Source organism: Chitinophaga sp., assembly GCF_035538455.1.
Lineage (GTDB): Bacteria > Bacteroidota > Bacteroidia > Chitinophagales > Chitinophagaceae > Chitinophaga.
The window spans coordinates 1-42,143 of record NZ_DATLKJ010000049.1 but is presented as its reverse complement, the minus strand read 5'-3'; the positions used below and the strand labels follow the sequence as shown (position 1 = coordinate 42,143).

The following is a 42,143-nucleotide window of genomic DNA, read 5'->3' as shown; positions in this document are numbered from 1 at the left end:
TTTTTATGTTGGTATTTTTTTATGTAGCTATTTGAAAATGCAGCAGAGATCTGTAGTTGCTGTTTTAAACAATAGTAAAACATAATCTTCGCTGCATTTTCAAATAGCTACATAAAAAAATACCAACATAACCAATTACTCCGCCTGGTACGGAAAACATTTATCCAGCCACTCAAAATTAATTTCCTCCGAAAGTATATTGAATAGCTCCTTTCCTTTCAGTGAGCCTTTCTCGTAGGCGTCAGCTACTATTGAGCGTTGATGCGGCGTCAGATAAGGACCGTGTGTACGCAGGAAATTCTGGCAGTTTTCTTTGAGATCACCATCTGTAATAAGACTGTCATTGTCTTCCTGGTCGGTGATGGCATGCAGCATCTGTGAGAAGATAAAGTCCTGCAAGTTCTTTGCCAGCACACAGGCTCTGTTGGCATCGTGCCATACCTGCACTACCGGGATGTTGTCGCCCTCCTGCAGATTGAGGTAGAATGCGTACCAGTCACCTGCGCCGGTATAGCCGAAGGGTACAAAACGATGACCTTTGTCTCCATATGGAGGCCCTTTACTCAGCCACTCCTGTATGTCAGGCAATTCCATGATCTCGAAATCATCACCGTATATCAGGAAAGGCGGGGCACTTTTCAACGTAGGATATACCGTTTGGTACCAGCCGGAACCCAATGTGCCCCAATTAAGCATTCCTTCGTGATACAACTGCTTGTATAGCTGCGGGTAAACAAACCCATATTCTTTCTCTATTGCGTCCAGCATTTCTTCTTTATTTAAATCCTCCCGGCAAGATATAGCTTATTTCATCAGGCTACGGAACGACGTTTCACCCTGCCTGTTATAAGGGTTCATTACGAAAGACAGGATGCTTCCATCTTCCTTCAGTTCCACCACCCGGAAGCCGTGATAATTGGCGCCCCAGTTACCGCCGATATGCCCATCAAACAGGAACGGGATCTTGCCATCGAGCATTTTCACCGTGTCCTGGTCGTGGTCGTGACCGTTGAAAATAGCGCGCACATTGGGATACTTCCTTACGAGATCCTGGAACTCGGGACTGTCAACAGCGTTCTTGGTCCACTTTACTGGTGTGATGTGCAGGAAGATGAAGATGTTGGGCGCATTTTTATATTGCTCCAGTTTTTTACGGAACCAGTCTATATCAGGGGCGAGGTATTTCCCTTTTTCATCAGCTGTGTCGCCGAGCAGGACCACCTGGTCCTTTATAATAATGTCGTGGTTCAAGGGAAAGCCCCAGGCCTGTTCCCAGGCAGCGGCTGCTACCATATCATGATTTCCCCTGGTAGCGTATATGCGTGGGTGTAATGTCTTCAGGAGGGTGGATGCAGACAGCAGTAGGGCCGGGTCGTTGTGGATCACATCGCCGTTGAGTACAAAAAACTCGCAGGGGTTCTGCTGTTCATAGGTATGAAAAGCCGATTGCAGATCGCGGAAATATTGTTCATAAGGCGTTTCCGGCTGGCCGTAATGCCAGTCAGAACCCACCGCGAAGCGGAATACAGTTTTGCTTTCAAACTGTTGCCTGGTTACTGCGGAAGCAATTTTTCCGCAAGCCTGTATCAATACGGCGGCTGATACGCCTCTGAAAAAATCTCGTCTGTTCATCATGTCATAAAAATAAAAATTCAGTTTCAGGATTTATCCTCCTTAACTGAAAGATAAAATCCACTTTAACATTTATAAAATACTGCTTTTATTCATATTGAAATATTCATAATACAATAAATACTAAATCCTTTGCTGTAGCGCATTTCATTCATATACTCCAGTAAATTGGAGTAAATGAGGGTGATGAAACTTTCAATTTATTCAGAAAGAATTGTAATCAGATTGTTAATATTGTCCTTAATCACCAATTTCTTCCCCCTCTTAAATGATTTAGATTGTAACTTTGCACCTCGAATAAAAACGGGGTTATGTTTAGAAGCAAGAGTACGTCTGAAACAGGTCCGGATGTAGTTTTAATCGGCGCAGGGATCATGAGCGCCACACTGGGAACACTCCTGAAAGAGTTACAACCAGAACTGACCATTACAATATTTGAGCGACTGGATGTGGCGGCAGCAGAGAGTTCTGATGCATGGAACAATGCAGGCACGGGCCACTCCGCTTTCTGTGAACTGAATTACACACCTCAGAAGCAGGACGGATCAGTAGATATTAAGAAAGCAGTGAATATCGCGGAGCAGTTCGATGTATCCCGCCAGTTCTGGGCTTACCTTGTAGAAAACAATATCATCTCCGATCCAGGTAGTTTTATACAGAGTATCCCACATATGAGTTTTGTATGGGGGGAAGAGAACGTAGACTATCTGAAAAAACGATACAACGCTTTGCAGCAGAGCCACCTGTTCAAACAGATGGAGTACTCTGAAGACAAGAAAAAGCTGGCATCCTGGATGCCGCTGGTGATGGATGGACGCGACGCCGACCAGAAAGTGGCGGCCACCCGCATGGAAATGGGCACAGACGTGAACTTTGGTGCACTAAGCCGTGCGCTCTTCAACCACCTGCAATCACTCGAAGGCGTAAACATTCACTTCAATCATGACGTGCGTGATATGAAACGTGCCGATGACGGCAGCTGGATCATTAAAGTGAAAAACCGCGAAACCCGCGAGAAACAGACCATCAGAACCAGCTTCGTATTTATCGGCGCCGGCGGAGGTTCTCTCCCGCTGCTCGAAAAATCAGACATCCCTGAAGGGAAAGGTTTCGGTGGCTTCCCTGTTAGCGGTCAGTGGCTGCGTTGCACCAACCCTGAGATCATTGCAAAGCACGAGGCTAAAGTATATGGTAAAGCCTCTGTAGGCGCACCTCCCATGTCTGTGCCACATCTCGACACCCGCATGATCGATGGCGAAAGAGCGTTGTTATTCGGCCCATACGCAGGATTCTCCACTAAGTTCCTGAAAAACGGTTCCGTGTTCGATCTGCCCCTCTCTATCAAAGTAGGCAATATTCACCCTATGGTGTCTGCAGGCCTCGACAATATACCACTTACCAAATATCTCATTGCACAAGTACGTCAGAAGCCGGAAGACAGGCTGGAGGCGCTGCGCGAATATTTCCCTGAAGCTAAGATGGAAGACTGGGAACTGGAGATTGCCGGCCAGCGTGTGCAGGTAATCAAGAAAGACCCGGTTCATGGCGGTATCCTCGAATTCGGTACCGAAGTGGTAAGCGCCGCCGATGGTTCTATCGCTGCATTGCTGGGTGCTTCTCCCGGAGCCTCCACAGCAGTTTCCATCATGCTCAATCTCCTGAAGCGCTGCTTCAAAGATTATGTGGAAACAGAAGAATGGCAACGTAAGCTCAAAAAGATGATTCCCTCTTACGGGCAGTCATTGCTCAATGATCCACAGCTATGCGACAAATTACGCAAATGGACCACTTCTGTCCTGGAGCTGAACGAAATGCAGACAGTAGATTGATGCTACAATTATTAATATAAATAAAGGCTGTCCGCAAAGTGAAGTGCAGACAGCCTTTATTTATATTGATGACCGACTATTGTTTGATCACTCTCTGCACACTTACTTTTCCTCCATGTACCAGCTTAACCAGGTAGACGCCCGGCGCCACCTGAGTTGTAGCCCAATGATGGTTGTAGGTTCCCGCCGGGAGCTTTGCATTTACCAGCTGACTTACCTGCCTGCCGTTCATATCATACACAGCCAGCGTGGTGAATGCCGTTTCCTTCACAGTGAAGCGGATATTAAAATGATCTACAGATGGGTTGGGCGATACGCTCAATATTGACTCACCTTTTACAACTCCGTGGGCGTCATTCGATACAGCTGCCTGCTGGTTGCTAATGGCATCCAGTACAGTAACCACCTTCCTGATCTTCACTTCTATATAACTGTTCCAGGCATTTACATTGTTGCCATGTCCCACAATTCGCACATACTTGCCCGTTACACCAGTGAAGGTGAAGGTTTCAAAGTTGGTCGATGTGCCACTGCTCTGCTTCCCCGCGGCCACTGTGGTCCAGGTATTACCATTGCTGCTCACCTGAATATCGAAAGACGCGCGGCGTGTATCTCCTTTATAGAAAGCAATATCCACTCCATTGATAGTCGCTGGTGTACCAATACAGAGCTGTATCCACTGCTCACCACTGGCAGACCAGCGCGTGTTCAGGTCATTATCTATTGCATTGGCGGCAACGTTTCCATCGTCGCCGCTGGCTATTGCCGGTTGGCATCCGGGAGAGGTAGTATCACTGCCGGTAGGAAAATCATCAGCTGGGTTCATGATCTTATCACGCACCCACACGCCTGAAGGTTTGAGGTTGGCCACTGTCCAAGGTCCGTTGTTCTTCCATACTGCACCCGAACGGAAATCGTTGGAATAGTTCCAGTTGGCCCAGCTGATTTTCTTCTGTCGCATAAGGTCAATATATTTCTGCGACATCGTGAAATCATTAGGACCATCTCCGGATGCTTCCTGGGTGCCGAACTCCGTAACAAACACGGGCAAACGGTCCGCCGCCCAGCTAAGCTCATTCAGATACTGCGTCTGGTGCTCTTTTGCATAGAAGTGGAAGGTGTACATAATATTGGTGAAGTTCAACGGGCTGCTGACAATATCCTGCGCAGAGCGTCCGTCGGAGATGCCCATACTGGCCCAGGCATGCGTGCCTACGAGTATCACAGCATCATTGTCGATAGCACGTATCAATGGGATGATCTGATTTGCGTAGTTTTTGATTTGTGCCCATGATACACCATTAGGTTCATTACATATATCGTATATGATGTTGTTCCTGTCTTTATGTGCGGTAGCAATATCTGTAAAGAACTTCTTCGCATTGTTGAGGTTATAGTTGGGATCGCCGGGAGTAAGCTGATGGAAATCCACAATAGCATACATACCGCGCTTGGAAGTTTCTTCTATCAGTTTTGTTACCTGCGCAGTGAAGCCGGCGGGATCTGTTTCATATCCGTCTTCCTGCTTCTGCACATACATGGATATGCGAAGTACATCGGCGCCCCAGCCATAAGCCAGTGTATCCAGGTTGGCGCCGTTCAGGAAACCGGGCCAGCCATACCATTGTATACCGTGTGTGCTCATACCACGCAGCTGTATAGGCTTACCATACTGATTACAGAGCTTCAGTCCTATTACCTTCAGTTGTCCGTTGATACCCACGGGTGTATTAGGCGCCGCCGCGGTAATCACGGTCTGTGGTGCTCCCCGCAGCTGCACTTCGTCGCTGGCTGGGCCACCCAGCCATGCCGGACCTACATCAGCTGCATTCAGTGGGCGATTGATAATAGTGCCGGAAACAGCCTCGTCGCAGCCCACGTCTTTATAATTGGTGCGCGTCTGTCCGTCAATATCTAACAATACTTTGGTGTCCACATCCAGGCCAGCGATAGCGCGTATGCCGCCCCATCCGCCTTTCCCGGAGTCAATAGACTTACTGTTGGACAGCAACTGCCAGCTGTTGGCAGTCAGTCCAGGATCTCTTACCACAATACCGCCAGGATTTGTAATACCCAGCGGCCCGCTGAAGATATTACCTCTCCAGTCTTCCGTACCAGTAAGTGTATTGGCTACGTTGGTACGTGTACTCCGGATGAGATTATTGGCCACCACTACGTTCTTTGGTGATAACGGCCTGCTGCCGTTATTCAGATCAAGGCCATTGCCGCTGCTATAAACATCGATGGTATTATAAGCAATCACACAACTGTCTATCTGCGGATTGAAACGCGTTTCACCGGCGGCATATGATTCGCCTTTCTGCAATATGATCACGGCATCACCGGTACTGTTGGCAGCATCCAGTCCGGAGAAATAATTGTTGACAATATAATTTTTGGAACCTATCACTCGCACACCACCAGTACCGGACTTTCCTTCCCCCAGGAAAAAATTGGCATACACAATATTACGGTCACCATGCCGAAAGCAGAACTGTCCCTGCGATTTGCGGAAAGTGTTGTAACGGTATAGGTTCTCGCAGGATTTATTGGACACGATCTCATTCTCTCCGTCGCACTCTTCAAAGAGATTGTATTCAAAGATAGTTCTGGAGATATTGTCCATTTGTCCGCTGTAACCTGCGCGGATAGTCTCTCCTCCATTAACTCCCAGTGGAGGCCGGTGTGCAAAATGATTATGATCCACAAGATGATAATCTGCATTCTTATCCCGCACTTCCACCTGCATGGTAGGATCTGCGGTGTTCTTGCCTTCAAAGCGGTTATGGTCTACACGCAGCTTGTAACCGTCCAGCACAATCCATTTCTTGCCAGCGTTGTAGTTAATCATGGCGCATTGTGTTACGCGGTTGTAGCTGCCCTGTATGGTAATAATATTGGCATCAATATTACCATTGGTCCATTTCAGACCGCTCACCACCAGGTAGGTACCAGTGATGGTTAGTGTAGAAGCGCCCGAAACAGTAACACCGCCAGGGGTTTCTGCCTTCAGGGTAATGGGCGCCGCTGCTGTGCCGGTGCTACTGAACTGAATAGCGATGTCAGTCCAGGTGCCATTTTTCATAATGATGTTGTCCCCGGGTTGTGACGCGCTGACCGCTGAAGATAACTGCGATGCTGTAGTTACCAGCCTGTCGGTGGCCTTCGCATGGAAGGCCGCCAGACAAGGCATAATAACGGTCAGGCATAAACGGAGATATTGCTTTTTCAGATGCATATCGGTTAAATTAATTATTCTTTGATGATTTTTTTACTGCTTACACAACCGTTGTGTACCAATTTGATCAGGTATACGCCTGCAGACAAGTTGCCTGCCGGTATTGATTTTGAATAAGAGCCAGGCATTAACTGTCCATTTACAGGTAACATGATCTGTCTGCCATTCATATCATATACGCCCAGTGTAGTGAATCCGCTTTCAGCGAGTTTAAACTGCACTGTAAAGCCACTGGTAACAGGATTGGGAAATACATATAATGCATGCAGGCCGCTGTTCTTATCGGTTGTTGCATTGTTTGTAACCGCAGTAGCAGTCCCCTTCAGTGTGGTCAGGGTTTTGATCTTCACTTCTGCGTAACTGTTCCAGGCATTCACATTATTGCCGTGGCCCAGTATGCGCACATATTTAGCCGTTACAGCAGTGATCGGGAAGCTCTCAAAATTGATACTTGTACCGCTGCTCTGCTGGTTTGTTGCAGCATTGGTCCAGCTAACGGCATCATTGCTTACCTGTATATCGAACAGCGCACGGCGTGTATCTCCTTTATAGAAAGCGATGTCCACACCGGTGACAGTAGCCGGGCTACCCAGACAGAACTGTATCCACTGGCCGTCTCCGCTGGCAGACCAACGTGTATTCAGATCATTATCAGTAGCATTAGCTGCAACATTACCATCATCGCCACTGGCAGTTACCGGCGTACAGGCAGGTCCTGAAGATGAGTCGCCAACAACGGAAAGCAGTGGCGGATTTATTGCCGCCTCCTTAGAGTTCAGAAATATCGGTTTATCATTTGCTGTCTGGCCTTTGAGTGCAAAAGACACTTTCTTGCGTCCTGCCGCCAGTTCACTTTGTACATAGCTGGTCACATCCCAGGAATAATAATGCGCTGAATCTGCTGTTATACTGGTAGTGGCGAGGGCTGTAGTACCCGCAGCCGGTTTGTTGTTCCAGGTAATGGTTTTTTCAGACCAGGTTACATTGCTCACGGGGAACAGTGCCAAAGGCACATTTGCTGCAACGATGCCATCTACACGGCCAAATACTTTCAGCACCACAGAAGACACACTGCCAGCAGCATTGGTAAGGTCGAATGAAAGATAAGACTCACGTGCATTGTTAAGCTGGCCGGCAGGCGATACTTTAGCCATCAGCATAGTGGAGTCTGCAGTACCATAAGTAATACCACCATTGGTACCATCTCTTACATAGGCATCCTGCACAGGCTTCAGCGAAGTGGCTGGAGGAGCAGGTTTGAAGTATGCGAGGAAAGTGGTATCCTCATCCGTGATTGCAATATTCTGAGCCCTCGCTCCGCCATGCGCCCAGTGGTCAAAGACGTAAGTAACGCCATTAAGCGTCTGCGGAGAAGGTGCGTCCATCGGCCTCACCATCCCCGACAGTGTAGCAGCTGTATACGGCGTAGTAAACGGAATATCGTTCAGACGCAGTTGCAAACCTGCTGGTTCCGATTTCAGGGTGATGTTGGACGTAACCGGAAATATTTCCACATAGGTGGTATCTACGCCCCCACGGCTGTCTCTGACGGCAAGTATTATACGATACCAGATATCGGTCTCCGTATGCCCTTCGGCAGACACCACAAAGGAGCCGCTCTTCACACTGTCCGGCAGCGCAGGCCCGGGATGTACGTGATTGGCGTGATGGAAATCTATCCACCAGGTGAATGCGCTGGCAGGCAGCGTACCATCTTCTGCATCTGTGGCGTTACCAGCAAACCTAACAGTGTCGCCTGCACGGAATTTAGTTCCATTTACCGGAGCTGAAATTACAGCCACGGGCAATGTATTGGGCTTTGACACCGTGAGCCTGGCATTGCCACTGGTAGCACTTCCTGCGCTGTTGGTTACTGCTACGCTGTACAAACCAGAATCTGCAGGCTGTACATTGGCAATAGCATAGTTAGCACTGTTGGCACCACTGATGTTAACACCATTCTTGCGCCACTGGTAAGTGGGCGCCGGATTGGCAGTGGCCACTACACTGAATGTAGCCGTCTGGCCCTGTGGTACCGTAATAGCTTGTGGCTGCGTAGTGATCACAGGCGTCTGTGTTCCTGTGTAGATAATCTTATATAAAGCACTGCTGTTGCGGCTTAGGTAGTAGAGGTTACCATCAGGGCCTTGCTTAATGTAAGTAAGACCACTTCCTAATGCAGTAGCAAAGGAGCTCCTGGAAGGTGAAGATGGATTAACGTAATTGATCCATCCTCCGCAGTAATCCAGAAAGAAGTATTTACCATTATATGTTGACGGATAGTTACTGATGGCGCCGTTGAAGAAAGTACCACCGTTAATGGCGCAACCCTGACCATCAGGCGGGGTTGCATCTCTGTTTGTTCTATAGGTATAAAGAGGGTTTATTGCATTGCCACAGTTGGAAGTACAGTTGCCTTCATGGGTAGACCACCCAAAGTTACGGCCGCCAACAGTAGCGTCATTGATTTCCTCCCAGTCAGACTCGCCAACATCATTGGCATAAATCTTTCCGCTTATTGTATCTACGGCATTGGTGAAAGGATTTCTCAAACCATAGGCCCATATACGGCTTCTGGCAGCTCCCCCGGTAAACGGATTACCTGCCGGTACACTTCCATCCGGATTGATACGCAGCAGCTTACCCATGTAACTGTCAAGGTTCTGTGCATTGTCTCCATTTTTATTATCACCTACTGAAACATATAATTTCCCATCCTTACCAAATGACAATCCACCACCGTTATGATAAATAGCAACGAGTGTAGGAAGATCCAGCAACGCTGTTTCTGAACCAGCAAGATCTCCATTCATGGTAAAGCGGCTCACACGGTTATGCGGCCCCGTGTTGTGCGTGTAATAAAGATAGATGTAGTGATTGTTGGAAAAATTGGGATCTACTGCAATACCTATCAGGCCCCGTTCACCACTGGTCTGGGTGGAAAGGCTGATAGCAGGTGTAGATAAAAGACTGCCGTTCTTAATAACGCGCAGCTGCCCTCCTTCCTGACATACCAGTATGCGGCCGTCAGGCAGGAAAGCCAATGATGTGGGATTACTGATACCACTGGCTACCTGTACCCGCTGGAAATTGGTCGGCAACGATTGTCCATGGGAGGTGAAGGTAAGCCACAGTAAAAGAAATGGCAGGAGTAAACCATGAAGAGCGTATCGTTTTTTCATACAACGATCGTTTTGTAGGGTTTGAAATATGGTTTTCTAAGGGCATAAAATGCCTGTCAACGTATATCCGTTAAGGTTATACTGTTGGAATTCATAACAAGGCGGTTAAGCCTGTTTGCAGGGAAAGGGCATTGATTACTTGGATCTCATAAAGTGGTATTTTAAAGATGAACTAAAGGTCAAAAGGTAAACGGGTTTTCAACAACACTTTGCTACATGAAGTTTCCAGCAAAACTCAGAAATAGTGCGCTTATCTTTGTACAGGTTCTCAGATCTTGGTTCTTCTTTCCTCTAAATTATGCAATCGTTTGCACATTAAAAAGATATTTTTTTATCTCATGCTGATACTTTCTTCATTCACCGGTAAAACTCCCACCTTCACCGCCTCATTCCGTAGACTCTCCGAAACACGCTTTTCCCCCCAGCTGCAGTAGAATAGCTTTGTATCATCAACCTACAAAATATATCAGCTATGAGCTACGCACAAAACATACAGGCCATCGGGCGAGCCAATGAAAACCTCTATCGGGCATTTGAAACCAAAGACTTCAAAACTGCCGCCCAATATCTTACAGAAGACTGCGACTACATTACCTTCAACGGAATGCATTTAAAAGGCAGGCAAGCCTATATTGATACTCATGAACAAATGATGAACAACTTTATATTCCGAGGGGCTATTTTAGACGGGAAAATAGAACAAATCCGTTTCCTGAACGACACCACCGCCATAGTAATTGCAACAGGCGCCATCCGGTTCCGCTGGCAGAAAAAAACACCTGAAAACAGATTATCTATCAACACCAACATATGGACAAAGAACGAATCCGGCCAATGGCAACTCACCGCATTCCAGAATACCAGGGTAAAGAAGATTGGCAGGATGGCTAAGCTACTGATGAAATTGTGATTGGTCTGATTATCCTGATGAATAAAGATAAAAGCGAAAAGCCGTTTTTAGCATGACCGCTAAAAACGGCTTTTCGCTTTTATCTTTTATCTTTCAATGTCCTGATTCAAAGCATTACAATCTGCTGCGTCCCGCTTCTTTCATTGCCTGTAATTCAGCAGACAACGTCTTTACAATATCAGGATGTTGCACTGCCACGTTGCTTTGTTCTCCAAGGTCTTTACTGAGGTCATACAGCTGAGGTGCAGGATCATTGCCCAGCTCAATGTTCACAGATCTGTCGAGACGAGGACCGTTATTAGGTTCAATATATTTCCAGTTATCTTTGATAATGCCGAGTGCACCTGCATGCTCAATCACAGACGTGCGGCCTTTCTTGTCTTTACCAGTAAAGGCGGTGAGCATATCGAAGCTGTCAGGAGCGTCCTGGTCTTTCAGTGGCTGCCTTGTCAAAGCGGCGAAGGAGCCCAGGAGATCAACCTGGCTCACAAGCGCAGAAGAGATAGTACCCGGCTCTGCTTCACCTGGCCAGCGCACGATAAATGGTACGCGGGTACCTGCATCAAAGTTGCTGTACTTTCCGCCACGGAGCGGCCCCCCGGGTTTGTGACCATTCAGCAGCTCTACTGCCTGATCCTGATAACCATCGTCCACAACAGGGCCATTATCACTGGTGAAAACAAGGATGGTGTTATCAGTCAGGTGAAGGCTGTCAAGTGTATGCATGATCTGCCCCACGGTCCAGTCGAGTTGTAGGATGGCATCACCACGCACCCCCATACCGCTTTTGCCGACAAATTCCTTTCCCGGCACACGGGGTACATGTATATCATGTGTAGCGAAATACAGGAAAAATGGCTTTGCTTTATTCTCTTCAATGAAATGTTGCGCCTTACCGGTAAGGGTGGCGGCGATCAGATCATCTTTCCACAATGCTGAAGTGCCACCCTGCATGAACCCGATGCGACCTATCCCATTTACAATCGCGTTGTCATGCCCCTGGGATGACTTCATCACCAGCAGTTCAGGATTCTTTTTGCCGGTGGGCTCATCACCAATAGGCGCTTTATAACTTACTTTGATCGGATCATTGGGATCAAGGTTGGCAACACGGTGGTTTTCTACATATACGCAAGGCACGCGGTCCGCCGTTGCAGGCATAATCCAGCAGTAATTGAAGCCAATCTCAAGCGGTCCTGGCCTCAGCTCTCCGTTCCAGTCCGGACCATTGTTGTTACCAATACCCAGATGCCATTTGCCGACAGCGCCCGTTGTGTACCCGGCTTTCTGTAACATAGCCGGCAGCGTTGTAATGGTTGTATCGATAATCAGTGCCGCGTTGCCCGGCGCTATTCCCGTACCTTTCTTCCGCCACGCATATTGGCCTGTAAGCAGCGAATAACGGGAAGGCGTACACGTAGCAGAGGAAGCATGACCATTGGTAAACCTTACCCCCTGCGACGCCAGCCTATCGATATTAGGCGTGCGTACCTTCACAGCGCCATTGCAGCTCACATCTCCATAACCGAGGTCATCGGCATAGATCAGTATAATATTAGGACGCTTCTCTGCACTAGTCTTCTTCATACGTTGGCCCAAAGCCACAATGGAAAGACATACTGCAGCCGTCAGTAACAGACCGGATTTCATGTTCAACTGTTGTTTATAGATTAATATAATTATGCTGATGAAACGAAGATAGAAATATAAAGGGTGAATGCCAACCTGCAACTCATTCTATCCAGATGATTCAAATACTCAGTAAAAACCTTCTAAATCATCACCCAAAAATATCAGTTAAGAAAATATGCTAACCGGGTAAAATACATCCAGTTTGCCGCCGGATTATTTCAGAACTTTAAAATAAGTTGTTCCACGTAGAACAGTTACAAAAACTGTCAGTGATAATCAGCATGTTTGAAGAATACAAGAGCGCTTGGCGCTTATTTTTTTTGAAAAAAATGCAAACGATTGCAGAAAAGGAGTAAATTAGATCAGACATCAGACCAACAAACTGGTCAGACATACTGCGTCAGGGATTGTTAACATTTGCATCGACAAAGACAGTTTTATTTCAGGATTCCAGGTTACACAACAAACCATTTATCAACTATAACCATCAACATCACGTAATGAAAAAACTGGCTTACTTCTTACTGATACCACTACTGTTGGTACAGGCAACAATGGCACAAACATCTCTTTCCCGGGACCAACGCATGAAATGGTGGCGTGAAGCCCGATTCGGTATGTTCATTCACTGGGGCGACTACTCTGTACTTGGCGGTATGTACAAAGGTCAACAGGTAGGCCGCGGCGCTGAATGGATCATGAACCGCGGTAAAATACCACTTGCTGAATACCAGCAGTATGCAAAACAATTCAATCCTGTAAAATATAACGCGGAAGAATGGGTAAAAATGGCCAGGGACGCAGGCATGAAATATATCGTCATCACCGCAAAACATCACGATGGCTTTGCGATGTTTAAAACCAATGCCAGCAAATTCAATATAGTGGATGCTACACCATACGGAAAAGATGTACTGAAACCACTGGCCGCAGCCTGCAAAAAATATGGCGTCCGCCTTGGCTTCTACTACTCACAGGCACAAGACTGGAATAATCCGGGTGGCGCTGCCGCCCGCAAAGTAGCCTCCGAAGGATGGGCCAATCCGGATTCCGCAAAAATCGACGCCTATACGCAGGAACACAGCGGCCACTGGGATCCCGCACAAACCACACAGTCAATGGCTGAATACATTGACAAAGTAGCCGTACCACAGGTCAGGGAACTACTCACTAATTATGGAGATGTAGCAGTATTATGGTGGGATACTCCAACCAATATGACAGATGATTACGCAACGAAACTACAGGATCTCCTGCCGCTGCAACCCGCCATCATTACCAACGACCGACTGAAAAGGCCCAACTTCCCAGGTGACTACAAAACACCTGAACAAAAGATCCCAACGCAATCTGAACTCGATGATCGCGATTGGGAAACATGCATGACAATGAATGGTACCTGGGGCTATAAAAGCTATGATCACAAATGGAAAAGTGTGGAAACGCTTGTTCGCAACCTGATAGACATTGCTTCTAAAAATGGGAACTACCTCCTGAATATAGGTCCTGACGGACTTGGGCAGTTTCCACAAGGCAGCATCGATGCGTTGAAAGGTATCGGGCAATGGATGAAAGTGAATGGGGAAGCGATCTACGCCACCAATGGCAGCCCGCTGCCAGCACTCCCCTGGGGCCGCTGCACTAAAAAAACCAATGGCAGCAATACCACTTTATATCTCCATGTGTTTAACTGGCCCACTGATGGAAAACTACAGGTACCCGGTCTGAAAAACAAAATCAGCAAAGCAACCCTGCTGGCTGACGGAAAATCGCTCAGTACCACCGAAAGCGCGGATGGTACAGTGATCTCCGTTCCCGCAAATGCTCCCGATGCCATCGCTACTGTGATTAAAGTAGAAACGAGCGGCACTTTATAAAAATAAACCAGGCAGCAAATGATGAGATGTCGTTGCTGCCTGTCTCTATACTTCCACACGTTTATGCGAAAACTGATACACTCCCTTATTGCCTGTATTCTGCTGCTGATGGCTACTGTCACCCATACGGCAGCGAGGGACCGCATTATTGACATTACCAGCTACGGTGCGGTTGGAGATGGCAAAACACTTAACACCAGTGCCATTCAACAGGCCATCGATGCCTGTACCTCGCAGGGGGGCGGTAAAGTGCGTGTGCCATCCGGCGCCTGGCTTACAGGCACGCTGCTCCTGAAAAGCAATGTAACACTGCTGGTAGAAGAAAATGCCACACTCCTCGGAAGTCCTGACATCAAAGATTACCAGGTAATCGACGGCTTCCGGGATGGACTCGGGCAACAAATGGGCTATGCCCTGATCGGCGCAGTGGATGTAAACAATACCGGCATCACCGGGAAAGGTGTTATCGACGGACAAGGCAAGCTCGTGAGGGCTTCCGGCGGCCACGAACGACGTCCCTTCCTCATACGCTTCGTGCACTGCAGCAATGTAACAGTAACGGATATACGCCTGCAAGGCCCCACCGCCTGGACCATGCACTTCTTCCGTTGCAGCGACATCACCACTAAACGCGTTACCATCCGGAGCAGAGGACTGGGCAATAACGACGGTATCGATATAGATTGCTGCGAGCGCGTACAGATTAGTGATTGTGACATAGACAGCGGCGACGATGCCATCTGTTTCAAAACCACCAGCCCATACCCATGCAAGGATATATCTGTTAGCAATATTAAAATCAATACCGGCGAAGGCGCGATAAAATTCGGTACTGAATCCGCCGGCAACTTCGAAAACATCAGCATTAGCAAAATCGATGTAGCCTTTGCACGGGAAGGCGGTATCAAACTATTTTCCGTCGATGGCGCCCATCTGAAAAATATCAGCATCAGCGATATAGTGATGGGAAAAGTGAATATGCCAATTATTATCAGACTGGGAGCACGATTGAAAACATTCCGCGATGGTGACGCACAGCAGGAAACCGGCAGCATCAGCAATATCAGCATCAGATCCGTGAAAGTAAAGAACGGTACATGGACTGGCATGCTGATCAGCGGGATACCCGGACATTATATTGACGGCCTTACCCTGGAAGACATTAACATCAACGTTCCTGGTGAAGGCACCACCGCCGATGCTGCTGCTACACTGGAAGAAAAAGAGAAAGACTACCCGGAGATAAAAATGTTTGGTAAACAGATACCTGCATATGCCTTATATATCCGCCATGCAAAAAATATCCGGTTCAATAATATAACATTCACTTCCGATAAAACGGACGCACGCCCCGCAGTGATTGCATATGATATAGAGAAAGTGCAACTCCGGAAATGGCAGCTGCCAGCCAACAGCGGACAAACGCCTCTGATACACATTACTGATTCAAAATCTGTGCAGTTGCAACGCATAAAGACGCCCGCATCCGCACAACAATTACTACACAAGGAAGGAAATACAGAAAATGTAACACTGGACTAACCATCAACAGGCATTGACCTGAAAACAAACGAGCTATCGGTTCATGCAAACGTTATCATACAAAACAGGAAAAGATCTGCAGACAGGACTTCGCTGAAAAATACTGATACAAAAACTAACTACCCTTATCTCATTCCATCATTCTATCAAAAAAACGTTATGAATTTCCTAACCTGTCCATGTAGGTGGAGCTTACTGCTCCGCAGGCTTCGTAGCACGCCTTCATCGTGCCTCGTGCTGCTGATATTCGTATACATGCCGACGTTATATGCACAACAACCGGCTGTAAATATAAAGGGGAGAGTGACTTCCCAAACGGGCGAACCGCTGCCAGGCGCCAACATTCTCATTAAAGGAAGCGGTAAAGGTACTGTAACCACCGCCGACGGCAGTTTTCGTCTGGAAGCCCCTGCCGGTGCGTCCCTGCGTATTACCTATACCGGCTTTATCGCCCGCGAGTTGAAAGTAGAAGGCTCCGGTATGAATAATGTAGCCATCGCGCTGACAGTAGATAAAGGTAATCTCAACGAGGTAGTGGTAGTGGGTTATGGTACACAGAAGAGAGCAGATGTTACCGGCTCCATCACCTCTATTAATTCACAGGCGCTGCGCGATATACCGGCAGCCAATCTCAGCTCCATCCTGAAAGGACAGGGCGCCGGCATCGACATTCAGAAAAACAGCGGTAACAGCAAACCCGGTGCAAAGCCTACCATCCTGGTCAGAGGCTCCAGGTCCCTGAAAGCAGGCAACTCCCCGCTTTTCGTAGTAGATGGTATCCCCTATAATGGAGACATCAACGATCTGAACCCTGACGACATCACCTCTGTAGATATTCTCAAAGACGCCTCTTCCACCGCCATCTATGGATCCCGTGGTGCAAACGGCGTAATACTTGTAACCACCAAACGTGGCCGCAGTGGTAAAGCAGTGATCACCTACAGCGGCTATGGCGGCTTCGTAAAACCGTCCGGCAGATATGATCTCATGAATGCAGAACAATATGCCAGCCTGAAAAAATGGGCTTACTGGAACGGCACCCAGGACCCTCCGCTGAAGTACTCCGGTCCGGATGATCCGCAGATATTAGTAGACGGCTTTGATGCTGAAGAAAGAAGACAGCTCGCAGCCGGCAAAAGCACCGACTGGCAGGACCTCATCTATCGCACCGGCATCATGACCAACCACCAGCTGGGCATCTCAGGAGGTAATGAAAAAACACAGTTCAGCGCATCCGCCGGATATTACAAGGAAACTGGCGTATACTATGGACAAGGATTTGAGCGCTTCACCATCAAGGCCAGTGTAGATCATGAAATCAATAAAATATTCAAGGTGGGCGTCAGCACCCTCAATAACTTTTCCACAACCAACGGAGAAAGTGCCAATCCTATGGGACAAGCCCTGAGAGCCAGCCCTATGGCTCCTGCATATGACAGCAACGGCGCCGTGATCAATGATTTTCTTGCAGGCAGTCAGAAACAGATCTGGAATCCATTGGCCAATTTCCTGCCAGGTGCCGTTACTGAAAAAAGAAAGCGTTCCGGTACATTCACCACTGCTTATCTGGATATAAACATTCTTCCGGGCCTGAAATACCGCTTCAATGGCGGCGCAGAGATAAAGAGCGAGAACTATGGCGCCTTCTCCGCCAGTAAAACCACCGATAATCTCGGTAGCCTTAATACCAGCAATAACGAGTATACTACTAATATCAACTATACATTGGAAAACCTGTTGATCTATGACAAACAGTTCGACAAACATCACGTCAGCTTCACCGGGCTGTACAGCTTACAGGAATCATCCAATCAAAATAACAAATACAACAACAACGCAATCCTCTCTGACGACCTTCAATACTTCAATGCTTCCTATGGCCTGAACCTCGCCGGCAGCGGCACTGAAACCAAATGGGACATTATTTCCTATATGGGCAGGGTCAATTACAGTTACGATGACCGTTACCTGCTCACGCTCACCGCGCGCAGTGATGGCAGCTCCCGTCTTGCACCGGGCAACAAGTTCAAAGGCTTCCCTTCCATTGCAGTAGGGTGGAATATTCACCGTGAAAAATTCCTGGAACATTCCAGAGTAATTAACAACCTGAAACTGCGTGCCAGTATTGGCCGCACAGGTAATACCGCTATCAATCCGTACCAGACATTAGGCGCTTTGTCCGCCATCAATTATAACTATGGCTCAACCAATGTGACCGGGGTGTATATCAATACTGCCCCGAACCCTTCTTTACAATGGGAATACACCGCTACTACCAACGTAGCGCTGGACTTTGGTTTCTTCAACAACAGGGTCAGCGGTACTGTAGAAGTGTATAAACAGAATACCAGCAATCTGCTGCTGCCACTACATTTGCCGGGGACCACAGGTATTCCCGGCGACGTGTTGGTAAATGTGGGTAAAACAGAGAATAGGGGAATAGAATTCCATGTGGCCACTGTAAACGTTCAGGGTAAACGCTCCGGCGATCTCACCTGGACATCCGATCTCAACTTTGCCATCAACAAAGGACAAATCACCGAACTATACAACGGCATCCAGCAGGACATCTCCAATAACTGGTTCGTGGGGCAGCCCATCGGCGCCTACTATGATTATAAACGTACAGGCATCTGGCAAAACACCAAAACTGATTCACTGACAGCCGCCGCATACAAACAAAAGACAACCGGTAACTCCTCTGTGATCGGTACAATACGTGTAGCAGACATCAACGGCGACAGCACCTTCTCTGATGCGGATAAAACCATCACCGGTTCTCCGCAGCCATCGCTGGAAGGTGGTATGACCAACCGTTTCAGCTATAAGGGTTTCGATTTTACGGTGGTGATACATGCAAGAATCGGTGGTATGATCAATAGTAAACTGTATGGTGGCGGATTTGCCAATACTTTCCAGGGGAATTACAACAACCTGAATGTAAACTATTGGACACCCACCAATGGTGAAACCTATTTTCCAAAACCCAATCAATCACGCACACAAACGCAGTACAACTCCACATTGGGTTATATAAACGGTACATACCTGAAAATACGCAGTATGAGCCTCGGTTATACAGTGCCGCCTTCCTTTGTACAAAAGCTCAGAGCGCGCTCGCTGCGTGTCTATGCAACAGTACAAGACCCGTTCATTTTCCTTTCAGAGTACCGCAACAGGTTTCATGGCGTAGATCCCGAATCAGCCGGCAACATCAACGCTGACACCCCTGCCACCTGGTCCATGCTCCTTGGTGTAAACCTTACTTTATAATTTTCAAAAAGGCGAGTTATGAAAAAAATATTGTTCGTGCTAAGTATATTCACTACCGCAGCCTTTATCAGCAGCTGCAACAAGATGTTGAACGAGACGCCCCGCTCCGTACTTGTACCGGAATTCTACAAAACAGCCCAGGGCGTAAAAGCCGCACTGGATGCATCTTACGCAGGCATGCGCACCGTATGGGGATGTGAAGACTATTTCTCCATGACAACTCCCGGCACTGATGAATTCAAAAGAGGTAATGATGGTAACCAGAACTTCATGACCTACGATCCGCAACTACTGCCCAGCGACGGTAAATTCAAAGCCCAGTGGAACAACTGCTATACATATATCAACACCTGTAACGCTGTACTGGAATTCGCACCCGGTGTCAGTGGTATTGATCCGGAGCTGAAGAAAAGATTCGTTGCTGAAGCAAAATTCTTGCGGGCAAACTATTATTTCGTGCTGGTGCAATTATGGGGAGATGTAACACTGACAAAGAATTTTCAGAACACAGCGCTGACTTCCGCCAAGAGAGATCCACTGACCGATGTGTATGCATCCATCATTCAGGATCTGAAAGATGCTATCCCAGACCTGCCGCCCGGCCCCAAAGGAATAGACCCAGGCAGAGCCAGTGCTGCAGCAGCCAAACATGCGCTGGCTAAAGTATATCTTACAAGAGCCGGTAGCAAGGCGGCCAAAGGCACTGACTATACAGATGCCGCGGCTACGGCCATAGACCTGCTCAATACCGCTTCTTCACTGAGCCTCTTTCTCCTGCCCGACTTTGTTACCGTGTTCGCAGAAGGAAATGAAACCAACGCCGAAGTTTTATGGACCGTACAACATACGGCCAGTCTGGCTTACAATGGGTCCCCTAACCAGGACAGCCGTACACCGGATAACATGTTGGTACACTTATTCGTGCCGCAATATGAAAAAGTAGATGGCATGCAACGCAATATCCGCGACGGCAGACCCTACATACGTACCGTGCCTACCAAATGGCTGACTGATACCGCTTTCGCCGAAAGAGTAAATGATACGCGCTTCTATAAAAGTTTCCAAACTGTATGGTATTGCAACAACCCATCCAGCATACCCGTATGGCCTAACCCGCTGCCACCCAGCGCTCCGGCGGGGGCGCAGCCAGGCGCACCCAAAATGAAACTGGGCGATACCTGTATCTATATGCCACAAGGCAACAAAACAGATGCCCAGATCGCAGCAACGCCATACTCGTTGGTGCCTTCTCGTAAGTATTCAATTAAGCTATCGCCGGCTTTATCAAAGTATGTAGACACCAAACGCTCAGACATGAATGCGCCGGGAATCAGACCTATCATCGCTTTCAGGCTCGCAGAAACCTATCTTATTGCTGCAGAAGCACTAATGATGAGTGGCCGCGCCGGTGAAGCGGTACAGTATGTAAATGCGGTACGCGAACGCGCCGCCTATCCTACCGGCGATAAAACCAAAATGGATATCAAAGCCACTGACCTCAATATAGACTTTATCCTCGATGAGCGCACCCGTGAGCTGGCCGGAGAAAATGTAAGATGGTTGGACCTCGCTCGTACAGGGAAGTTACAGGAGAGAATACTTAAACATTGCGATGATAACGCACGTATTAACTTTCAGGCGCCCAAACACCTGTTGCGCCCGATCCCGCAGGATCAGATAGATGCCACTACTACAGGTCCAAAATATCCACAGAACCCTGGGTGGTTCTAACACAAAGTCTGAACTGTGATTTTTTTGATTAGTATGATGAAGATGATGTACGAAGATAAAAGCGAAATCCATGACCCAAAAGGCCTCAGAGCATATTACTGTCTTCACACATCATCTTCATCATACTAATCAAAAAAATCACAGTTCAGACTTTCCCTATCGTACAAGGTTGATCCTTGTTCCATCTTTCAGTGTAATATTCGATTTCAGCAGACCAGGTTCATTTTCATTCAACTGCAGATCCTTCCACGATGTAGCCCCACGTCGCATAAGTTCTGTTCGGCCATGAGGCTCGCTTTGTCCAGAGATCAGACTCAACGCAGCCTCCAGCCCCAGCTCTCCTCTAACGCCGAAATCCATTAGTGGGTCATCATAAACACTTACATCTGCCTGCATGCCATCATAATAATCGCCCTGCCCGTTTGCATTCACATTCCTGAACATAGAATAGTAGACACTCATATTGCCAATAACAAGCGGGAAGAAACCTACAGGCTTTCCATATGTCTTAACAGGAGTCCGGTTATCTGTGCTGGCACTCATGCCTACAATTTTCATCTTCATATAAGGCTGCAGGCAGCTGATCAGCAACTCTGCCGCAGAAGCAGTATGCTCGCTTACAATAACATATAAGTTTTTAAGAGAGCCTATCCCTCCCATCTTATTAAAGTATACAGTATTCTTTTCTTCAGAATAATCTACATCTCCATATGTGATTGCTTTCCCGTTATAATAAATCGGTAAGCCATCAGCCCCGAAAATAGGCTGCTTTGATAGCAGCGTTGCTTTGCCTGACCTCACCAGATTATTGTATTGTTCTTTTCTCATGACCTTTCCATCCGCATCAAACGGAACCAGCAGGTTCGCAAGGCGATCCAACTCGGTAAGGTTACCCCCGCCGTTATAACGGAGATCCACGATCACGTCAGACACGCCGCCAGCAGCAAAGCCACCGGTAACACGATCCAGATCTTTATAAACATGCTTGACATCTATAAACTTGAGATAAGCGAGATAACCGACTTTATGGCCATCCTGCAAAGACAGAATGGTATCTTTAAGAATGGGTTCAAAATAGTTGGTTCTTTTATAGACGAGGCTATATTGACGGGTCACATTCTGATCGATGCAAACCAAATCCAATTGTGCCCCTTCATTGAAAATCTTTTCTATCATTCTGTAATAAGAAGCAGTTGCTTCAACAGGGTTCCCATTGATGCTGACAATACGCATTCCCCGTCTTATTCCGGCGCGCTCCGCATCGCTTCCCTTAATTACATACTTAATATATAAGGCCTGGTCTTTTACCACTACCATACTGATACCAAACCTTCCGGAAACGTCCATCAGCTTTGCTCCTGCATCAATATCCGGCTCTTTATCAGAAGCGCCGAAAATAGCACTGTACTTTGGTATGGATGGTATCTGCGGATTAAACTCATAAGGCTTGCCTGTGCGATTATTAATAACGATCTGGCTGATATCGAACAACTCTGCCTTGTAGTTCAGTTTACCTTCTGCCGAAACATAGCGGCGCGGATTAAAATCACCTGATGATGGCAACTGCTCATTCCAGAAATAAACCTGGTTGGCATACAGAAAGACTGAATCCGCCAGTAACTGCTCCTTCTTATCAGGTTCAACTACTTTGGGAACGTCGTCATTCTTCTTACAGGATGCTATAACGCTGCAAATAAAGAATACGGGAAGAAGTAAACTCTTCCCGTATTTGTTGTTTATCAGAATCATGTATTACGCTTTATTTATCGTCTTATAGGCGCTAGTACTTTATAAAAATCACCCGGTAACAATACATGAGTATACTCATCTGATGTTGTTGTTGATTCAGTAAGTATCATTGTATCCTCCTGGTAATTCCTATTGCGGACCGTTTCATCTAACAGGAGTCCCGGAACGGCCAGTGGATAATCAGTAATCCTGTAAACGTTGTAACAGTACCCTTTCTCCTCTGTTGTCTTTTCTTCATACGGGAAGCCGCCACCTGGTGATCCATCTACCCTGTATATGTTTTTCTTCACCACCTTGTAGTTGAATCTAACATACAACGGCGGGTTGGTAGGCTTCGTAGCCAGGGCATCAGCGTAAAAACGGATATATACTTTTCCTTTCGTCATATTAGCATCCTCCCATTGATCATCACCGTAATAGGTCCTTTTTGACTCAGTCTTTACACCTTCTGTTTCCATTCTTGCAAATACCGGGTCAGTATAAATGCTTACCCTGAATGTCTGCTTCACAAGACTGTGGTCAGACAGATTGCTCAATGAAAAATAAATGGGCACGCCAGGCTTATCAGCAGAGAATTGCTGGCCTTCCTGTGCCACTTTTAAAAAGGCATCATAGCCTTGAACGGATTTAACGGTAGCCTCACCATCTGTACCTACCAGGAACAAACGCATGTCTGCATGATCAATGATCCGCTTCTCACTTTCTGTAAGGTAGCTGGAACCACTTACAAACAGTGCCTTGTAAGCCTTATTGAATGCCTCGTAAGTAGATTCATAAGATGAATCAGACTCAATAGACATCACGCCCATCCTTCCATAAGTAATAGAGCTGACATAGGTTGGGCTCAGGCCAGCCAGATCAGCGGGATTCACAGACGGATCCAGGAGGTTACCACCATCCGGCAGATCAACATCGATAGTGAAATTCCTTTGAACGAACCGCACATAGATACCAGATTTTTTAGAGATACGGTGTTCCTCGCTGGAAGATGAGCTGGAACTCTTATAAAACAGCGCCCTTGTATTCACGTTGGAACCAAAAGCCGTTTTGATCTCATCATACGAGGTAAAGCGCTCCATACTGTAGCCATAGGAAGCATACTGATTACCAAGCTGGTTATTGTACATGATATCAGAGATAAACTCCCTGGTACCTGACAGGCTGATCTTGCTGATCACACCGCTCACACGTTTTGCAGGAAACGATACAGAAACCTTTAACGGCTTAACCTTGTTCTGGTAAGTCGCTATTGGCTTTAGCGTTAAATCATTGATGGAATTTCCCTGTATCAATGATCCCGCAAATGCGCGCTGCAAATGAGTAGTCTGAGAAATACTGATCTCATCTGAAACGCCAATCACTGTCTTACCAAAACCATCTGTCCAAATGCTATCGCGAAGCTCCACGGTATTTGTCTTCGCCTCATTGGCGGCATCATTCGCACCCATCTCTCCGAATTTCACAACACCGCTTCCGGTTGGAAGATAGTTGTGCGCTTTCAGTTCAATGGTTGGCAGCGAAACGGTAGAAAGCCCTTCAAATGCATTCTTACTTTCAACATCCACATGTTTTTTACACCCGGTCATTACCAGTATAAATAACGCAGCTGTGCCAGTTATTCTTTTAATATTAATCATGAGAGATTATTATTTATTAGGGATATCAACATTGAAGATGGTGCTAAACACAGAGTGGTCGCTTACATGGCTTAAAGTAAAGTAGAGAGGGAAACCAGGTGCCTTTGTGGAATAATTTCCACCTGATTCAATATACTTTCTGAATTCATCATAACCTACAATAGTTTTGGTTACTTCATCGCCTTCACCACCAACAGTTCTTACCATGATACTTGACTCATCAATGATCTTCTTGGTTTGAGCATCCACAGTAACACCACCGCCAACGGTAGACACTTTAAATGCGAGGTTGAAGGCAACTTTCAATGCATCATAAGAATAATTAGATTCTACTTTGATGATACCCATTCTTCCGTAAGTGATTGAACTTACATACACCGGAGAATAGGGAGCCAGTGATGCAGGGTTAACGGTTGAGTCGAACAGGTTACCATCTTCTGGAAGATCCATATCCAGGGTGAAGTTTTTCTGGATAAACTTCGCAATAAGACCTGTGTTCTTCTCGATTTTTTCCTTACCGAAAGAAGCGCCCACAGAGAATAGAGAACCGATACTTACATTAGCGCCGATAGAAAGTTTCAGCTCTTCATAATAAGTAAATTGGTTCATGTCAAACTGAAATCCTACCAGCTCATTACCAACTGGGTTTGCAAACACAGTGCTGATGAAGTTTCTCGTTGCAGAAAGACTGGGCTTCGGGATAGTCGCGGAAACATACTTACCCGGTGCAGAAACAGAAACGGTGATAGGCTTTACTTTACCCTGGTACTGCGACAGCGGTACATACTTCAGTGTAGCGATACCGGTAGATTGCAGTACAGATCCGGGATAAACCAACCTTAACTGGTTCTCAGGTGCCAGCTGTTCATCAGAAGAAAAGACCATTGTCTTTCCATTGCCATTAGCCCATACACTGTCTCTGAGGAATGACAGAATACTCTTCTTGTTGTTCTTCAGTACTTCTTCCAGGCTGATGCTTCCGGCCTTAATGTTTACTACTGCATTAGGAACTTTTTGGAGATCTTTAAAGCTTTTGATCGTCTGTGGGTTTTCAACGTCGGGTTGAATTTCTTTTCTACAGGAACTAACAATAAAGGTCAAAACAGTGGCAGCAAACAATAATTGTTTTCTTTTCATAGTATATATATTAGGTTAATAAACTCACATCAGAAATCCTATCAGATTACAGAAACGGGTTTTGTAAAATAAACAGGGCTAATTTGCTACGGGTCACGGCACAGTACTTGGTCATAGGTTTACTCTGCTCTCACTGGGCACAAATCAACGGGCCGAAAGTAGAACATAAATACATCCGTTACTTTCAGCCAAAGTTAACTTAAAGTTAAGAGCCTGATTAAATTTCCTTGATGCATCGAAAAATGATCATCAAGAAAATTTAATCAGGCTCTTAACTTAATATCGATAAGGTATCCAAATAATCTTGTACTCAAAAATTCCGGGTACAAAAACTAGAAACTATACCTGCAACCAATCTGGAACTGGAAAGGATTACCAGTTGGCTCTACGGTACCATCTGTGTTCACACTATACATAAAGCGCTGGTTATTGACATCAAAGCCGTCTCTTTTATAGATGCCCTGATTACCCAGGTTTTTATAGGTGCCCCATTTTTTGTTCAGGAAGTTTCCTACGTTAAATAAGTCAGCTGAAACTTCGAAACCTTGTTTCCTGTTCTTGCCAAAAGAGAATTTCTTGCTGGCACGCAGGTCAAAGGTACCATAGAAACCATTGATACCCCCATTTCTTTCAGCCATTCTGCCCGCATACTTACGGATATAATCCTTGATACTGGGGCTGGCTTTTGGATTATCCAATACAGCCTGCAGACCATCGCGTACATTCTTGGGAACAGCAGAATTACTTGGATCGAAGATATAAGCCAGATCGTTTGTGCCGTTAACGAAGTCGCCATTACTGTTCACACCGGATAACAGGCTGTAACGCGTACCGCCTATACCGGAATAGCGAATACCCACGTTAAATCCTTTCCAGGTAGGAGACACAGCATAGAACACCACTTTGTGCCTGAACTGGTTATCAGAATAAGTGATATGGCTCAGATCTCTGGGATCATCTTTTACAGGCAGGGAAAGCGTAGCAGAGTTCGCAACGTTACCATTGAAGGAAGTATTGTCTTTGGTATCATTCCAGGTGTAGCTGACTGATACTTCACCATCTTTATAATAGTTGTAAGACAGATCCACCACTACAGCCATCTGGTTTACCTTTCCGCCGCTGTTCAGTTCCAGTACGCGGCCCAGGTTCTTACTGATACGTCCGTCTTTCCAGTTAGGTATTCCGTCCTTGGTCATAGTATTCAACGGTACATATACGCCACGGTTATCTTCATCCTTCAGAGTGAATCCCGGAGTTTGAATCATATTGCGGTCTACATAGAAATAGTTGTTCCTTGCCAGGGTGAGATATCCTGTAATACCGGCTCTCAGCCTTTCGGTGATAAAGCGTGTATAGGAGATGTTGGCTTTATATACTACAGGAACCTTTGCATCAGGACCGTTTGTATTGATGGTAGGTACCTGGAATTGTGCAAGGGTAGGCTTCGAAGAAGGATCGTTACGGAATTTGATAAAATCCGCTTCAGGAACATCAGCACCTCTTACATCCAGTGTGCCGTAGTGTTTGCCGTCAAATGTGAGGTTGTTGATCACCACATAGTTGTTGATATCTGAAGCAAATACACCCGCGCCTACACGGATATAATCGCGGTGTTTCTCCTGCACATCCCAGGTCAGCTGAAAGCGTGGCTGGAGAATAAATGAACGCAGCTTGTTATCAGTGCGGATGCCCAGTTCTTTAAAAACCAGCTCATTGAAAGGAGAAGTAGGATAATGCGCATAATCTCCACGCAGACCTGCAGTGATTTCAACGCCTGTCGCCACTTTAGTCTGCAACTGGCCATAGAAACCAATGTTGAAGATATTGGAAGTAACGCTGGGATCGCTCACCAGTGGTACTTCGCGATAGAAGTTATAAGGTTTGTTGGCCAGGAAATTGGCAATGGTATTGTAGTGGAAACGGCCATTCACCTCACTGCCATAAAGCGATTTGGAGTGTGTGTACATGAAGTCAACACCGAATGTATAACGAATGTTGTTTGTGTTATAATAAAGGTTGTCCACCAGCTGGAATACATTGTTTCTGAATGATTCCTGCGCGAAACGATGGCCTCCGAACTCAACGTTTGTGGAACGGTTGCCTGTTGCGGTAGTAGAGACGATGTTCTCCACAATACCTCTCGGAATGTTGGATTTAGGCAGCTGATCACCTGGTTCACTACTCTGGTAGGTATACAGGTGCTGTACTTTCAGTTCGTTTGTCAATTTTGGATTGATGGATGAACGAAGCGTGAGCAACAAGCTGTTATCGAAGTTGAAATCATTACCTGTTGATTCATACAGGTTGATGGGCGTGTTATCCACAAGACCCAGCTTGTTAATATCGTTGGTGAGGTTATTGCGCAGAGTCAACAGGTTATTTTTATTGATCTGCCAGTCTAAGCGTAAAAACACGGCATCGGATATACGTTTCTTATCAAACGCTCCATACTGCGCCTGATTAGGTGATACCCCATATTTCTCACGACCTATCTGTACGACAGAATCGAGTTTAACTCTGGTGATCTTGAAAAAATCTTCATCCGCAGCTGTCTGTATATCTGCAATAACCAGTGAACGCTTGTCCAGCTGGCGATCCCAGGTGACGAAGAAATGCAGTTTATCTTTAATAATCGGACCACCGAGAGAGAAACCAAACTGGTAAGTGGAATAGTCGGTGGCACGTTTATTACCCTTGATATCGTATTTGCTGGTGAGCCAGTTAGCGCGACCAAAGCCAAACACAGAACCTGTGAGCGTATTGGTACCGGACTTGGTTACAGCGCTCACTGTACCGCCACCACTACGGCCATAGGTCACATCGTACTGGTTAGTCACCACTTTGAATTCGCGCACCGCCTCAATGGAAATAGAATAAGGCGCACCGCTGCGGCTGGTAGTAGCACCGGCAGAAGTGGGGTTCTTGGCGTTCATACCATCAATAGTGAAGTTGGTGGAAGAACCGAGCTGCCCGGAGATGTTTCCGCCCCTGCTCAATGGAGAAAGATCCATCAGGTTAGCGAAGTTCCTGCCGTTAACAGGCATTTTGTTCATCAGCTGGGGAGATACAGAAGTCGCAGCACCGAGGTTCTCTACCTTTCCCTTTGCATTTGCGTTACCGGTAACAGTGATACCGGCAATCTCTTTTACATTGGAACCAAGTGTGAAGCTAACACCTACCACATCGCCCTGGTTAAGGTTGTAACCGGTCTTTTTCTGATCTTCAAACCCCATGTACCTTACAACAATAGAATAAGGCCCTCCGAGCGGAAGTTCTTTGAATACGAAATCGCCTTTCGCGTTAGTGATGGTTGATGCAGTAAAACCGGTTGATTCATTTTTCACCAGCACGCTTGCCCCTGGAAGTGGGCCTTTGCCGGCATCTGTTACTTTACCATTGAATGAAGCCTGGGTTGTTTGTGCGAAAACTCCTGTGGCATAACAGAGAAAGAAAAGAACTACTTGACAGAAAAATAGAGTCTTTTGTCGCATTTTTTTCCCCTAAAGATACTTTTCTAGTATTATGGGAATATTAAATAAATGATGCAGATCACATTAGCCAAGAGTTCTGGCTCCTGGCTAATGTGATCTGTAACAAACGCTAGATCGGGAATACCTGGTATACCGTAGCACCGTTATTGAAAGTAATCTTTATACCAATTGCTATAAAATTGAGCCATCCATTGAAACTGCTGAACGTGTTCCTGAAATTGGGATAAGGACTGCTATTCGCGGTTGCTTCAAACTGGGCCAACGGGGAGAACGGCCCCACTTCATAATTGAACATAGGCTCGTCTCCATTCCTGATATATGCCGCTTCTATTTTGGCCACTTCATTTTTAACATTGGGATTTATAACAAGCGCCTTGGTGACGAAGTTCGGTTCGAAAGTCACCTCTCTGTTATATCCTACCGTTACCTCACTGTAATCAGGTCCGTTTGGATCCTGTACCCATTGCGTGATTGGAGTATTTACATCATTCAGAATCGGCCACTTGATGATATTAATCACGCCCCAGCTAATGTTCTGAAGTGCCCTGTAACCAAGTGTACCTGCCTGATTCTTTAAGTAAACGCTGAAAGAAGTTTTGGGGGATTTCAGTTTGATAGTACCCTTCTGCGAGATTGTACCCGTGAGTTTAATATTGTATGTACCTCCTCCTCCTGATCCAGATGAAAAAGCCGATACAAATTTTTGCAATGCATTGAAGGCCCCTCCGATATTGCCCACAGAAAAACTGGTATCAGTAAAACTGCCTGTAATACCTGTAATAGCAGAGCCAAGCCCATCTAATGAAGTAATCATGTTGATCAGCTTCTGGATACCGCCCAATACAGTTGGCTCAGAACCCTGGGGCTGAATGGTACCATTCAGTTGCATAGATCCATTCAATACAATCTCAGATTCTGCCACTTCCGCCATACCGATATTGAAAGCGAGGTTATCAGGAATATCAGGACTGTAACCTCTTACATCAAAGTCTGCTATCATCCATTCCTGCACGCCGGCAGTGGTTACAGCCACTTGGGTATAAGTGCTGTTCTTTGTATTTGCAATCTTAATGTCATTATAATTTGCTTCCACATTCACAGCAGGACTGTATTTAAATACATCGCTGTAAGTGGTATGATTGGCATAACTCAGTGTAATCTGCTGATATGAAGATAGCACATCATACGTTCTCAGAATACAAACCCTTAAAGTACCCCTGTACTTATTATACAGAAGGACAAAAGGATAGGCATTGGCAACTGTCGGCGTACCAAAATCTCTGGCAACCAGCATCCAGCCACGCGCAGGATACATGTCTGCATTGGCAACATTAGTGGTGCCATAAATCTTCTGCGAACCATCAATAAAAGGGTTTAATGTAGTTACCTCACCAATAGTACCATTGGCATTGTTGAAGTATACTTTCCAGCTTTGCTGGGTCCAATCCCAATTGGGGTCCAGATTAGGATCTCCGGGCATCAGAGGTCTCGTACCTGCAACGACAGGGCGGTCGTGAACTTTAATTTCTTCAGTGGTGTTCTTGCGGCATGAGGCAAACAGCAGGGCAGTAAAGGCAAGCGCCATTGTAAGTCTTTTCATAAAAACGGGATTATGTAATTAAGAATAGGTATCAGAGGGATCAGCATGGCAGCTTAATCAAACGAAACGGATCTTGGTGGTAACAACCTCTTTGCGGGCTTTTCAATCAGATACTCAAAATAATTAGTGTTCGTACTTTATAGGTTCATTAGGCGGCAGGGAGTCATATACAATAATAACACTATGCCATCTATCTTCCAACGACATTAAATCTAAATTAATACAAGGGACGTTTACAAAAAAGAGGGAAACAATTATTTAACACAGGCCGGGCAAGATAACTATACCCGGCCTCCAATCCTGCCTATCCTGCAATCCCGCCCGTCATGCTGAACACTATCACTGCCAGCACAATAAGCGTTATAACAACATAGAGATAATCTTTCTCTATCAGGAATGCTATAACAGAAAAGGCTATACGAACAATAGGCGTAGCGATCAACAACACAACACCAAGCTGAATGATGTTCATCCCCTTGTTGGCCATCACACCCTCTACGATACCGTGCAGGTTGTCAAGCCCCACACGCACGCCATTAAACTCTGTATAGTGAGGCACTTCATGACCATGCCTGAGAAGATAGATGACTCCGCCTATGAATACAATGAGGCTGGAACTGATCACACCTATCCTCAACTGCCTGCCGATCAGCTGCTGTATATCTTTATCCGCCCAATAGTGTTTTGAGAAAAGCCGCTTCATTGCTACAATTTTCCGTTTATGCCATTATAAATCATCTGCAGCGCCAGGAAGGTGATCACCACGCTAAAGACTATACGCAACCATTTTACATTAGCTTTCACCAACAGCTTGGAACCACCAAAGGCCCCTGCCAGCACGCCTAGTACTACAGGCATACATAGTCCGGGACTAATATATCCCCGCTGGAGATATACCACAGCACTGGCCGCCGCCGTTACGCCGATCATAAAATTACTGGTGGTGGTCGATACTTTGAAAGGTATCCGCATGATCGTATCCATGGCCAGCACCTTCAGCGCGCCAGAACCAATGCCCAGCAACCCTGACATAACACCGGCAAACATCATCATACAGTATCCGCCGGATACATGGCGCACCTTGTAGGATACCATTGCGCCATTGTTAGGATAAGTACCATTGAGACGCAGCTGCTTCGCCAGCCGGCTTACGTCCTCATCAGAGGTGTGTTCCTGCTTTTTGCGGAAATTCATCAGAGCAGAGAAGATCAGCACACAGCCAAAGATAATGGCCACCACATTGGTAGACATATACACGGCAATGAGGGCGCCAGCCACCGCTCCCGTAGTAGTAGCTATTTCCAGGAACATGCCCAGCCTGATATTGGTGATGCCTTCCTTTACATAGGCGGAGGCGGAGCCCGAAGAAGTTGCAATAGAAGCTATCAGCGCCGTGCCTATCGCATAGCGGATATCCACATGGAACACAAGGGTGAGCAAAGGGATGATAACTACACCGCCCCCCAGCCCGGTCAACGATCCCAACAGGCCAGCCAGAAAGGCTCCTGCAAGGAGGATCAGTGTGAAGGTTAAAATCGTCATAAATGGTTGGTTGGTTTAGATCAGGATTACAGGTTATATGTCACCCCAACAACTGATGTCTGCAAAAGTAAGCAGAATATGATTCCAACAATCCGGTAATCTATAAGTAACTTGCAGGCTGATAGATTCTAATTTCATTTTTATGATAAAGGTGGGTGATTACAACCTGTTAAGGGTAAAGAAAGAAACAGATTTCGGGGTATATCTCGAAGGCATTGACCAGGAAATCCTGCTCCCCGCAAGGTTTGTACCTCACGGTACTAAGATCGGTGACGAATTGGAGGTATTCCTTTACCATGACTCAGAAAACCGCCTGATCGCTACCACACAACGCCCCCTCGGCAAAGCAGGCGATATTGTAAGCCTGCGGGCGGTAAGTACTACCAAACAAGGCGCATTCCTTGACTGGGGCCTCATGAAAGACCTCTTCGTACCGCAATCGCAGCAGCTTACACGCATGGCTCCCGGCCAGGAATACCTCGTGAAAATATACATCGATGAGCTTACCGGCCGTCTCGCCGCCACCGAAAAGATAGACCGCTTCCTCAGCAATGAGCACCTCACCGTAAAGGAAATGGACCAGGTAGAAATGGTGGTATACCGCCGCACCGACATCGGCTACGTCGTGATCATCAACAATCAGCACACCGGCATACTGCACCACAATGAACTGTTCCGCTCCGTTGAACCCGGAGATAAACTCAGCGGCTTTGTCCGCAGAATCAGGGAAGACAAGATAGATGTAGTACTCGGACAACCGGGCTACAAACGTGTGGAAAACGAAGCCCAGAAAATAATGCGCCTCCTGCAGGAAAATAATGGCTATCTCCCCTACCACGATAAATCTTCTCCCGAAGAAATACAAGAATTTTTCGGAATGAGTAAGAAAACATTCAAAATGACCATCGGCGCTCTTTACAAAGAACGTAAACTGGAATTCACGCAAACAGGGATCAAAGCGGTGGAGGAAGAATAATCTTCCTCACACCAGCGGAAACCCGACCAGGAAGCTGGTTCCTTCTCCAGGCCTACTTTCCACAGCAATAGTACCTTTATGCTGCAGTATTATATTCTGCGTGGCCGTTAATCCCAGTCCGGCCCCTTTTGTTTTACTGGTGTAAAATGGCTCAAACAGCTGGGGAAGGTTCTCCTGCGGAATGCCACTACCGGTATCGGTTATACGAACAAATGCATTGTCTTCACGATGGAAACTTTCCACGGAAAGCAGACCGCTTCCGGCTTTCATGGCTTCGATGCCATTGATAATAATATTAAGGAAAGCAATCAGTAACTTTTCTTCGTCAGCCATAATCAGCAATTCATGTGAGGAGAGCCTCATTTCCAGGCTGATACCGGATAGCTGCATACGGTCTGCCGCCTGAGACACCGCCTTTTCCACCAGCGTATTGATACGGTGCGGCTGCATATTCAGCTCTGAAAGCCGCGTAGATTCCAGCAGTTCGGACACAAGCTGATTGATACGATGACAGTTTCGCTCCATAATATCAAAATACATCTGCGCCTCTTCATCACCAGGATCATATTCATCTTTCAACTGCGACACCGCCAGCAAAATATTGGTGAGCGGGTTCCGCACTTCATGCGCCACCAGGCGGGCAATACGGCCTGTGATAGAAAACTTTTCCTGCTGCTGCTTTTCCCTCGCTTTGCGTTTCTGCTCTGTTACATCCTGGATAATACATAGGTACAGTTGTTTCTTGGAATCCAGCAAGGAAGCGTTTACCATCACATCCAGCAACTGTCCTTCCTTGTTTTTGAATACATACTCCTGGTGTACAACTCCCTGCTCAGTACAAAGCTGATCAAGGAAAGCCTGTATCTGCCCGCCATCCGTGAAAAGCTCATTGAGATGGTTACCGTAAAGCCTCTCCTCGTCATACTTCAATATCCGCAGGGCAGCACGGTTAGCCGCTACAATCTTATGTTCGCAGTCTGCCAGCAGGATGATATCATTTGATTTTTCGAAGATGGAGAAGTAACGCTTCTCGCTTTTTTCTATTTCCAGAAGATGGGAGAATTTATCGAGCGTATAGCGGATGGCCCGTTCCAGCATTGTTGCGTTGATCTCGCTCTTTACGAGGTAATCCGCCGCCCCTGCCTGCATCGCTTCCTTGTCTATGTTATAATCACCTTTACCTGTGAAAAGAATGACCGGGGCTTTATAACCCAGTCTGCGGAAGTGATGCAACACATCGATCCCGGTATGCCCTCCCAGGCGATAGTCTACAAGATAGAGATCATGCGCCCTCGCCTCAATAGAGATCAGCGCTTCAGAGTAGGAAGACACCCACTGCAACACGTACTGATCTGGTGAAATATCCTGCAGCAGCGAATTTACAAGGAAAAAATCATCCTCATCATCATCTATCATCAACAAATGTTTCTTACCACTGATTGTCATGAAGGTGGGAAATGTTACTGCAATGTTTACCAATAATCATGCGCAAATTACCAGATCAGGTATCGATATGCGCTTCTGTATCTTTCCTCACCACATTCCTGCGCGGCAAAAACCATGCAGGGACAAGTGTTACAACCAATATCACCAGGGAAATATAAAAGCCCTCCTTCAGTGCCAGATGATGCGCCTTCACGGAAGTAGCCCCTTCCAGCACATGCCTGTTAAAGGCGTTCTGCGTAATAATAGCCAGCACGGCAATCCCTATGGCCCCGCCCACCTGCTGCATCAGGGTGCTTACAGACGATGCCATAGTTACTTCACTGGGACGGACAGCACTCAGAGTGGCCGCATTGAGGGGCGCCAACAGGAATCCCATCCCGAACCCCCTCACCGTCATAGCTATCAGCACTACCCATATATTACTGCCTTTGTCAAGTATAGCAAACAGGTACATAGAAACGGCCAGCAGCGCAATTCCCAGCATAGAGATCTCCCTCGAACCATGCTTGTCAGACCATTTACCTGCAAACGGCATCAAAGCCGCCATGAATATCGAGTTGGGCAATATCAGCAATCCTGATATACCTTCTGAAAAACCCATCTGGTCCTGCAACAGGAAAGGCATCAGGAATAATCCGCCATACAGCGCTGCCGCACGCGATATCGTAACCAGTATACAGCTTACAAAGGAATAGTTGCTGAAAAGATGCAGATCTATGATCGGTACGCTCTTCCGGCTGTCTATCCAGACAAAAGCCACTAGTGCCACAAGAGACACTGCCAGCGTCGCTAATATCTCCGGCGACGACAACCCCAGCACTTCTGCCCGTGCAACGCCATATTGCAGGCACACCAGAAAAATGGTGAGCGCCGTAAAACCCGAAATATCAAACGGCAGCTTCACTTTAGGCTGATTGCGCAATACTCCCAGGTATTTGAATCCCAGCCACACCGTGATAATGCCTATCGGAAGATTGATCAGGAAGATGGAAGGCCAGCCGAACTGCTGTGTGAGTACACCTCCCAAAGTAGGTCCCAGTGCAGGGCCTACCAGGTTGCCCAGCCCCCACCATCCTAATATAGCCCCGCGTACCCTCGCTGGGAATATATATGAGATAATGGCCATGGAGGTGGGCGCCATAGCCCCGCCACCCAGTGCCTGTATCACCCGGCCAGTAAGCAGAGACGGTAAGTTGGTGGAAAGTGCACACAGCAGGGAGCCAATAGTAAACAAAGATATAGCACCGATGTACAGGTTGAAAAAACCAACCCTGTTCTTCAGCCAGTTGGTCAGCGGCATCAGCACGGAAAAACTCAGCATGTAAACAGTAATCACCCACTCAATTTCACTGAGGGTGGAATTGAACTGCTTACTCATAACGGGCAGGGATATATTGACAATGCTGGAATCGATACCCGCCATCGTTGTCCCCATAATGATGACTATCAGGATACCGTTTCGGTTCACATCTCTCATGACCGGGCTTTCATCATAAATATAAGCTGAGCCTTAGCTACAAGCGGATTCAGCGGATTACAGTTAATCATAAAAAGATAGGTGGCCAGTTCTGAAAGTTCCCAGTCAGTGATCATTTCACCATCCCTGAAACAATATATTTTGTGGAAATTATAACTTACCGGTATCTGCAGCGCAGCGCAGGCATGCATAGCTCTGTCCAGTGGCTCCTGCACCATAGCGAGTTCTTCATAACCAAGCTCCTTCATAATCTCACTCACAGTATATAGCAGCGGCGGGTTTTTCATCTGGGAAATCTTTTCAGTGGCAATTACTTCTTCCAGGTAATCAAAAAGTTTAAGCATGACCATTCTCATTTTTTAGTTGTGAAAGTTGCTGAAACAATTCTTTCTCCTTGTCAGAGAGCTGTGAGGGAATATGTACGACTGCTTTCAGATAAAGGTCGCCTGCTTCGCCCCGATGATCATAGGCTGGCATGCCCTTGCCTTTCAGCCTGAATACTTTTCCGCTGTCGGTGCCTGCTGGTATATTCATATTGAGTGCCGGCCCCGGCGTAGAAACGGTGATCTTCCCCCCTAATATCGCTGTATACAAAGGTACTGCCAGATCTGTATAAATATCTTTCCCCTTCAGCTCATATTGCGGATGCAGGGATAGCTGAATAGTGATCAGCAGATCTCCGCTCTCTCCCCCCTTACGGCCCGGAGATCCCTTGCCCTTCAAACGTATCACCTGGCCTTCATGAAGACCCGGTTTCAGCTTTATATTGATACGGCTACCACCCACTTCCACCTGTCTGGTACCGCCGTTATAGGCATCTTCCAGTGAAACTTCCATGGTTGCCTGCACATCGCGGCCGCGGGCTGGCCCCTGCTGCCGGCGGCTACCGCCCGAAAAGCGGCTGCCAAAAAGTTGTTCAAAGAAATCGGAGAACTTTCCTTCACCTCCACCATTGCCAAAAAGGTCTTCCATATTACCCTGGTAGGTATAACTATGTCCCTGTTGCCCGCGGCCACCATACTGCGACCAATCAAAATCTTCCGGGCGTCCGCCATGTTGCTCATAGTACTTGTAGTTCTCTCCGAACTGGTCATACTTCTTCCGCTTATCTGCATCACTCAGCACTTCATAGGCTTCATTTATTTCCTTAAACTTCTCTTCTGCTGTTTTGTCGTCGGGATTCTTGTCAGGATGATACTTTACAGCAAGCTTGCGGTACGCTTTTTTGATCTGATCTGCTGTTGCGGTCTTGTCAACTCCTAATACCTTGTAATAATCTTTCACTTCCATACGTATAAAAACAGATAATGATTAAAACTTGTTCAGGTGTTTACAAGGCCGCAAGAAATATACCGCATTTCATTGTTAACGTCCGGAGTCGAGCAGATTCAGTTTCAGCCGGTTGATCATGTATTCCAGCGTCTTCTGTGCTTTTACACTGTTGCCAGCCTTATCGAGCGGCGGTGAAAAAACAGCAATGGCCAGCTTTCCCGGCGCTACTGCAATAATGCCGCCGCCAACGCCGCTTTTGCCGGGTATACCGGTATGGTACAACCAGGAACCCGTATTATCATATAGCCCCTCCATCATCATCGTGGCCAGCACCTTGGGGCATAGCGCTGCGTTGATCACTTTCTCCCTGGTTACAGGATTCATACCTCCATTAGCCAGCGTGCCGGCCATAACAGCAAGGTCCCGGGTCGTGGTTCCATAGGAACAGGCTTTTGTGTAACGGTCTACGGCATCATCTACATTATCATAAAAGCGGCCATAGGAATACAGCAGCCAGGCAATTGCCCTGTTATGCTGATTGGTAGCCGTCTCCGAAGCATAAAGCGGTTGTATTACCGGCAGGCGCCTTCCTGCAAACTTCGCGAAGATATTATCGATCTTTGTCCATTTCTCTGCACTGCTGCTGCCAGGTACAAAGCTGTTGGTAGCCATGGCGCCTGCATTCACCAACGGATTCACGGCCCTTTGCGGTTCCAGCTCAACGGCCATCACCGAATTGAAAGGCATACCGGTAGCATTCACACCAATACTGTCCTGTATAGCCTGAGCCCCGCGTTCCTGCATCGCCAGCGCCAGTACAAACACCTTGGAGATAGACTCAATACCAAATTCAAATTTGGTGTCTCCCACTTCCAGTACCTTACCGTCCGCTGTACAAACAACAATACCATACAGGTTGGGATTAACACTCGCCAGGTAAGGAATATAATCAGCATTGGCGCCGCCGCTGGTACCTTTGAATTCATTGTAAGCAGCCTGCATCACCAGGCGGATATTCTTTTCCGATAAAGTACCTTTCTGCCCATATGCACCTCCACCGGCCAGTAACAGGCAGATGATTACCAGTAAAGCCGTGTTATTTTTTTTCATATAGAAAGATTTAAAACTTAGAATTTATACATCGTGGAAAACTGTAGGCGGCTGTTATCTCCGTATTGATTATCTATTGTTATTCTCTTTCCATAGAGATACTCTATTCCTACTTTTACAAAAGCAGAGGGGTAATATAACAGGTTAACCACACCGTATTGTGTAGACTTGAAATCAATACCAGGTTGATAGCTTTTATTATCCAGCTTCAGATAACCGTAACCAATAGTTGTGCTCAGCTTGTCACTCCACCAGTGATCATAAAACCCCATCAGCGCCAGCACAGGAATATTCTCCGCTTCCGTTCTGTTTTTCGTGGCCGCATCATAACCCTGACCGCCCAGGTCATTGAAATAACGTGCAATCCCCTGTCCGTACGTAGCCTGACACACAACGTTGTCCTTCGCCTTCGCACTCACTTCTACCACACCTGTAAGATTGAACCCCCAGCCTATATTGGTTTTCTCGCGGCGAATGTAGTTATCATACGTGACAGGATGAAATAACCCTGCCAGCTGAATATGGCTGGCACTGCTGAAGTTATACCTGTATTGTGCTACCACATCAGGGAAGAGCGCCCTGGAGTTAAGTCCCGAATCAACAGGGAAACGTGTGTCGCTGCCAGGATTCTCCACACTCAATGCCAATGTGGATTTTTTATTCAGGGGTTGTGTAAAACGCAGCTGTACCTGCCTTACCAGCACCATTGCATTGGGGCCCTGGTAATCAAGAATGTTGGGAAATACATCAATGTCCATGAAAGTGCTCCAGTACTGACCTCCGCCCCATTTGCCCAGCTGGCCCCAGGCATGACGGAGCCGCGGCACTGCCGTACCATTGGAATTGAACAGATCCAGCTCCAGGATGGTAGTCAGCTGCCCGAGCCGTGTTTCCGACGCTGAAGCGATAGTAAACCTTGTCTGCCGCGGGGAAAAGGTAAGCTGCCCTTTGTCTTCATTGCTGATAGGGATGAAAGAAGGTGTGAAAGCATCCTTTGCACCGGGTTGCTTGATGTCATAAATAAAATCTCCCTGTACAAATCCACCGATAGTCAGCTTGGTGTTAAACACATCTGCCACCACGAAACCACCATAGCGTCCGGACTCAAGGCTGCTTCTCGTTTGTGTTCTGCGTTGCGGCTCCGGGTGTCCTATCCGTCTCTCAATGCGCGCCATTTTTGCTTCCAGGCTGTCAATCCTTCTGATTAGACTGTCGTTGACATTTTGTGCCTGCACAGCCTGCGCATAAAACAATATATACGTAACCGTTATTATACTCCTGTAACACCGGCGAAATAACTGTGTGATCATAGGGGAAAATTTCTGGTCACAGATGTGTATGTGGATGCCTCGCAATTAACAGCGGTACTCCTACAAATATGATAGTGCCGGCCGCCACCAGGCCCACATACATACCCGGGCTCCCCACCGGCAGCTGCGTAGGCGGAAAGAAAGCCACAACGAAGGCAAACAACGTAGCCACAAAACCCATCCCCGCAAAAAACCACATCCCGGCATTGCCTCCCGGAACCCTGTATGCACGAGGCAGATCCGGCATGGTGTAACGCAGTTTAATACCAGTAGCATACATGTACATATACATGATGAGATAAAGCCCTATCGTTAAAGCACTGAGCAGGAAGAAAGCAACACTTACGTTGTCCATCACAAAGTAGAGCGACGACAGGATAGAAACGATAATCCCCTGCACAATCAGGATATTCTGCTGAATACCGTTTTTATTCACCTTCGACCAGAAAGGTGGCAATACACCTTCTTTCGCCGTCCACAGTAAACCTTTGCTGGGACCAGCGATCCACGAAGTAACACCAGCCAGTACACCAAAGGCCGCCAGCAATCCAATGATACCCGTCATCCACGGCATATGATAGAAAGTGAAGATGCGCTTGAATGCCTCCATCAACCCCGCTTGCAGGTCTATCTGGTCATAAGGCAGTATAGTGGCCACCGCCAACGATCCGAAGGTAAAGAGCAGGAAAATGATTATCCCTGCAAGACCGATAGCTCTCGGGAAATCTCGCTGTGGATTTTCCAGCTCCTGGGCATGCACCGCATGTACTTCCACTCCCGCAAACAACAGCAGGATACCAGCAAGGAATGCAATATCGCCTATGCCCGCAATGTAGGGGAACAACCGTGGATGTACCTGCCCGTCAACCACTCTCGCTACGGCCTTCTCCGTTGCATCAGGATGCAGGAACTCAATAGGGTTGCCCTGCACAATGTACAGTATAGCGATCAGGATAATCACCACTCCCGGGATCACCGTGCCCAACACAAACCCCAGACTGGTAACCTTGCTGATCAGCGATGTCCCTTTAAATGCCAGCAGAGTAGCCAGCCAGTAAATAGCAATGGAGAAGATGCCCACGAAAGTACCGTCGCCGGCCAGTTCCGGCTTACCAATCAGGTAAGCAATGCATGCGGCAGCAAATGCCAGCACCGTGGGATACCATACCACATTCTGTATCCATTGCAGCCATATGGAAAGAAAACCCGCCTTTGCTCCGAATCCGGCCTTCACCCAGGAATATACGCCACCGCCCTTATCACCGAAAGCACTGCCCAGCTCTGCAGCCACCAGCGACGCTGGGATGAGATACAGGAATGTGGCGAAGCCTATATAAAAAAACATCGTCAATTCTTCTTTCGCCATCATAGGCAAGCCACGCAGGCTGATGACTGCCGCGGCAGTCATCAGTGCGAGGCTGGTAGTGGTTATTTTTGCATTACCTGCCATAATATTGTCAGTTTATAAGCAATGAAATCAGTTGTGCGCGTAGCCTCCGGCTTCTTCTTCTGTAAGTGGGGTAGTGATCGGGTGTTTCTTGAAGTAGTCAATACTGCGCACAATATCATCAATAAGCAAGTCAGCCATATCGCGGCTGAAACCATGACGTACCAGTATACGTTGAATTACGATGTCTTCCATCTTTGAGGGGAGTGTATATGCAGGTACCTGCCATCCGCGCATACGAAGGCGGTCACTCAGGTCATACAGGCTGAAACCCGGATTGGTTCCCGGTTTGATACGCCAGGATGTTCCCGGGAGATTACCTTTGCCATCATAGAATAACTCGAAGTAACCCATTTTATCAATGGCTGCCGCAATGTACTGGGCATGCGCAGAACAGGCTTCCATGATCTTCCGGTAACCGTTCTTCCCCAGTCGCAGGAAGTTGTAGTACTGTGCAATGATTTGTCCGCCGGGACGGGAGAAGTTCAATGCAAATGTAGGCATGTTACCCCCCAGGTAGTTCACGTTAAAAACCAGGTCTTCCGGTAGCTCAGCCTTGTCTCTCCAGATAATCCAGCCCACACCCAGCGGAGCCAGTCCGTACTTGTGGCCGGACGCGTTGATAGACTTAACTCTGGGCAAGCGGAAATCCCATACGAGATCAGGTTGCATGAAAGGAGCTATAAATCCGCCACTGGCGGCATCTATATGCAGTGGTATATCCAGTCCTTTTTCTTTCTGTAGCTGATCCAACGCATCGCTGATAGCCCTCACATCTTCATACAGGCAGGTAAAGGTAATGCCCAGCGTAGCAACCACACCAATGGTATTTTCGTCGCAACGGGCAATCACATCTTCGGGTTGCATGGTGAGCTTTCCTTCCTCCAGCGGCACTTCCCGCAACTCCACATCAAAATAACGGGCAAATTTATGCCAGCATATCTGCACCGCGCCACAGATAAGATTGGGACGCTCAGCCATCCCGAAGCCCAGCTTCCTTCTTTTACGCCATTGCCATTTCAGCGCCAGCCCACCCAGCATTGCGGCCTCGCTGGAACCAGTGGTGGAGCACCCGATAGTAGTACTTGCAGCAGGTGAATTCC

27 protein-coding genes are annotated in these 42,143 nt (G+C 47.1%); 7 read left to right on the top strand and 20 right to left on the bottom strand.

Translation table 11 applies throughout. From position 1 onward, the window contains the following. Positions 1–135: 135 nt before the first annotated feature. Together VM802_RS06415 and VM802_RS06410 are read right to left on the bottom strand one after the other, a co-directional pair. Positions 136–768: an SMI1/KNR4 family protein gene (locus tag VM802_RS06415; RefSeq protein WP_325528990.1), complete on the bottom strand. Its 633-nt coding sequence runs from the start codon at positions 766–768 to the stop codon at positions 136–138. A gap of 36 nt (positions 769–804) precedes the next feature. Further along, positions 805–1,635 carry a metallophosphoesterase family protein gene (locus VM802_RS06410; protein ID WP_325528989.1) on the bottom strand — a complete coding sequence of 277 codons (831 nt, stop codon included), beginning with the start codon at positions 1,633–1,635 and terminating at the stop codon, positions 805–807. 308 nt (positions 1,636–1,943) lie between these two features. Between VM802_RS06410 and VM802_RS06405 the strand changes: the two genes are divergently transcribed. After that, a complete protein-coding gene (locus VM802_RS06405; RefSeq protein ID WP_325528988.1) occupies positions 1,944–3,461 on the top strand; it encodes a malate:quinone oxidoreductase in 1,518 nt (505 codons plus the stop codon). A gap of 76 nt (positions 3,462–3,537) precedes the next feature. Here the strand turns inward: VM802_RS06405 and VM802_RS06400 are convergent, their stop codons facing one another. Beyond that, positions 3,538–6,699 carry a chondroitinase-B domain-containing protein gene (locus VM802_RS06400; protein WP_325528987.1) on the bottom strand — a complete coding sequence of 1,054 codons (3,162 nt, stop codon included), beginning with the start codon at positions 6,697–6,699 and terminating at the stop codon, positions 3,538–3,540. 14 nt (positions 6,700–6,713) lie between these two features. Beyond that, positions 6,714–9,881, bottom strand: a complete 3,168-nt coding sequence (locus VM802_RS06395; protein ID WP_325528986.1) for a PQQ-dependent sugar dehydrogenase — start codon at positions 9,879–9,881, stop codon at positions 6,714–6,716. A gap of 472 nt (positions 9,882–10,353) precedes the next feature. On the opposite strand from VM802_RS06395, the gene VM802_RS06390 reads away from it, so the two are divergent. Beyond that, positions 10,354–10,791, top strand: coding sequence for a YybH family protein (locus VM802_RS06390; protein ID WP_325528985.1), 438 nt, complete (start codon positions 10,354–10,356; stop codon positions 10,789–10,791). 114 nt (positions 10,792–10,905) lie between these two features. Here VM802_RS06390 and VM802_RS06385 read toward each other — a convergent pair whose 3' ends face one another. Further along, positions 10,906–12,441: a sulfatase family protein gene (locus VM802_RS06385; protein WP_325528984.1), complete on the bottom strand. Its 1,536-nt coding sequence runs from the start codon at positions 12,439–12,441 to the stop codon at positions 10,906–10,908. Positions 12,442–12,923: 482 nt separating this feature from the next. Between VM802_RS06385 and VM802_RS06380 the strand changes: the two genes are divergently transcribed. The 4 genes from VM802_RS06380 (at position 12,924) to VM802_RS06365 (ending at position 20,846) form a co-directional block, all read left to right on the top strand. Next, positions 12,924–14,300 carry an alpha-L-fucosidase gene (locus VM802_RS06380; protein ID WP_325528983.1) on the top strand — a complete coding sequence of 459 codons (1,377 nt, stop codon included), beginning with the start codon at positions 12,924–12,926 and terminating at the stop codon, positions 14,298–14,300. Positions 14,301–14,363: 63 nt separating this feature from the next. Continuing rightward, complete coding sequence (locus VM802_RS06375) at positions 14,364–15,842, top strand: glycoside hydrolase family 28 protein (RefSeq protein WP_325528982.1); 1,479 nt, start codon at positions 14,364–14,366, stop codon at positions 15,840–15,842. Between the two features lie 159 nt (positions 15,843–16,001). Further along, on the top strand, positions 16,002–19,115 hold the full coding sequence (locus VM802_RS06370) for a SusC/RagA family TonB-linked outer membrane protein (RefSeq protein ID WP_325528981.1): 3,114 nt from the start codon (positions 16,002–16,004) through the stop codon (positions 19,113–19,115). A gap of 18 nt (positions 19,116–19,133) precedes the next feature. Next, a complete protein-coding gene (locus VM802_RS06365; RefSeq protein WP_325528980.1) occupies positions 19,134–20,846 on the top strand; it encodes a RagB/SusD family nutrient uptake outer membrane protein in 1,713 nt (570 codons plus the stop codon). Between the two features lie 156 nt (positions 20,847–21,002). Here the strand turns inward: VM802_RS06365 and VM802_RS06360 are convergent, their stop codons facing one another. The 7 genes from VM802_RS06360 to VM802_RS06330 all read right to left on the bottom strand — a co-directional run bounded on the left by VM802_RS06360 (position 21,003) and on the right by VM802_RS06330 (position 32,002). Continuing rightward, positions 21,003–22,595: a S41 family peptidase gene (locus VM802_RS06360; protein WP_325528979.1), complete on the bottom strand. Its 1,593-nt coding sequence runs from the start codon at positions 22,593–22,595 to the stop codon at positions 21,003–21,005. Positions 22,596–22,609: 14 nt separating this feature from the next. Next, positions 22,610–24,232, bottom strand: coding sequence for a thiol-activated cytolysin family protein (locus VM802_RS06355; RefSeq protein ID WP_325528978.1), 1,623 nt, complete (start codon positions 24,230–24,232; stop codon positions 22,610–22,612). Positions 24,233–24,241: 9 nt separating this feature from the next. Continuing rightward, positions 24,242–25,369, bottom strand: coding sequence for a thiol-activated cytolysin family protein (locus tag VM802_RS06350; protein ID WP_325528977.1), 1,128 nt, complete (start codon positions 25,367–25,369; stop codon positions 24,242–24,244). A gap of 332 nt (positions 25,370–25,701) precedes the next feature. Next, complete coding sequence (locus VM802_RS06345; protein ID WP_325528976.1) at positions 25,702–28,860, bottom strand: TonB-dependent receptor; 3,159 nt, start codon at positions 28,858–28,860, stop codon at positions 25,702–25,704. 109 nt (positions 28,861–28,969) lie between these two features. Then, entirely contained in the window at positions 28,970–30,460 is a 1,491-nt protein-coding gene (locus VM802_RS06340) for a hypothetical protein (protein WP_325528975.1), read from the bottom strand. A 304-nt stretch (positions 30,461–30,764) separates the two neighbouring features. Beyond that, complete coding sequence (locus VM802_RS06335; RefSeq protein ID WP_325528974.1) at positions 30,765–31,163, bottom strand: DUF1634 domain-containing protein; 399 nt, start codon at positions 31,161–31,163, stop codon at positions 30,765–30,767. Positions 31,164–31,165: 2 nt separating this feature from the next. Continuing rightward, positions 31,166–32,002: a sulfite exporter TauE/SafE family protein gene (locus VM802_RS06330; protein WP_325528973.1), complete on the bottom strand. Its 837-nt coding sequence runs from the start codon at positions 32,000–32,002 to the stop codon at positions 31,166–31,168. A 142-nt stretch (positions 32,003–32,144) separates the two neighbouring features. On the opposite strand from VM802_RS06330, the gene VM802_RS06325 reads away from it, so the two are divergent. Further along, positions 32,145–32,978, top strand: a complete 834-nt coding sequence (locus VM802_RS06325) for a CvfB family protein (protein ID WP_325528972.1) — start codon at positions 32,145–32,147, stop codon at positions 32,976–32,978. A gap of 6 nt (positions 32,979–32,984) precedes the next feature. Here the strand turns inward: VM802_RS06325 and VM802_RS06320 are convergent, their stop codons facing one another. The 8 genes from VM802_RS06320 to gad form a co-directional block, all read right to left on the bottom strand. Continuing rightward, positions 32,985–34,424: a hybrid sensor histidine kinase/response regulator gene (locus tag VM802_RS06320; RefSeq protein ID WP_325528971.1), complete on the bottom strand. Its 1,440-nt coding sequence runs from the start codon at positions 34,422–34,424 to the stop codon at positions 32,985–32,987. A 55-nt stretch (positions 34,425–34,479) separates the two neighbouring features. Next, positions 34,480–35,901, bottom strand: coding sequence for an MDR family MFS transporter (locus VM802_RS06315; RefSeq protein ID WP_325528970.1), 1,422 nt, complete (start codon positions 35,899–35,901; stop codon positions 34,480–34,482). Next, positions 35,898–36,245, bottom strand: a complete 348-nt coding sequence (locus tag VM802_RS06310; protein WP_325528969.1) for a hypothetical protein — start codon at positions 36,243–36,245, stop codon at positions 35,898–35,900. Before VM802_RS06310 ends, VM802_RS06315 begins: the two co-directional genes overlap by 4 nt. Next, on the bottom strand, positions 36,238–37,191 hold the full coding sequence (locus tag VM802_RS06305) for a DnaJ C-terminal domain-containing protein (protein WP_325528968.1): 954 nt from the start codon (positions 37,189–37,191) through the stop codon (positions 36,238–36,240). Before VM802_RS06305 ends, VM802_RS06310 begins: the two co-directional genes overlap by 8 nt. Before the next feature lie 75 nt (positions 37,192–37,266). Then, positions 37,267–38,283 carry a glutaminase A gene (gene glsA / locus VM802_RS06300; RefSeq protein WP_325528967.1) on the bottom strand — a complete coding sequence of 339 codons (1,017 nt, stop codon included), beginning with the start codon at positions 38,281–38,283 and terminating at the stop codon, positions 37,267–37,269. A gap of 17 nt (positions 38,284–38,300) precedes the next feature. Further along, the gene (locus VM802_RS06295) at positions 38,301–39,593 is read right to left on the bottom strand and encodes a DcaP family trimeric outer membrane transporter (protein ID WP_325528966.1); all 1,293 of its coding nucleotides are present in this window, start codon (positions 39,591–39,593) and stop codon (positions 38,301–38,303) included. A gap of 16 nt (positions 39,594–39,609) precedes the next feature. Beyond that, positions 39,610–41,043: an amino acid permease gene (locus tag VM802_RS06290; RefSeq protein WP_325528965.1), complete on the bottom strand. Its 1,434-nt coding sequence runs from the start codon at positions 41,041–41,043 to the stop codon at positions 39,610–39,612. A gap of 27 nt (positions 41,044–41,070) precedes the next feature. Continuing rightward, positions 41,071–42,143 (bottom strand): glutamate decarboxylase (gad, locus tag VM802_RS06285; protein ID WP_325528964.1); only part of this gene is annotated, 1,073 nt, incomplete at its 5' end.

What these genes read in the sequence shown, in the direction of transcription:
- VM802_RS06415 (WP_325528990.1), bottom strand. Translation starts at nt 768, where the DNA reads ATGCTGGACGCAATAGAGAAAGAATATGGGTTTGTTTACCCGCAGCTA.
- VM802_RS06410 (WP_325528989.1), bottom strand. Translation starts at nt 1,635, where the DNA reads ATGATGAACAGACGAGATTTTTTCAGAGGCGTATCAGCCGCCGTATTG.
- VM802_RS06405 (WP_325528988.1), top strand. Translation starts at nt 1,944, where the DNA reads ATGTTTAGAAGCAAGAGTACGTCTGAAACAGGTCCGGATGTAGTTTTA.
- VM802_RS06400 (WP_325528987.1), bottom strand. Translation starts at nt 6,699, where the DNA reads ATGCATCTGAAAAAGCAATATCTCCGTTTATGCCTGACCGTTATTATG.
- VM802_RS06395 (WP_325528986.1), bottom strand. Translation starts at nt 9,881, where the DNA reads ATGAAAAAACGATACGCTCTTCATGGTTTACTCCTGCCATTTCTTTTA.
- VM802_RS06390 (WP_325528985.1), top strand. Translation starts at nt 10,354, where the DNA reads ATGAGCTACGCACAAAACATACAGGCCATCGGGCGAGCCAATGAAAAC.
- VM802_RS06385 (WP_325528984.1), bottom strand. Translation starts at nt 12,441, where the DNA reads ATGAAATCCGGTCTGTTACTGACGGCTGCAGTATGTCTTTCCATTGTG.
- VM802_RS06380 (WP_325528983.1), top strand. Translation starts at nt 12,924, where the DNA reads ATGAAAAAACTGGCTTACTTCTTACTGATACCACTACTGTTGGTACAG.
- VM802_RS06375 (WP_325528982.1), top strand. Translation starts at nt 14,364, where the DNA reads ATGCGAAAACTGATACACTCCCTTATTGCCTGTATTCTGCTGCTGATG.
- VM802_RS06370 (WP_325528981.1), top strand. Translation starts at nt 16,002, where the DNA reads ATGAATTTCCTAACCTGTCCATGTAGGTGGAGCTTACTGCTCCGCAGG.
- VM802_RS06365 (WP_325528980.1), top strand. Translation starts at nt 19,134, where the DNA reads ATGAAAAAAATATTGTTCGTGCTAAGTATATTCACTACCGCAGCCTTT.
- VM802_RS06360 (WP_325528979.1), bottom strand. Translation starts at nt 22,595, where the DNA reads ATGATTCTGATAAACAACAAATACGGGAAGAGTTTACTTCTTCCCGTA.
- VM802_RS06355 (WP_325528978.1), bottom strand. Translation starts at nt 24,232, where the DNA reads ATGATTAATATTAAAAGAATAACTGGCACAGCTGCGTTATTTATACTG.
- VM802_RS06350 (WP_325528977.1), bottom strand. Translation starts at nt 25,369, where the DNA reads ATGAAAAGAAAACAATTATTGTTTGCTGCCACTGTTTTGACCTTTATT.
- VM802_RS06345 (WP_325528976.1), bottom strand. Translation starts at nt 28,860, where the DNA reads ATGCGACAAAAGACTCTATTTTTCTGTCAAGTAGTTCTTTTCTTTCTC.
- VM802_RS06340 (WP_325528975.1), bottom strand. Translation starts at nt 30,460, where the DNA reads ATGAAAAGACTTACAATGGCGCTTGCCTTTACTGCCCTGCTGTTTGCC.
- VM802_RS06335 (WP_325528974.1), bottom strand. Translation starts at nt 31,163, where the DNA reads ATGAAGCGGCTTTTCTCAAAACACTATTGGGCGGATAAAGATATACAG.
- VM802_RS06330 (WP_325528973.1), bottom strand. Translation starts at nt 32,002, where the DNA reads ATGACGATTTTAACCTTCACACTGATCCTCCTTGCAGGAGCCTTTCTG.
- VM802_RS06325 (WP_325528972.1), top strand. Translation starts at nt 32,145, where the DNA reads ATGATAAAGGTGGGTGATTACAACCTGTTAAGGGTAAAGAAAGAAACA.
- VM802_RS06320 (WP_325528971.1), bottom strand. Translation starts at nt 34,424, where the DNA reads ATGACAATCAGTGGTAAGAAACATTTGTTGATGATAGATGATGATGAG.
- VM802_RS06315 (WP_325528970.1), bottom strand. Translation starts at nt 35,901, where the DNA reads ATGAGAGATGTGAACCGAAACGGTATCCTGATAGTCATCATTATGGGG.
- VM802_RS06310 (WP_325528969.1), bottom strand. Translation starts at nt 36,245, where the DNA reads ATGCTTAAACTTTTTGATTACCTGGAAGAAGTAATTGCCACTGAAAAG.
- VM802_RS06305 (WP_325528968.1), bottom strand. Translation starts at nt 37,191, where the DNA reads ATGGAAGTGAAAGATTATTACAAGGTATTAGGAGTTGACAAGACCGCA.
- glsA (WP_325528967.1), bottom strand. Translation starts at nt 38,283, where the DNA reads ATGAAAAAAAATAACACGGCTTTACTGGTAATCATCTGCCTGTTACTG.
- VM802_RS06295 (WP_325528966.1), bottom strand. Translation starts at nt 39,593, where the DNA reads ATGATCACACAGTTATTTCGCCGGTGTTACAGGAGTATAATAACGGTT.
- VM802_RS06290 (WP_325528965.1), bottom strand. Translation starts at nt 41,043, where the DNA reads ATGGCAGGTAATGCAAAAATAACCACTACCAGCCTCGCACTGATGACT.